The following is a 57,671-nucleotide window of genomic DNA, read 5'->3' on the forward strand; positions in this document are numbered from 1 at the left end:
TTTTTCTATCTCCATAATCTCTTTGAAGAGCGAGAATAGATTGAACAAGTTCTAATATATATTTTCCTTCTACAAAACCAATGGGATCTGCTAATCTCGCAAATGTCGTATCTAGGTTGTGTGTTCTACCCATTCCTCCTCCTACATAGACATTACATCCTTCTATTGCTCCTTTTGCATTTGCGAACGTCACTAGACCTATGTCATGAGTTAGAATATCAACAGAATTATCTCCTGGTACTGTAGTTGCACATTTGAATTTTCTTGGCAAGTAGGTTGCACCATATAAAGGTTCATTTTTGTCTCCACTAAATACTCCAGGATTGCGTTGAAGCTTTCTTATCTTTTTGACTTCAGAGGTTGGCTTGATAGCATATTTCATCTCGCCATCAACCCATAAATCAATATAGGTTCTCTCAGCTTTTTGGGGCGATAAAGCATCGGCAATATCATGAGCTAATTTTCTTGCAGCAGGATAAGACCCTTTTTCATAGGGGGCTGCTGGAGCCATAACATTCCTGTTGACATCTCCACAAGCAGCTAGTGTCGATCCCATTGACTTAACAATTGTTCCTATAACTTCTTTAATATTTCCTTTTTTTATTCCATGCATTTGGAAGCATTGACGAGTGGTCGCTCTAAGGGTTTTATTCCCTAGTCGATCAGATAGATCATCTAATGCAATAAATAGGGGCCCTGGGACCAAACCAGCTGGATTTCTTAGCCGCAGCATCATTTGCCAATCTTTACCTGTGCCACCTCTTTTTCGATGTTCCCTATCATCTTGTTGGTAACTACCATGGAATTTTAAAAGTTGTACGGCGTCGTTTGTAAAGTGATCACTGTCGTTTAATAATTCACTTTGCAGGGGTTCATTTAAGTAATTACTATCAGCTTTAAATTGTTCAAATTTCGCTCTAGGGGAATTATTCGCTATGCAAGGCGAAGGAACACTCTTTTCTATTTCTTCAACATTTGTACATCCATGTTCCTCGAAATTCATCAGAGCTTCGATAGCTGCATTGCTGAATCCAGCATCTTTTAAGTCTTTTTCTATGTTTTTTGGAGATTCTTTTGAATTATTATTTTTAATAGCCTCGAGTCTTATCCCCTTAGGTAAGGATTTGTTGATCTGTTTGGCCTCTTCTTCTCTGAGCTTTTCATCGAATTTTTGTTGAATAGATACTTCAGCTGAGCTCATGTTCTCTTCTGCTTCTTCTTTAGTGTTACCTATTTTTTTTACGACATCACATGTCCCAAAAGCATCTCTTAGTTTACCCCTTGGTACAGCAACCCTCAGGTAAAACCCCGATCTCCCTGGTATTTGTATAATCTTAGGCAATGGTACCTACAGCGGTACCTACACTGTATCATTTTTCTTGTTGGTTAGTGCCTAATTGTTCAAATTAGACTATGAGTGAACAAAGAGCAATTCATTGAAAATTAAATTTTTTCTAGGACACAGAATGTAGAAGTAATTCAAATTTAGTTCTAACCTTGTTGAAAGCATAAGGAATTTTTTTTGTCTACTTACCTTTTAGAAATCGGCACTGAGGAATTGCCTGCTGATTTGGCTGAATCAGTTATTTCCCAGCTTGAGTTAAATGTAAATAACGATTTGAATTCGGCTCAAATAAAATTTAGTGAAATAAGAGTTACAACTACACCTAGAAGAATTGCATTAACGATTGAAGGGATTGCTCCATTTTCTGAAGATAATATTTCAGAACGAAAAGGTCCTTCTGTTTCTCAAGCTTTTCATGATGGAAAACCTACAAAAGCAGCAATTGGCTTTGCTAAAAGATATGACATTTTACCTGAAAAATTAGAGGTTCGAGAAACGCAAAAGGGGGCATTCGTTTTCGCTAAATTAATTGAGAAAGGCAAGCCCGTTGGGAGTTTGTTGGCTGACTATTTACCTGGATGGATCAGCAAAATTCAAGGAAGAAGGTTTATGAGATGGGGGAAAGGTGATTTTCGCTTTTCGAGACCTATCCGTTGGATTGTTTCTTTGATTGATTCTGAAGTTTTACTTTTTAGATTTTTTGGGTGCGATCCAGAAATTCAAATTGGTAATATCTCAAGACCACATAGGTTGCATGGCTCAACATTAGAAATAAAGAATGCGAAAACTTATTTTGATCAATTAGAGGATGTCGGAGTAATAGTTGACAGGAATAAGCGCCTTTCAAATATCAATGATTTAGTTCTTAATCACGCAAGAACTAAAAACGTTAAGCCTGATCTGACTGCCTCCCTTTTGAATGAGCTAACCGATTTGGTTGAGTCTCCTTTACTTGTGACGGGGAGTTTTGATGAATCTTTCCTTGATTTACCCCCTGAGGTTTTGTCCACAGTAATGATGGTTCATCAAAGGTACATACCATTGTACAAAGTAAATGTTGAGTTTGATCCATTATCACTTGACTCAAGAAATATTCTACTTCCTGGCTTTTTGTGTATTAGTAATGGATTATCTTCAGCAAAAGAAAATATTATTGTAGGTAATGAAAAAGTTTTAAAGGCAAGGTTTTCTGATGCTTCATTTTTTATAAAGTCAGATTTATTAACCAATAGCTCTTTACGTATTCAACAATTAAAAGATGTAACTTTTGCTGAAGGATTAGGCTCTTTATATGAACGTGTAAATCGGATTAAATGGCTTGTTGAACTTGTGACTTCAAAACTTCAATTTGATCAAGGGGATATTGAAAAATGCTTGAAAGTTGCACATTTTTCTAAACATGACTTAGTTAGCAATATGGTTGATGAATTTCCAGAGTTGCAAGGAATTATTGGATCTAAATACTTACTTCATGAGGGTGAATCCAGAGAAGTATGCCTTGGCGTTTTGGAACATTACAAACCGAAGGGGACGGCAGACTCTCTCCCATCAAATAATCTTGGGAATGCGGTTTCATTAGCTGAACGCCTTGAATTGCTTTTTAGTATTTATGTTAAGGGCGAAAGACCTACCGGTTCATCTGATCCATATGCCTTGAGAAGAGCTGCGAATGGAATATTGATGATTTTATGGACTAAAGATTGGCAATTAAATATCAATGAAATACTAGATAATTCACTAGCTTATTGGCAGCAACTTTTCCCTTCTCTTCCTTTTAATATAATTAGTCTTTCGTGCGAGTTAAAGGAATTCTTTCGTCAAAGAATTATTAGTTTATTAGAAGAGAAAGAAGTGGATTTTGATATTATTCAGGCAATTGCAGGAGATACAATTTCTACATCGAAATTATTAGATGATCCAACAGACATAAATTTTCGTACTTCTTTATTAATGGATATGAGGAAAAATAATACACTTAATTCATTGCAAGCAGTAGTGACTCGAGCCTCTAAGTTGGCAACCAAAAGTTCTATCCCGGAAGATGTAATAGATCCTTCAGTTTTTGTAGACAAATCTCTATTTGAGAAGGATTGTGAAATCGAAATGTTTAATGTTTTGGAGAAATTAAAACCTCTAGCTATAAATGGTGATCGTGTTAAATATAAATTGTTGGCTGATGGTCTAGTCTCAAGCGCTGTAACTCTAGCTAACTTTTTTGATGGAGAAGGAAGTGTAATGGTTATGACGGATGATATTAATATAAGAAATAACAGACTAAGTTTACTGACAATTCTTAGAAATCAGTCCTTGAAGCTTGCCGATTTTAGCAAGCTTAGTTAATTAATTTAGTTAATTTGGTATTATTTTTTACTGGTTTTTATACCACCTTTAATTGAACTTACGGCTAACATTTTATTAACTTCTTTGTCATCTCTTACTGCACTTGGAACTGGCTTGTATGTGCTTGGTGCTAGTGCCTTCCCTCTTAAAACAGAACCAATTGTTAGAAGGGTAAGTTTTAATTGTTGAAGCGGCTTCATCGCAACCACAGTTTTATAGAGATAGCTATCAAATGTAAGTCTTTGTACATCCATGTCACCACACATCTCTACAAATGCTTCTCTTGCTCCATCACTGGTATAGAAAATTCTTTGGAGAATATCTAAAACTGTATATGTGGTTCCGTACTTTTTATCCCATTTTTTTAAATACTTTTTGAGATCATTCTCTGTGGGTATTATTTTCCCATTTTGACTTGATTCGACAATTTGCTCTGCACACATCCTTCCACTTTTGGCAGCAAAATAAATTCCTTCTCCTGAACTTTTGGTTACATAACCAGCGGCATCTCCAACCAGTGCCATTCTTCCAACAACTCTTCTTGGCCTGGGATGCTCAGGTATTGGATGGGCTTCTACTTTGATGACTTCTCCATTTACTAGTCTCTTCTTTGCTCTCTCTCTAACACCAATCTGGAGGCTTTTTATCAAACCACCATTTTGTTTCATTGTTCCTGTTCCCGCTGCGACATGGTCGTATTTGGGAAAGACCCAACCATAGAAATCAGGTGATACATCTGTTCCAACATACATTTCGGCTCTATCTTCGTAATACTTCATTTCCTCTTTTGGAAGTTTTATCCTTTCTTGAATTGCTACTGCATAGTTGTAATCACCAGCATCCATTGCTTTTGCAACTCTGCTAGTTGCACCATCTGCCCCAACAATTAAATCTACCTCAAGTTGCTTTCCTTTCTCTTCAGATTGGTCGTTAAGTATTTCGGTGTAATGAAGTTTATATGGACCTTGTTTGTTGGTACCAGTTTCTATTTTTGATACCAATCCATTTACTAATGTTGCGCCAAGTTCTGCGGCGCGATTTCTCATGAATGAATCCATAACTTCACGCCTCAACATTCCTATATATTCTTTGTCGCTTCCTGGATAAATATCATCCAAAATAATATCTACTTCTCTATTTGAAGGAGATATCATTTTCATGTTCCTGACTTTCCTATCAATAATTGATTCAGGAAGATCAAATTCAGAAACCATACACAATGGAATAGCTCCTCCGCATGGTTTTGCATTATCAAGCTTTCTTTCGAAAATCCAAGTTTTAATTCCTGCTTTAGCCAAAATTTCTGCAGCGCATGATCCACTTGGACCACCACCAATAACAGCAACTCTTAACATCTTTGGATGAAAAATTTAGTTCTCTATATATAAAACTTACATCCTTATCTCATAGAAAGTATAAAGATTGGAGATACTCGTTACTATCGAAACATCATTTTTGTGAATTCCAATTGTTTTGACCATAAGCAGACCGTATGAATTACCAAGATGACATCCCGCTGGCGAAAAGGATTAGATCCATCAAAACCCTTACTACCAAGGCTTTTTTGCGTTTGGGACTTCTATTTGTTGGGCTTGGTATATCGTTAACGTTTTTAGCTAATAAATCATTATTACGCCAAACAAAATCTTTAGATAATTCGATTAACTCCACTGAGGAAAATCAAAATAAAAGTTTGTTGGGCCATCTACCTTACCCTGAGGCTTCAAAAAATGAGTTAATTCTTTTCTCTCCAGGTATTTATGTTCATAAAGAAATTTATGAAAATTTTAAGGAAATGCAATTAATGGCGGCCCAAAGAGGGATTTCTTTACAACTATTAAGTGGTTATAGATCAATTGATTTGCAAAGAGATATTTTTTATGAAAATAAATCTAATAGAAATCAAACTGCAGTTGAGCGTTCTATGGTTTCAGCTCCTCCTGGCTATTCTGAACACAGCACAGGATATGCAATCGATGTTGGTGATGGGAATTATCCAGATACTCATTTTGAGGTTGAATTTGAACAAACGCCTGCTTTTAAATGGATGAAGAGGTTTGCCCCTAAATATCATTTCGTTCTTTCTTTTCCACGAAATAACAAACAAGGAGTAACTTATGAACCTTGGCATTGGAGATTCGAAGGAACTGTTAATGCTTTGAGGAAATTTGAACCTGCAAATAAAATTACAAAATTCAAATAATTTTGACTTAGTTTTTTTTACTTGCAATTTTTTATTCGATATTTTAATTGGCATTTAAAACAGCTAAATGAAGTCATGGTGAGATATTCTTTAACTTTCTATTTACCAAAGAAATTTTAATTTTTTAAAATTATGGGTTTTGATATACAGGCCATTAGAAATATCGCAATAATTGCTCACGTTGACCATGGTAAGACAACTCTGGTTGATGCACTTTTAAATCAATCTGGGACTTTTCGAGATAACGAGGAAGTTCCGACTTGTGCAATGGATTCAAATGATTTGGAACGTGAAAGAGGTATAACAATTCTTTCTAAAAACACAGCAGTAACATATAACGACACCCGTATAAACATTGTTGACACTCCAGGTCACGCTGATTTTGGAGGGGAAGTCGAGAGGGTATTGGGTATGGTAGATGGCTGTCTTCTTGTGGTTGACGCCAATGAGGGGCCAATGCCACAAACTCGATTCGTTCTAAAAAAAGCTTTAGAGCAGGGTTTAAGACCTATTGTGTTTGTGAATAAAATTGATCGTGCAAGGGTAGAACCTGAAACTGCGGTCGATAAAGTTTTAGATCTTTTTTTGGAATTAGGAGCTGATGATGATCAATGTGATTTTCCTTATTTGTTTGGGAGTGGATTAGGTGGTTTTGCAAAGACTGATGTTAAAAGTGAAAGTGATAATATGAAACCTTTATTTGAAGCAATTATTAGGCAAGTTCCTCCTCCAGTGGGGGATCAGAATAAGCCTTTACAACTACAAGTCACTACTCTTGATTACTCAGATTTTTTAGGAACAATAATTATTGGAAGAGTCCATAATGGTGTGATTAAAAATGGCCAAAGAACTTGTTTGATAAAAGAAAATGGGAGTTTGAAAAAAGGAAGGATTAATAAACTATTAGGATTTAAGGGATTAAAAAGAATTGAAATAGATGAAGCAAATGCTGGAGATATAGTTGCCTTGGCTGGATTTGAAGATGTTTCTATTGGAGAAACTGTAGCCTGTCCTGATGAACCGAAGCCTTTACCTCTAATAAAGGTAGATGAGCCAACATTGCAAATGACTTTTGTTGTAAATGATTCTCCATTTGCAGGAAAAGAAGGAAAATTTGTAACCAGTCGTCAGTTGAAGGATCGTTTAAACAAAGAACTTCTTACGAATGTTGCATTAAGAGTCGAGGCTACAGATTCACCTGATCGTTTTTCTGTTAGTGGAAGAGGAGAGTTGCATCTAGGAATTCTCATAGAGACAATGCGAAGAGAGGGGTATGAATTTCAAGTTTCTCAACCACAAGTCATTTTTAGGACCATTGATGAAATTAAATGCGAACCGGTTGAGACCCTAGTCCTTGATGTACCTGAAGCTTCTATTGGCGCTTGTATTGAAAGCCTTGGGGTGAGAAAAGGTGAAATGCAAAATATGGAAACGGGTACTGATCATCGAACTCAACTTGAATTTGTTATTCCATCAAGAGGTTTAATTGGATTTAGAGGCGAATTTATTCGTGCAACAAGAGGTGAAGGGATTATGAGTCATTCGTTTTTTGAATACAGGCCATCAGTAGGTGATTTTGAACAAAGGAGAAATGGTGTCCTTATTTCATTTGAAGAAGGTGTAGCTACTTTCTATTCCTTAAAAAATGCAGAAGATCGTGGACAATTTTTTATTACTCCTGGAGCCAAAGTTTATAAGGGAATGATTATTGGAGAGAATAATCGCCCACAAGATCTTGAATTAAATATTTGCAAGGCTAAACAACTTACTAACATGCGTTCAGCCGGTGCAGATGAGTTAGATCAATTGCAATCCCCAATTGAAATGACATTAGAAAGAGCCCTTGAATACATTGGACCAGGGGAGATGTTGGAAGTTACTCCTGAATCTATAAGGCTTAGAAAAATTAATGCAAAGAAAAATATGAAAAAATAATGACTCGTATAGATAAACAAGACGATTTATTTATTAATGATTCTCGTTTTGAAATAGGAATGAATTTATTTAACTCTTGTCAGTGGTACAAATCTCATGATGTCTTTGAAGAAATATGGCACGAGACTGGAGGGCCTGAAAGGATGATTTTGCAGGGCATATTACAAGTAGCTGTTGCACAAGTTCATCTGGAAAATAGAAATCTAAACGGGGCGACGATACTTTATGGAGAAGCTTTGGGTAGATTAAAAAGATTTCATTTAGCTAATTATGGATTAGATATAGAAGGACTTTCTAATTGTGTTTCAAAGAGATTAGAATTTCTACAAATTGGAAAGGACCTCGCTGGTTGCAGCTTGCCCGTTCTCAGTTTCCTTTGAAGACTTTGTTAAGTCCCTTACAGTTTTGCTATTGAAAAAGCGTTGATTTCATTTTATTTTTCTTGTTATGCTTTTTTCTTTACTTCAAATTTTATGTATCCAAATTATATAGATCTACATTCTGCATAAATCAAAATGGAATTTAAAAGAATCAATCAAATACAATTACCTGATAAGCATTTTTATGAAATATTTTTACCTCTTTTATTTGTAATTATAGGTTTATTTGGTGCATTTAATCATGCTCTTTGGAGAGATGAGATGCAAGGTTGGCTGGTGGCTTTTCAAAGTGATAATTTAATAGATTTATGGAAGAATAACGCACCATCTGGACATCCTGTCCTCTGGTCATTATTAATTTATTTTTCAAAAAATATTACTGGTACACCCATAAGCATGCAACTCATGCATTGGTGTTTAGGCAGTTCTGCGATTTTAGTCTTTTGGAGATTTAGTCCTTTTAATTTAATTACTAAAGCTCTCTTTACTTTTGGATATTTTCCTTTTTGGGAATATTTCTTTGTTTGTCGTCATTATGTTATTGCAGAATTAATAATATTTATCTTTTGTTCTATTTATCATTTAAAAGAGAAAACCTACATACCATTTTCTTTATGTATTGGCCTTTTAGCTAATACACAAGCTTTGTCTTGGTCATTAGCATTTGCTATAGGAATGACTCTTGTCTTTGATTGGTTCTTTAATCCAAATCAAAGAAAAATTTATAAAAGAAATAAAAATTGGATTATTGATTTGACTTCTAGTATTACTATTTCCTCTACATTATTATTTTTTGGAGCTTTTAGTCTTCTTCAGGTAAGAGATTCAGTTAAGTTGCTTTCTTCCTTTATAGATATACGTCACTTTCTTAGAGTTATCGGACAAATTTTTGGAGGATATACGCTTATTATTCCTAATTCAAGTAGATTTTTTGACTTGTTTTTATGTGCTTTAATCACTTTAATTTTGCTTGTCAGTACAATTACATTTATAAAATTTTATCGTCAAGCATTAATTTATTTTTATAGTGGTATTGTATTTCTATTTCTTTTTAATTACTTTTTATTTTTGGGAGATGGATCAAGACATTATGGATATTATTTTTTATTGATTATCTCTTCATTGTGGTTGGCTCTATCTAATCAAGATAAGCAACTTATGTTTTCTAATCAGCAAAACTTATTCACTAAAGGTAATTTATTATATTTTCCTACATTACTTACCATTTGTTTGACTGTTCATTTTGTTGTTGGGACTCATATGGTTATCAATGATTTTCGTGTACCGTATTCAAGTGGAAAGGAAACCGCTCACTATATACAGACTAAGGGATGGGAGGATCTTCCAATATTTGCGACTAGAGATGTTGAAGTAGTGACTGTATCTGGATACCTTGATCGAGAATTCTACTTTCCTGAATTGAAGGGGTTTGGAAGTTATGCTCAGTGGGCTAATCGTCAAATATTAGACAGAACTAAAACACTTGATGAAGTCCAAATTTATTTAGATAAATTTCCCAAAGTAAATAAATTATTACTACTTTTAAGTAATCGCTCATCTATTAAGAATCTGGAACCAGGCGAATCTCTTTACCGTGAAAAATTTAAAGTAATTGCTGATTCAAAATTTGAGAACTCCTTTCATGATTCAGAGATGTTCTACATATATAGGGTTGAGAGAATTGTTGATTAACCTTATATATTAAAGGTATAGTTTAATCTCAGATAATCCTTATGTATAAGCTTCACCCTCATAGATTCTGTTGAAATGACTCTACTTATCGAGAGTTTGGACTTAACCTTATCCAATAAAAATATTGTAAAAAACGTTAATTTAAATGTTAATCCTGGTGAGGTTGTAGGCCTTTTGGGGCCAAATGGCGCTGGTAAAACTAGTACTTTTAATATGATAGTGGGCTTGATTAAGCCAAACAAAGGCAATATCTACTTGGAGGGAAATAGCATAAAAAAATTTTCCATGACAAAAAGAGTTCAATTAGGAATAGGTTATTTACCTCAAGAACCAAGTATTTTTAGAAATCTTACTGTTCTTGAGAATTTGGATATTGCGCTTTCTCAAGCCAACTTATCAATTTCTTTGTTTAGGAAAAAACGCGAAGAATTGATTGAGGAATTTAATTTGGTTTCTTTCCTTGATCGTTTTGGCCATCAACTTTCCGGTGGAGAGAGACGAAGATGTGAAGTAGCTAGAGCTTTAGCGGTGGGACGCTTAGGACCGAAATTTTTACTTTTAGATGAGCCTTTTGCAGGAGTTGATCCTATCGCTATTAATGATCTACAGAATTTAATTAGGAAATTAAAAAATAAGAATATAGGAATATTAATTACTGATCATAATGTTAGAGCAACATTGGCCATAACCGAACGTTCTTATATTCTTAATCAAGGCGAAATCCTTGCAGATGGATCTTCAGATCAGCTAACAAAAAATGAAGTCGTTAAAGAGAGTTATCTTGGAAATTCATTCGATTAATTAGCTATGTTTAATAGTCTATTTTTATTATTTAGATTTCAAAATTTAGTAGAAAGGAAATGGAAAATAATTCCATTGTTAGATAGATGGATACTTTTTGAATTATTGCCTCCTTTATTTTTTTCTATAGCCGCTTTTACAGTTGTTTCTATTTCAGTAGGAGTTATTTTTGATTTGATTAGGAAAATAGTTGAGATTGGGCTTCCTTTTTCTCTTGCTATTCAGATTCTATTACTAAAGCTCCCTAGTTTTATAGTTATTTCTTTTCCTATGGCAATGTTACTTTCAACTTTATTAGCTTATGGAAGTCTTAATGATAATAGTGAAATTAAGGCATTAAAAAGTATTGGTATATCAATCTATAGAATTATTTTGCCTGGGTTAATCTTATCAATATTTATGTCCTATATGACGTTTATCTTTAATAATAACATTGTTCCTATTACAAATAAAAATGCTGAAATCCTCTTAACTAATTCTTTAGGTAGATCTTTCGCAAATGAACAAGGAGAAGATATTATTTTTTCAAAGAAAGGAGAAATTATAGATCCATATTCAAGCTATAAAAAAAGAGGAGTTACTCATCTTTTCTATGCCTGGAAATTTATTGATGGACAGATGTTAGATGTCACAGTAATTGATTTCTCAAAACTAGGCTTTACTCAAATGCTTAAGGCGAAAAAAGGAATTTGGAATAGCGATAAAAACAATTGGGAATTTTTTGAAGGAGATATTTTAACTCTTAGCCCAGATGGAAGTAATACAAGAACTAAATTCTTGAGTTTTCTATATCCATTAGGTACTGAACTTACGAATATTGCACAACTGCCAAAAGACGCAAATGATATGAATCTTGGTGAAGCAAATTCGGCTATGAAGTTATACCAAAATAGTGGCAATATTAAAGAAGCTAGAAGAATGAAGGTAAGAATTCAAGAAAAATTTACTTTACCAATCGCTTGTTTAGTTTTTGCTTTAATTGGTTGTAGCTTTGGGGTGATGCAAAAAAAAGGAGCAGGTAGAAGTCAAAGTTTCGGATTAAGTATTATTTTGATACTTATCTATTATATTTTGAGTTTTAGTTTTAGCTCTCTTGGAGTCAAAGGAATAATAAATCCTTTCTTTGCTGCCTGGTCTCCAGTTTTTTTGTCTATCTTAGGAGGAAGCTTTTTGTTAAAACAGGCAAGCAAATGATCTGCTCTTTCTAAATAATCTCTAGTAGCTTTTATCAATGGTTGATTTTCAGTTAAATAATTTTTCTTTTGATCCTGTTGTTTCTCTTGGGTTCGTAGCCTTTCTTTCCTTATTAATTGCTTTGCCTATTTCTTTCTGGTCAGTTGCTGGTAGCAGTGATTCCTCCAAAGCTAGATTTTTAGTAGCAATATCCAATCTTTTTCTAACTAGTCAATTGATCCTGAGATGGTGGCAATCGGGACATTTCCCAATCAGTAATCTCTATGAGTCACTTTGCTTTTTGACATGGGGTTGTACGTTGACTCAACTTTTTGTCGAAAGAGCATGGCGCTCTCCAATCGTTTCCGCAGTTGCGACGCCTATCTCATTGCTTTCAATTGGTTTTGCTAGTTTTGTATTACCGGAGAATTTACAATCTTCTGCTCCTTTGGTTCCAGCACTTCGTTCTAGTTGGTTGGTAATGCATGTAAGTGTGATCATGTGTTCTTACGCTGCATTACTAATAGGATCAATTTTGTCTTTTGGTGTCTTTCTTGTTGATGGAACAAAACAATTTAATATCCGTAATAGCTCCTTCGGATCTGGTTCGTTTAGGCAAAATTCTGAGCTATATCTTGATGACAGAAATGATAGCTTAAATTCAATACAACCACTTGAATTTACAAATGCTGAGCAACTTGATTCTTTAAGTTATAGATCAATAACTGCTGGATTTTTATTGCTAACAGTTGGTCTTATTAGCGGTGCTGTTTGGGCTAATGAAGCTTGGGGTAGTTGGTGGAGTTGGGACCCTAAAGAAACTTGGGCTTTAATATGTTGGTTGGTTTACGCGGCATATTTGCATACTAGGTTAACAAGAGGATGGCAAGGGAAAAAGCCTGCTATGCTAGCTATTGCAGGCTTTTTTGTCATTATTATTTGCTATATAGGTGTCAATCTTCTTGGGGTTGGTTTGCATAGTTATGGTTGGTTTTTCGATGCTTAGTTATTAAAATTAAGTTAATTATTTTTCAATAATTTTCCCATTCTGTGCGTCATTGGCAACTTTTCTTAGTGCGTCACAACCTTCTTTAAGTGTTGGATAAGCAAACATACCACTTCCTGCTATGAAACAGTTTGCTCCTGCAGCGCAGCATTGAGATATTGACCAATCTGCTTTTATTCCTCCATCAACCTCTATATCTACGTTAAAGCCTCTTTCTAAAATTATTTTTCTTAATTGAGTGATTTTGTTGAGCATTGTGGGTATATAAGCTTGTCCGCCAAATCCAGGGTTAACTGTCATTACTAGTACGTGATCAACCATGTCAAGTACATCCTTGACCATATCCATTGGAGTATGAGGATTAAGGGCTACGGAGGGAGACCCGCCTAGTTGACGAATCCTGCCGAGAATTCGATGAAGGTGAACATTAGCTTCAGCATGAGCAATTACGACTCCTGGCTCTCCGTTCGCTCCCTTACTCGCTTCTACATATCCATCAAGCATGGTTTCGCAATTGTATTGACTAACCATTAACTGAGTCTCAAATGGAACTTTGCAATACTTTCTGCATGCGGAAATCATTTCTGGGCCGAATGTGAGATTTGGAACAAAGTTCCCATCCATCACATCAAATTGAATTCTATCTACACCTGCTAATTCAAGGTCTTTTACGCACTGGCCCATATTTGCCCAGTCTGCTGGCAGGACTGATGGGATTATCTGAACTGGACGGTGCTCAGAAAAAATTGCTGACGAAATGGATTGGATCATTGTTTTTGTCTTTTGGCAGAGATTCTATTAATTCATGGACACAAGTTCTAGTGTGACCATGCACTGATACAGTAATTATCGCTTATCAACAGATAATAAGTTTTTTGTGAGTACTTTTTTCTGAGCATTTTTCAATGCCCTCAATTACTTACAATATTGTCTGCCTTAAGGCGTAAATTTCTTTACCTAGCTGCATAAAGTGGATCGTACTCTCGTCCAAGAAATTCTTGAAGTAGTTGAGCAAGCTGCAATTGCTTCAGCTCAATTGACTGGTTTGGGTCAAAAAGATGAGGCTGATGCCGCTGCCGTAGAGGCAATGCGAAAGAGAATGGGAACGATTCAGATGCAAGGAAGGATCGTAATTGGAGAAGGAGAAAGAGATGAAGCTCCAATGCTTTATATCGGAGAAGAAGTTGGATCAGGCACAGGCCCAGGAGTTGACTTTGCTGTAGACCCCTGCGAAGGAACAAATTTATGTGCTAATAGCCAGCGTGGATCTATGGCCGTTCTTGCGGCCTCAGACAGGGGAGGTTTATTTAATGCTCCAGATTTTTATATGAATAAATTAGCTGCTCCACCAGCAGCTAAGGGCAAAGTTGATATCAGAAAAACACCTACAGAAAATATAAAAATATTGAGTGATTGCCTTGGTATCGCAATAAGTGATTTAACTATTGTTGTGATGGATAGAGCTAGACATAAAAATTTAGTTTCCGAAATCAGATCTACAGGTGCCAGAATTCAGCCGATTTCAGATGGAGATGTTCAGGCCGCAATTGCATGTGGATTTGAGGGGACTGGTACGCATTGTTTGATGGGTATTGGCGCTGCTCCTGAGGGTGTTATTTCAGCCGCTGCTATGAGGGCACTTGGGGGACATTTTCAGGGACAACTTGTTTATGATCCTGCAATAGCTCAAACTTCAGAATGGGCTGACTATACAAAAGAGGGAAATATTAAAAGATTGAACGAAATGGGAATAACTGATATCGACAAGATCTATGAAGCAAATGAACTTGCTTCAGGAGAAAATGTTGTTTTTGCTGGTAGTGGAATAACTGATGGATTGCTTTTTGATGGTGTTAAATTTGAAAAAGATTGCACCAGGACTAGTAGTCTCGTTATTAGTACGCTTGATCAGACAGCAAGATTTACTAATACTGTTCACATCAAAGATGGTGCTCAAAGCATCTCTTTGAAGTGAGATTTAAGTAAATAAAGTAAGGGGCTATATATGCATATTGCTGTCGTCGGTCTTAGCCATCGCACGGCCCCAGTCGAAGTGCGTGAAAAGCTAAGTATCCCAGAAGAACTCGTTGAAAAATCTTTTAATAATTTAAAAAAAATTGATCAAATACTTGAAGTTTCTATATTGAGTACATGTAACAGGCTTGAGATTTATAGCTTAGTTAAGGACCCGCAATTGGGAATAGAAGCAATTAAATCTTTTCTTCTTGAATTTTCGGGCCTTGAGGATGAGATCCTTTCCCCACACTTATTTAACTTTGTCCAAGAGAAAGCTGTTTCTCATGTGATGAGAGTTTCTGCTGGTTTGGATAGTTTGGTTTTAGGTGAAGGACAGATCCTGTCACAAGTAAAAAAAATGGTCCGTCTTGGCCAAGACCATCAAAGTCTAGGTCCTATTTTGAATAGATTATTAACTCAGGCAGTTAGTACTGGTAAACGCGTAAGAAGCGAGACAAATCTGGGAACTGGAGCAGTCTCTATAAGTTCTGCGGCTGTAGAACTAGCTCAATTAAAACTTGGTCAAGCGCACGGAAAAGATCAATTGATGACTTTAGAGACTGAAAAGGTCGCTGTTGTTGGCGCAGGTCGAATGAGTCGTTTGTTGCTACAGCATCTCCAATCAAAAGGATGTTCTTCACTGACTCTTTTAAATAGAACGAAAAAAAGGGCTGAGGATCTTTCTGCAGCGTTTCCCGATATTCAAATTGATTGTCAATTAATAGATGAGCTTGATAGTTGTCTCTCACTCAGTACTCTTGTATTTACCAGTACAGCTGCTAATGAACCAATTATTGATGCTGAAAAATTGATAAAAATAGATAGAAAACCTTTGTTAAGGCTTATTGATATTGGAGTTCCAAGAAATATTTCTTCTGATGCAAAATCAGTTTCTGGAATTGAATCTCATGATGTTGATGACCTTCAAGAAGTCGTTTCACGAAATCAAGAGGCAAGACAAAAGCTCGCCCTAGAAGCTGAAGGATTGGTAGAGGAAGAATGTCGTATTTTTCTAGAATGGTGGGATAGTTTAGCGGCTGTTCCAACTATTAATTGTCTTAGATCTGGTTTGGAGGCCATCAGGAAAGAAGAACTTCAGAAGGCATTAAGCCGAATGGGACCTGATTTCTCTGCTAGAGAGCGAAAAGTTGTCGAGGCATTAAGCAAGGGTATTATTAACAAAATACTCCATACTCCAGTCACAAAATTGAGAGCACCTCAATCAAGAAATGATCGCAGAGCTGCTCTTGATGTGATTGAAAAACTTTTTAATCTTGATGTTTCTAGTGCTTTAAATAAGCCCAAAAACAACTGATATTGTTATTTACTTTTGAATTTCTTACTACATATCGCTTTTTTCTGGATTAATGAGCACTCTATCCAGTAAGTTTGCTCCGAATAGCCGATTAATAGTGCCTTCATGAAGAGAGTACTTGCCATCATTCTTGGCGGTGGAAAAGGATCACGCCTATATCCATTAACGAAAATGAGGGCAAAACCTGCTGTTCCACTCGCAGGTAAATATCGATTAATAGATATTCCCATAAGTAATTGCATAAATTCGGACATCAGTAAAATGTATGTTCTTACGCAATTCAATAGTGCTTCACTTAATAGGCATATTGCTCAAACTTATAATCTCAGCGGACCTTTTGGTCAAGGTTTTGTAGAGGTTTTAGCCGCTCAGCAGACACCAGAAACACCATCTTGGTTTGAGGGGACTGCTGATGCTGTACGAAAATATCAATGGCTTTTTCAAGAGTGGGATGTTGATGAATATTTGATTCTCTCTGGAGATCAGCTTTATCGAATGGATTACAGCTTATTTGTTGAACAGCATAGAAAAACAGGAGCAGATTTAACAGTTGCAGCCTTGCCAGTTGATTCAACTCAAGCTGAAGCATTTGGTTTGATGCGTACCGATGAATCTGGGAATATTAAAGAATTCCGTGAGAAACCAACTGGTGATTCTTTGAAAGCAATGGCTGTGGATACTTCAAGGTTTGGCTTGGATGTTAGTGAGGCTAAAGAAAAACCTTATTTGGCTTCAATGGGTATTTATGTTTTTAGTCGTGCCACTCTTTTTGACTTATTGAATAAATTCCCCTCCTATACAGATTTTGGAAAAGAAATCATTCCTGAAGCTTTAGGAAGAGGAGATAAACTCAAAAGTTATGTGTTTAATGATTACTGGGAAGATATCGGAACCATTGGTGCATTTTTTGAGTCAAATTTAGCTTTAACTCAGCAACCAACTCCTCCATTTAGTTTTTATGATGAAAAGTTTCCTATCTACACAAGGCCTAGATATTTGCCACCTTCAAAAATTGTAGATACCCAAATAACTGATTCAATAGTATCCGAGGGATCAATTCTGAAATCTTGCAGCATTCATCATTGTGTATTGGGAGTAAGGAGTCGAATTGAAAGTGACGTTGTTCTAAATGAAACATTAGTTATGGGATCTGATTTTTACGAATCTTATGAGGAGAGAATAGCTCTAAGAAATGGAGGAGGTATCCCATTGGGAGTTGGACAAGGAACAACTGTTAAAAGAGCAATTCTCGACAAAAATGCTCGTATAGGTGAAAATGTCACGATAGTGAATAAAGACAATGTTGAAGAAGCTGATCGGGCAGATCAAGGCTTTTATATTCGTAATGGAATAGTTGTCATCGTCAAAAATGCCACAATTCCTGATGGATGTATTATTTGATTTTTATTTAATCTTATAGAAATTTAATAAGCCTAGTTTTTGCAAGAATTTATTATCAAATATTTATTGAAAGAATTCTTCATCCCTGACATTGAGCTCCTTTATGCAGCGAAATGATCCCACAGTCGTCACACTATCTCAAGTAGAAACTTATTAACTTAATGACCAAGGCACATTTTGGATTAGTCGGTCTTGGAGTGATGGGTGAGAACCTTGTTCTTAATGCAGAGCGAAATGGTTTTTCTAGTGTGGTCTATAACCGTACTTATCAAAAAACTGAAGATTTTCTTTTAGGTAGAGGATTAAATAAATCAATTCAAGGAGCGAAGGATCTTCAAGAATTTGTTTCAAAGTTGGAACGTCCAAGAAGAGTACTAATGATGGTTAAGGCTGGATCAGCTACTGATGCTGTTATTAATCAGATTTCACCTTTCCTAGAGGAAGGTGACTTGCTCATCGATGGTGGAAATGCCCAATTTATGGATACAGAAAGAAGAGTAAAAGAACTTGAGAGCAAGAGTTTTGGATACATCGGGATGGGTGTATCGGGTGGGGCGAAGGGTGCATTGGAAGGACCAAGCATGATGCCTGGTGGCACAAAGACTTCTTACGACGCCATAGAGAGTTTGTTGAATAAAATGGCAGCGCAGGTTGAAGATGGACCTTGTGTGACTTATATCGGCCCAGGGGGGTCAGGACATTTTGTTAAGACCGTTCACAACGGAATTGAATATGGTATTGAACAAATTTTGGCTGAGGCCTATGACTTGATGAAGAGAGTTTGTGGAATGAGCGGTGATGAGATGGCATCTGTTATGGACTATTGGAATAAAACCGAGGAGCTTTCCTCCTATCTTGTTGAAATCACAGAGGCATGTTTACGAGTTAAGGATCCTGATGATAGTTCCGATCTTGTTGAAAAGATAATGGACAAGGCGGGCCAGAAAGGTACTGGCTTATGGACAGTCGTAAGCGCGCTTGAACTTGGTGCTTCTGTCCCAACTATCTATGCATCTTTGAATGGAAGGGTTATGAGTTCGATGAAAGATCAAAGAAATTATGCAGAAACAATTTTGAACGGCAATAAGCCTTCGTTTGTTGATTTTGGAAAGCCTTCTGATGGAATGCCTTTGCTTATGGATGCAGTCGTTTTGGCTACAATAGCTAGCTATGCCCAAGGTATGGACATTTTACGACTTGCTTCTGATGAATATAATTACGATCTTGACATGCCCTCGATAGCTCAAATATGGAAAGGTGGTTGCATAATAAGGTCTACTCTTTTGAGTCGTATACAGGATGCATTTAAAAAAGATCCGAAGTTAAGCAATCTTATTCTAGATAGTTGGTTTACTGAACAGGTAAATAATCGTCTTTCTGGTCTGACTCAGGTTGTTTCTGCTGCTGCTAATGCTGGAATTCCAGTTCCTTGTTTAAGTAGTACTCTTGATTATTTAAATAGCTTTAGAACCTCTAGACTTCCCCAAAATTTGGTTCAGGCAATGAGAGATTGTTTTGGCTCTCATACTTATGAGCGCGTAGACAAAGCCGGATCATTTCACACTGAATGGATTGATTGATACTAATGACTAAATATGAAATTCAAGTTTCAGAAGACAAAAACACACTCGCTCAAGCTGCCTCTGATTTGATTGCTCAGATTGTTGAGTCAACTTTAAAAATTAAAAATAAAGCAAAAATTGCCCTTTGCGGTGGTTCGACTCCTAAGGCTGCTTATTCTTTATTGGGTAAAAAAAATATTGATTGGATGAACGTCGATTTGTTCCTTGGAGATGAAAGATGGGTTGACAATGAATCTCAAGATAGCAATTGCTTTCTATTGAATAATTCATTATTTAAAGAAGGTAACCCTTCCCTACAAGCATCATTTTTTAGTGTTTCAACCGTTGAATTAGCATCGCCAGAGGAAAGCGCTAAAGATTATGAAAAAATTTTGAAAAATAATTTGGATGGGGATCCACCAAAATTTGATTTAATTTTATTGGGCTTGGGAGATGATGGGCATACAGCCTCCCTCTTTCCTGGCTCGGATGCATTATTTGAAAGAGATAGCCTAATAACTGTTGGTGAAGGTAAAGGTCATAAAAGAATTACCTTTACAAGTAAACTACTCAGTTCAGCAGACAATGTGGTCTTCCTAGTCAGTGGATCTGCTAAACAAACGGCTCTTAAACGTCTACTTGATGAATCAGAATCATGGGAGCGAACACCTGCAAAATTAGTTTCACCAAACTCTGAAATTATTGTCTTAGCTGATAAAGATGCTTACCCATCTTCCTAATTAGATTATTGTATGAGTAGAGCATACTTCTTAATTGATTCCTGATTCACCACCGACTGAAATTTCAATAACTCCTCTCATACAGGGGGCAGAATTTTCAGATTGGAAATCTCTGAATGACACAATTATGGGCGGATCAAGTCTTGCAAAGTGCCGTTCTTCAGAGAAAGGCTTATTTCTTGAGGGTAACATAGTAGAAGAAGGCGGTGGCTTTGTTAGTTGCCGCTCTCCAATTTTTGATAAGCCTTTTAATCTTTCCAAATATTCTGGATTAATTCTTGAAGTTGAAGGAGAAGGGAGAACATTGAAATTTGCAATTGCTTGTGAAAAGAAACCTTTATCACTATCAAATCTTCTAAAAGGTGATATTCGTTGGGTGGCATCAATACCCACAAAGAAAAACGGAGTTAGTAGTATAAAAATACCCTTTAAAGATTTGGAACCGGCTCGTCGAGCAAAGCCTGTTCGGCTACCGCTTAGTTTTGATCCCACTTGTATCAATAGATTTCAAGTACTCCATTCAAAATTTGGTCAGCCAGGCAAAATGAACTCAGGGTTTTTTTCTGGTCCTATCAAAGTCTTAATTAAGTCAATTAGTGCATACTCCTGATTCGAAAGATAGCTTGATAGCTGAAGTTGCCAAAGCGGCAGATCTTTGTATGAAGCCATATGTTCATTCTGTTTTTTTAGAAAATCAATTAGATGATGATTCTGATGACTTGATTTTTAAAATTCAATCTAGAAATATAGACGGCGAAAGAGAAGAATCTATGGATATTGAACTTGAAGTGTATAAAAGTGGGAATGATGTAAATATGACTATATCTTGGAAATCATTAATTGATAGGCCGATATTATGGCAAGGGAAGCATGCTGTTTGGATGGATAGCTCATCTGGTGTCCAATGCGAAACGCCTTCATATGGAAAACTTTTTGAGTCCCTTGCGAGAAAACTCAGGACAGTTTTTAAGGCTTCGTTAAACTGAACTATATTTGATCGGTTGTAGCTCCTTGGCTTGATGAACTTACTAGTCTGGAATACTTTCCAAGAATGCCTGTCTTATATCTAGGCTTTGGCTTCTTCCATTTCTCTTTCCTTATAGCTAGTTCTCGGTCTTCCACATTTAACTGAATTAATAATTTATTAGCGTCAACAGTAATACTGTCTCCTTCCTCTACTAACCCAATTGTTCCTCCAACGGCTGCTTCTGGAGCAACGTGGCCGACCACTAATCCATATGATCCCCCACTAAATCGGCCGTCTGTAATTAGAGCAACTTTCTCTCCCAACCCTTGACCTACAATTGCTGAAGTTGGAGAGAGCATTTCTCTCATCCCGGGTCCTCCTACAGGCCCTTCATATCTAACGACTACTACATCTCCAGCTTTGACTTTATTGTCTAGAATTGCAGCTAAGCATTCTTCTTCACTCTCAAAAACCCTTGCAGGCCCAGTTAAAACAGGAGTTTTGACCCCACTGATTTTTGCGACACTTCCTTCACTAGCTAAATTTCCTTTGAGAATAGCTAGATGTCCTTTCTTATAAATAGGATTTGATATTGCTCTGATAACATCTTGATTTTCTTTGGGCTTTGAGGGGATATCTCTAAGAACTTCTTTAATTGTTTTACCTTCAATGGTTTTGCATTCTCCATGAAGCATTCCTGCATCGAGGAGTAATTTCATTACTTGAGGAATCCCCCCGGCTTGATGTAAGTCTACCGTTACGTATTTACCGCTTGGCTTGAGGTCGCAAATTACAGGAACAGTTTGTCTTATACGTTCAAAGTCATCGATTGTTAAATCAACTCCTGCAGTCCTCGCTATTGCAAGTAGGTGAAGGACAGAATTTGTTGAGCCTCCAACAGCCATGATGACACTGATCGCATTCTCAAAGGCTTTTTTTGTGAGTAAATCTAATGGTCTGATGTTGTTCTTAACTGCATTGACAAGCACCTGAGCACTCTTGGCAGCGCTCTCTGCTTTTTCATCATCTACAGCTGCCATTGTTGAACTAAATGGCAAACTAAAACCCATCGTTTCAATTGCCGCAGACATGGTGTTTGCAGTGAACATGCCACCACAACTACCAGGACCAGGGATAGCATTTTTTTCTACTGCTATTAAACGTTCTTCGTCTATTTTCCCACTTGTTAATTGACCGACAGCTTCAAAAGAACTAACTACGGTTAGGTCGCAACCGTCTAATTTCCCGGGCTTAATTGTTCCTCCGTAAACAAAGATTGAAGGTATATTCATTCTTGCCATTGATAACATTGCGCCGGGCATATTTTTGTCACACCCACCTATTGCCAATACACCATCCATGCTTTGAGCGTTGCAAGCTGTCTCAATTGCGTCAGCAATAACTTCTCTTGAAACTAATGAATATTTCATCCCTTCTGTTCCCATAGAGATGCCGTCACTAACTGTTATGGTCCCGAATGTTTGAGGCATTGCACCAGCCTCTTTTAAAGCGGCCTCTGCTCTATTAGCCAGATCCATTAATCCCATATTGCATGGGGTTATTGTGCTGTGACCATTAGCGATTCCAATGATTGGTTTATTAAAATCATTATCATCAAAGCCAACAGCTCTAAGCATTGCTCTGTTAGGTGACCGCTGAATACCCTGTGTTATCGCATTTGATCTAAGCATTTGATTTCTATTTAATTGTTTAAAAATTAGAATTAATTAGAAGATCCCAGGTCTTCTAATTGTTTCCGTACGTCTGCTATTGCCGAATTAAGCTGTTCAACACGTTGCTCAAGGTGTTCGTTGGTTTGATTCCCTAGAGTATTTGATTCTAATTCAGTTGCCTCAGAGCCATCTTGAATTCTTGGTGCATAAAGCATTGCCTTTTGCTTTCTGGTTTCTTGCCTTTTCTCGGCTTCAGAAAGTAACCACCAAGCTAAACCTGCAGCTCCAAGTACGGCACCACTAATTAATGATGCCAAACTTCCTGAATTTGAATCTCGATATTGGCTCATGGTTTGAATAACTTCCTTAAATGCTAGTCCGATGAGGTGACTCTGGTTTTGATACGTAATGATGGATCACCAATTCCAGGTGATAGTTCACTTTCTGATATTAATTCAGGATCTATACAAGCACAATAAATATTCAAATCTTGAATATTTTCACCGATTTCTTTAAGTCCTTGATTAGCAGCTAATGCTGTAATCACTCTTATCCTTCTTGTATCAATTTTTTTATCTTTAAGATGATTTAAATCTTTTAAAAGTTGTTTACCGGTTGTTATTTGATCTATGTAAAAAATAATTCCTGCATTTTCCTCAATTTCTTTAGGTAGCCCGCCAATACACAAATTTGAATTAGGAATTAAATTTCTAGCACCTCTAAAGAGCTCAAGCCCTGCAGGCAAATAAGGAATTGCCAAAATAGGAATATTTGGATCAATAATTGAACATTCAGTTGTTCCTGCTGAAGTAGTGATCTGTTCTTTTTTACTTGGGATCCAATCTCTTAGAGCTTCATAAGTGAGCCAGGTGCCAAGTTGTTCTAGGCCTGTTGCATAGAGGATTTCTGGGGTAGTAGGGTTCCTTAAAATAGTTAACCAATGTGATATGAGTGGGTGAGGAGGAACTATTACTCTTAAGCTCATTGACATGATTCATTCTTGGCCCTATTTGCCATAACGTGAATAATTAAATTACCTGTTAAAAGTCCTTTTAAGCTCCAATGAACAAAAAAACTTCTTTCATCTCTGATTTTAAAGCAATTATTTTTGCTGCATTACTTATTTTTGTTTTGATTTTTCCTGGTCAAAGTGTTTTTGCTAGAACGCCTGCTGAGATTCGCAATCAAGAAGAACTCAATATTTCGCAGGATATGTCTAGCCAGGATTTAAGTGGAAATGATTTCGTAAAACTAGATCTGAAGGGCATAAATTTCAGTGAATCAAATCTGACAGGAGCAGTATTTAATAATAGTAAATTGAATGGAGCAGATTTGCATGGTGCGCAGCTAAATGACGCTTTGGCATATGCAACTGATTTCGAAGGAGCTGATTTAAGGGATGTTGACTTCAATGGTGCATTATTGATGGAAAGTACCTTCACAGATGCTCTTATTGAAGGAGCTGACTTTACAGATGCAGTGATAAGTCGAATACAACAAAAAGAACTATGTTCTATGGCTTCTGGAACAAATTCAAAAACCGAGGAGGATACAAGCTATAGTCTTGGTTGCTGACTTGTTGAACAAAAATAAAGATGAGTGATAGTCGTCTACCAGTTACTGTGGTTACTGGTTTTTTGGGCTCTGGCAAAACAACACTCTTGAGACATCTTTTAAGTGAAGCTCATCAACGTCTAGCTGTAGTAGTTAATGAATTTGGAACAGTAGGCTTAGATGGAGACCTTCTTAAAACCTGTGGCTTTTGCTCTGATGATGAAGTAGATGAAAGAATAGTTGAATTGAATAATGGCTGTTTATGTTGCACTGTTCAAGAGGACTTCTTACCTGCAATGGAAGCTTTGCTCCTTAGATCAAATCAGCTTGATGGAATCATTATTGAAACCAGTGGTCTTGCTTTGCCAAAGCCTTTACTGCAAGCTCTTAATTGGCCTGCAATAAGAAGTAAGGTTTTCATTAATGGTGTCGTAACTTTGGTTGATGGATATGCTCTTTCAAACGGAAGTCCAGTGGGTGATTTAAAAAGTATTAATGAACAAATAACAAATGATAATAGTATTGATCATTTAACTCCAATAAATGATCTTTTTAGAGATCAATTGATTTCTGCTGATCTCGTTTTGATTAGTAGGTCTGATTTGCTTTCTGCAAAAAGCTTTTCATTGGTTAGGGATGAGGTAAAGAAGCAAGGGAATTCCATTACTAATATTCTGCCAATATCTAATGGAAAAATTGAACCTTCAGTAATTCTCGGCCTTTGCAAAGAACAAAACAATATTTCTCGATCAGATCAAAATGACCATGACCATGACCATGACCATGACCATGACCATGACCATGACCATGACCATGACCATGTTGATGTAATAAGTGAGCATTTAAGATTTGAATTCCCAATTAATCAAAATTTATTGAAAGAAATACTTTTAAAACTTGTTCCGGATTATCAAATTCTTCGAATAAAAGGGAGATGCTGGATAGAGGGTAAGGCTTTGCCCCTTCAGATCCAAATGGTTGGATCTAGATTTAATTCATGGTTTGAGAGCGCGAATGATGATTCTTGGAAACCTTCTAAGGCTGGGATTGATTTAGTCTCTTTGAGTCTGAAAGGCGGAGTTAAAAAAGCTTTTGAATCTTCTTTTTAATTAATCGGTTCAAATTATTATATTTATATTAAAAATAGGTTGTATTTTTATTTTTATCCGCGATTCTTTGTGAGTTAGGAGATAATTCTCTTAAACCAATTTTTTAATAGTTTCTAACCGGACTTTTTGTTGTGAGTCAAGCAGTTTCCACTACCGAGAAAAATGAAGTTCAGATTGTTGCCAATGCTTTGAATCTGAAGACCTGTAATAAATGTGGCGGTAATGGTTATATGAAATCTAGCCCAAATTGTTATCACACTTGTCTGACATGCCTAGGTAAAGGATTAATAAGTGAACAATGAGAAAGTATCAATTAGAAATTTATCAAATATTATCTACAATAACTTTGTAACCTTCTTTCTTGGTTTAACTAAGGGAAGGCAGTAGGAAATCCCATTGATTTTTAAAAGTGTCTTTATTTAAAGCAAGAGTTTTTGTTCATTTAAGACCTTCTGTTTTGGATCCGGCCGGAGAGGCTACTAGGTCAGCTACTAAGAGATTAGGAATAGAAGGAGTTACTCAACTAAGAATTGGTAAATCTATTGAACTTGAGATCGAAGCGGCAAATAAGGAGGAAGCTCGATCGAAGATTGAGTTAATGAGTGATCGATTGCTCGCAAACCCTGTTATTGAGGACTGGTCTTTGGAATTTAAGGACGAACAGAAAACTCTTACAAACTAAATAAATGAATATCGGAATTATTGTTTTTCCTGGATCGAACTGCGATAGGGACGTCAGGTGGGCTACTGAAGGATGCCTGGGAATTCCTACAAGTTTTCTATGGCATGAAACTACTGATTTAAGTGGTTATGACGCAATTGTCATTCCTGGGGGTTTTAGTTATGGAGATTATTTACGTTGTGGAGCGATAGCAAGATTCGCACCTGTTTTAAATTCTTTAATCTCTTTTGTTGATAAAGGTGGAAAAGTTCTTGGTATTTGTAATGGGTTTCAAATACTTACTGAACTTGGTCTCTTGCATGGAGCTTTGACAAGAAATAAGAATCTACATTTTATTTGTGATAAAGCAAATTTATCTATTGAAAGTACAAAATCATCTTGGATGAAAAATTATAAAAAACATGATTCTATTTCACTACCTATTGCTCATGGAGAAGGGAGATATCAATGTAGTAATGACGTCTTGAAAAAATTGCAGGATGATGATTCGATTGCTCTAAGATACGCTCATAACCCAAATGGATCAATCAATGATATTGCTGGAATTACAAATAAAAAAGGAAATGTTTTGGGGATGATGCCACATCCTGAAAGAGCTTGTGATGATGCTTTAGGCAATATTGATGGCAAGTCAATTCTTAGTACACTTCTTTCTTGAATTTATAAATCAAGGCATTAAAAAAGCTGCTATCAAAATGAGAGATAGCAGCTTTTTATTAGCTTTTTTAGCTTAGTACTTATATCCAGCTACAAATAGTTGTTCATCAGAAGAAGGCTGAGAACCAGCAACATACAATCCTTTTGATGCCTCAGAGTTTGCTTGAGCTCTAGCTATGAGTGCTTTTTGTCCATCAGCAGTGTTCGAGCCTTTCCATGCTTTTAGACATGAATGTTGTAAAGCACGACCATATGAGAATGAAACATTCCACTTAGCCTTTCTGTCGATCTTATTCATCAGATTTAAATAAACTGATGCAGCTTCCTCGCTCAAGCCACCTGAAAGGAAAGTAATACCAGGGACACTTGCAGGTACACAGCGTTCCATTGTACGGATTGTCATTTCAGCTACTTGCTGAGGATCAGCTTTTGTTGAGCTGTCAGCACCTTGAACCGTCATTGATGGCTTTAGAAGAGTTCCCTCTAGAAGTACTCCGTTTAATTGGCAAGCTAAGTAAACTTCTTTGATTACTTCTTCTTGAACTGCTGCTGTCTTTTCGATTGAATGTGAACCATCCATTAAGATTTCTGGTTCAATAATTGGAACCAGACCAGATTCTTGAACTGATCTAGCGTATCTTGCTAAACCCCAAGCATTTTCTCTAATAGAAAGTTTAGAAGGACAACCATCGTCTGTTATTTGAAGCACTGCTCTCCATTTAGCAAATCTTGCACCTTGCTCGTAATAATCAGCAGCTCTTTCAACAAGACCGTCTAAACCTGAACAAAAAGTTTCTACATCGTGTCCACCAGCTAATGGTCTTAGACCTTTATCAACCTTGATTCCTGGAATTATTCCTAGCTTCTCAAGCTTTTTAACCATTGGCTCACCATCTGGATGGTTTTGGAAAAGAGTTTCTTCAAAAAGAATCGCTCCGCTTATGAAGTTTCCAAGACCTTCTGTGGTGAAAAGCATACCTCTATATGCTTTTCTGTTGTCCTCAGTGTTCTCAACACCTATTGAAGCAAGCCTTTTACCTACTGTTTTAGTTGATTCGTCAACAGCAAGAATCCCTTTGCCTGGCTGGGCTATGGCACTTGCCGTTTTCTTTAGTTCTTCTGCGTAGTACGAGAGTGCCATTTATGCAACAAAAATTTCCTTAAGATTATTCCATATCAAAGGCCCTTTTTGTGGCTTATTACACCTAAAAAAGAAAATTTATATTTTTCTGTGCATTTCTCTAATTGATTTCAAGCTTCATTCCAATCGAGTTTGATTCTTTAACCTTGTCACAAACAATTTGGCTTGCTAATCCCTCAGCTAAGCCTGGAATAACTGGTGTACCGTCTTTTATGCTTTGAACCCACCAGTTTTGTATTCTTGCTACTGGGGCAATTCGTCCATCTGTCCAAATTTTTGAAAAAGAAAGATCTGAATCTGGTTGAATACTTTTAAGAACTTCTTCCTTAGTTGAGAACCACAGCCCAAATCCGTGCACATAATCTTTCTGATTATCACTGCTAAGAATAAGAGTTCCATTGCGCCCATAAATTTCTAGACTAAAACCTCGGCTTTGTTTTGTTACGGCAGAGAGATTTACTTGAGCTGGAATCAAATTGTTATTAATGCTTTTAATTTGTAGTTGAGAAATGCTTACATCTTCACTTGTTACTTTTTTAGTGTTTTTTGATTGGGTACAAAATCTTTGTTTGATTGAAGTTGCATTTATTGCGCTTAATGAATGAGTTGGACCAATGAGCCAATGAATCATGTCAAAAGCATGGGTGCCTAACGCGCCCAATACCCCTCCACCAGAATCTTCGTCTGAATACCAATTCCATGGTCTATCTGGATTAGCTCTGCTGCTCATTAGCCAATCTAATTTTACAAAATATGGTTCATCTAGTTTCTTCTCGTTAATTATTCGCTTTGCTTGCATGAACTGAGGAACCGCTCGATATTCGTAATCGACAGCTATTTTTAAATTTCTTTTTAGAGCATTTCTTTGAAGCTCTTTTACTTCTTCAGAGTTTAAGCAAATTGGCTTTTCTAGTAAAAGATGTTTTCCTCCTTTAATTGCCTCTAGTGCAAGCTCGTATCTGGGTGCTGGCGGAGTAGCTATGATTATTCCATCTACTTTGGAATCATTTACTAAATCCTCCCAGGTCTCGTAGGCACGAAGATTGTGCTTATTACAGGCTTCTTTAAGCCTTTCTGGCCGAGGATGCCACAATCCCACAAGCTCAATATTCTTATTAGATAATGATGCAGGAATATGAACACTTTCACCGAAACCCAGTCCTGCAATTGCTATGCGAATCGGATGATCTGTATTGATCATTCTTTTAAATAATTGATGAGTTTAAACATTTTCGCAGCTATCTGAAATCACATCATCTAAAAGTTTATCCCCATTAGGGTCTTCCCATTTTGCGGATAAATTCTGTTTACCATTAACTGAAATATCCTTGAATTTATTAGTCATACAATTGATTTTCATTATATAAATATTCTCCTCTATTTCCTTTGAAGTGCTAGGGGCGATTTTTATGTATTTTGTGGTTAGTTCTATTATTCCTTTTTCTTCAATATCAATACTATCTCTATCTAAATATTGAATTCCAGCAGGTGTTCGACTAACTTCAACCCAATTAGTATTGGCTCCATATACTATATTTGTATTATTGAAAAAAATTAATAATATTAATACTAATATATTCAAGAGAAAATTAAATTTATTTTTTATTTTTTGATTTATTTTAAGCATTAGTTTGTAATTTTACTTCTTGTGTCTTATGTAATCGAAGTATCTTTGCCAAAGTTTCTTTAAGTTCTGTTCTTGGTACAATGGTATCTACGAAACCATGGTCTTGAAGATATTCTGCTGTTTGAAAATTATCAGGAAGTTTTTCTCTAAGTGTTTGTTCAATTACTCTTCTCCCTGCAAATCCAATAAGTGCTTTGGGTTCTGCAAGTATTAAATCTCCAAGCATGGCAAAACTAGCAGTAACTCCTCCAGTAGTGGGATGTGTAAGTAAAGGCATATAGAGCAACTGTGCATCTCTATGTCGTTCAAGGGCCCCTGAAATTTTTGCCATTTGCATCAGACTTAACATCCCTTCTTGCATTCGCGCACCACCCGAAGCGCAAACAATCAGTAATGGCAGTTTTTCTTTAGTTGAATGTTCGATAAGCCTTGTGAGCTTCTCTCCCACAACAGATCCCATTGAGCCGCCCATGAATCTGAAATCCATTACAGCTAATGCCATGGGAATAGAATTAACTTCGCATGTCCCTGTTAATACTCCATCTTTAAGACCAGTACTAGCTTGACTTTCTCTGAGCCTATCTGCGTAAGCTCGTCGATCTTTAAAACCCAGTGGGTCAACGGGAGTTAAATGATTATTGATTGATTTGAACGTATTTGGATCAGAAATTAGTCTTATTCTCTCTTCGCTATCTATTCGATTGTGATGCCCACAATTACTGCAAACACTGCAATTATCTATTAAATCTTTTCTATAAACTACCTGTCCACATTCTGGACATTTTTCCCATAGTCCATCACTTTCTTCAGATTCCTGAGTGACTTTGCCAACAAATTGGCCTTTTCTTCTATCAGCAAACCAGTCGAATAATGACACAGCTATGTTGTGATTGAATTTAATTTAATACCTTGAGTCCCTTTAAAAGGATTCGAAAGTTTAAATCTTATCTATAATCCAAGAACAAAATATTCCAATTGATAGGAATGGTGCAAATGGATACTGATGAAATGCTCTTAATTTTTTAGTGACTTTTCCATGCAAACTGTATATAGCTGATAGTAAAAATGAAATGCATAATGATAAGAAACTGAATTCTATACCAAGCCATATTGTACTGAAAGAAGTGAGTTTTATATCACCTATTCCTAATGAATTCACTCCGAAAATCTTATAACCTATTTTACTTATTGAATACATTGTTATAAAGATAACAACCATTGAAAAAAAATTATTTATTATTAAATCTGTAATATCTATTGTTTCTTTGGATAAACCTGTGCAAAACAAATAAAGAAGACCTGAAATTGCAAATGATATCAATTTGTTTTCACTTATTAGCATTGTATTTATATCTTCTATCGAGATGTAATACAAGATATAAAAAAGTATTAAAGTAAAGAATATATTAATCGCCATTATTTATTAACTTTATCTGATAAAACTATATAAGCAGCTTGGATTTATTGATTAATTTAATTAGCCTGCTGCTTTCTTCTCCTCTATCATTTTATGAATAATTGGTGTAAGAATAAGTTCCATAGCAAAGCCCATTTTGCCTCCATTAACAACAATACTTGTTGGACTAGACATGAAGGAATCATGAATCATTCCTAATAAATACTGGAAGTCAATACCCCATTTTTCCCTTGAACCTTTTCTAAAATGAATAATTACAAAACTTTCGTCTGGTGTTGGAATATTTCGACAAATAAATGGGTTTGATGTATCAATTGTCGGTACTCTCTGGAAATTAATATCTGTTCTGCTGAATTGGGGACATATATGATTGATATAATCAGGCATTCTTCTCAGAATTGTATCGACGATTGTTTCTGCTGAATATCCTCTTTCTGCATTATCTCTATGTATTTTTTGTATCCATTCGAGATTGGTAATTGGTACTACACCAACAAGTAAATCTGCGAATGAAGCTACATCATAATTTTCCCCTACTACTCCACCGTGTAGACCTTCATAAAACAAAAGGTCCGTTCCTGTTGGAATATCTTCCCAAGGAGTGAATTGACCTGGATCTAGTTTCGTTCCTAAGCGAGTGTTGTGTTCCTCAGCTTCTTCTGGGCTATGTAAATAATATCTTTTCTGACCTCCGCCAGTTTTTCCATATTGACTAAATAGGTCTTCTAATTTGTCGAATAAATTTGCCTCTGGTCCAAAATGAGAAAAATTTTCACCTCTTGAAAGGGCTTCAGACATTGCCTTCTTCATAGGCATTCTCTCAAAACGGTGATAGCTATCTCCTTCAACAACTGCAGGAACTATATTTTCTCGAGCAAATATATGCTCAAAAGCTCTTTTAACTGTGCTTGTTCCTGCTCCGGATGAACCAGTTACAGCTACTACTGGGTGAAGCTTTGACATCGACGCTTATGTATTGACTTTTCATTTTTACAGGTCGACTGACCACAAAGGGAAACTATTCAAAGAGTTTTTTAATTTGTGAACTATTTATTTTAATTTTTTTGCCAATAGTTCTCCCATTTGATAGCAACCAACCTTTTTAGTTATCTGCTCGCTCATTAAGTCAGATGTTCTATAACCCTCAGTTAGGATCTGGTTAATTGCATTTTCTAAAGAATTTGCTGCTTGTGTTTCATTAAAGGCAATTTTTAACATCATTGCAGCAGATAAAAGCATTGCGATTGGATTGGCTATATCTTTTCCAGCTATGTCAGGAGCTGAACCATGAACAGGTTCAAATACACCTGGACCATTAGTGGTTAACGAAGCAGAAGGAAGCATGCCAATTGAGCCTGTCAGCATGGCTGCAATGTCGCTAAGAATGTCTCCAAATAAATTACCTGTAAGAATCACATCAAACTGGCTTGGATCTCTAACAAGTTGCATTGCTGCGTTATCTACATATTGATGCGTAAGTTCTATATCTTGGTAGTTGTTAGACACCAAGATTGTTTCCTCTCTCCATAGTTGACTTACATCTAAAACATTAGCTTTATCGACTGAGCAAACTTTTTGACGTCTTTGTTTGGCTAATTTAAAAGCAATTTCTGCGATTCGTTTAACTTCCTCGGAAGTGTATGTCATCGTATTAAATGCCCTTTCTCCCTTTTCTGTTTTTATCCTTCCTTTAGGTTCTCCAAAGTAAATACCGCTAGTAAGTTCTCTGACTACTACTAAATCAACTTCTTTAACAAAGTCTTCTTTCAAGCTACTTGCTTTTGTTAAGGATGGAATTATTTTTACTGGTCTTATATTTGCGAAAAGATCCAAAGAAGATCTGAGATTAAGTAAACCTGTTTCAGGTCTTTTCTCCCTAGGTAATTCGTCATACTTTGGGTCTCCTATTGCTGCTAACAAAACAGCATCAGAGTTCTTACATTCTTGAAGAGTTCTATCTGGTAAGGGGATACCATCTGAATCTATAGCGGACCCGCCAAAAGGCATTTCTTTAAATTTGATTTCAAAGCCAAATTTTCTTGAGACGAGGTCAAGGATTTTATGCGTGACGTTTGTTATCTCTGGACCAATTCCATCTCCTGGCAATAACGTTATTTTGTAAGACTTCATTTGTTCTTATTAATTAAGGGAAAAACTTACCTGGATTTTCTGCGATCTAATTGACGAATGGCTTTTGCTATCTCAGGTAGTTTTTTGAAATTAGCAGAGCATCTTAACCATAGTTTATTGGGAATAGCAGGGAAGCCGCTAACCACCTTTCCTGCATCAATATTTGATACGATTCCTGTTTTGGAGCTGGCTATCACTCTATCGCCAATTTTTACTCTATTACTGACACCAACTTGTCCAGCAAGAATAACTCCGTCTCCAATCTGTGCGCCTCCAGCAATACCAACTTGAGCAGCCATCGCACAACCTTTGCCGGTAGTTACTCCATGACCAATTTGTACTAGGTTATCAATTTTTGTGTCTTCACCAATTATTGTCTTTCCTACTGAAGGCCTATCAATTGTTGATCCACTACCAACTTCTACTTTGTTTTTTAAAATAACTATTCCCACCTGAGGCATTTTCTTCCATCCCTGTGATGTAGGTACGAATCCAAAACCTTCACCACCTATAACGGCGTTAGCATTAATTACACATTCGTCGCCAAGTTTAGATCCAGTATGAATAACACTATTTGCGTGAATTAAATTTTTGGCACCAATGCTCACATTTTTATAGATAACAACGCCTGCATGAACAATAGTCCCATCTCCAATTTCAGTATTATCTCCAATATAAGCATTAGCTCCTATAGAAACGTTTACACCAATTTTTACATTCTGTCCGATGACAGAACTTTTATGTATACCTGTACTTTTTATCTCAGAAGGATAAAGAAGCTCTAATGTTTCAGCAAAAGCAATCTTGGGGTCTTTAAGTAGTATCCAATCAACTGAAATCTTCTTTGCGATTTCAACAATATCATTATCATTTGCTGGTAATAATAGAGCAGAGGCTTTTGAAGTTTTGATGAGATTCCTAAGATTTAATGGACTATTCTTGTCAAGAAAACTTATTTCATTTTCCTTGGCTTTTTCTAAAGAAGCTGCAGTTAAAATAGCTGGATTGTTTTTTATCTTAAAGTCAACGACACCAGATTGACCTTGCTTAAGTTTTTCGACAATTTCATTGAATTGCATGATTTGATTTAAGTGGAGAAGTGAAAATTACTATTTTTATCAGAGTTATTCACTTGTTAGAACTAGAACATCTCGGTGAATAACTAGGGGGGATCCTGTTTTGGCGGATCTTTTATTAATTCCTATCTTTATAGCATCACTGCTCATTGAGCAAATTCCTTTAGCAATTTCCTCTCCTTCAGTGTTAATAACTTTTACAGGTTGATTAGCAATAAAATTTCCACTAACTTTTTTTACGCCAACTAATAATAGTGAAGCGCCTTTATTCTTTATAGCTTCAATAGCACCATCATCTAACTGTATTTCTCCAACTGTTTTAATTGCATGTGCCAACCAACTTTTTCTATTCCCTATAGGCTTTGGATGAGGGTGGAAAACAGTTCCTATTCTTTTCCCATCAAGTAATTCTCCTAAAATTTTAGGAGCTCTTCCATCTGCTAATTGAACTTTTATTCCACTTTCAGTGGCGATCTTTGCAGCAGTTAATTTGGTTTTTATTCCTCCCGTTCCCCAAGAAGTTTGTTCATTTGCTAGTTCTAAATCAATTAATTCTTTTGAATTATTAATATCTTTGATTGGCTTGGCTTTACTGTTTGTCTTTGGGTCAGAAGAGTAGAGATGGTCGATATCAGTTAACAATATTAATTGATCAGCAGATATAGCTGTTGCGACTAATGCAGATAAAGTATCATTATCACCATATTTTAGCTCTTCATTTGATGTTATATCATTCTCATTAACTATTGGTATAACATCCCATTCAATCAATCTTTTTAATGTTTGCGAAGCAGATTTATAACTATTTCTTGAGCCCAATTCTGACCTGGTTAATAATATTTGTGCAACTTTATATCCAAAACTACTCATAGCCTTTTCATATAAAGCCATTAAATGAAGTTGACCTATTGCGGCAGAAGCTTGAAGAGAGATTATTTGTTTAGGTCTTGTCTTGAAGCTCATTTTATGACATCCAAGTCCTACAGCACCACTAGAAACCAAGATAACTTTGTCGCCATTTCTTTGAGCTTTTGATATGTAGGAACAATAATTATTAATGATATCAAAAGTTGTATATTTATCATTTCCTCTTAAAAGGCTTGTACCAATCTTAATTACCCAGGTTGTCATAAAAAGTCTCCAGTTATAATCCTTGCTAGGTATCTTTCTATGGATTGAAAGTTATTGTTTTCAATTTTGTTTCCATAATAATCTACTGAATCTACCAATATTGTATACATTTCTAATCTATTGCCTACCAGAATATCTGTAAAAACCCTATCGCCAATTATTGCTACTTCGTTTGATGAATAGGGAATTTTATCTAGGATCTTCTTTAACTTTCTTTTACTTGGTTTGCCACCAGAGTATGTAAAATCTAAATCTAATTCATCAGCAATTAATTTTATTCTATTTTTTGATGGATTGTTGCTGAATAAGTAAGTATAAAAGTATTTTTTGGAATTATCAATCCAAAATTTTATATCAGTTGATAATACTGGCTTGTTACCAGAAATTAATGTTCCATCTACATCAAGAATCAATGCTTTGATATTTTTCGATAATAAATCATTTATCGAAATCTTTGAAATTTTATCATTTACCTTCCAACTTGGAATAAGTAATTCTTTTAAATTTATTCTGATAATCCTCTTTCCTCAAGTTCAGCTTCAATTCCTGATTGTATCTTGTCAAACTCTTCACCTTCAACAAGCTTTACTTCTCCATCCTCTAGCTTTCCAACAATAAAGAAAGGGTCAAGTGGAATGTATAAACCATACTCATTATTATCAACTCTAAAATTGACAAGGAGTTCGTAAGTCTCTGACTCGTCATCAATGTCTTCTTCTTCAATTTCTTCTGGTTCGGGCTCATCTAACTCACCTGAGACTGTAAGGGTGATAGCTGAGCGAACAAGTCTAAGGTCATGTTCTTGAAGGACAACATCAGCTACTTCAAGTATTGGCTCATTCTTTTCAATTGTTTCTATTAGCTTGGGATCTTGATCATCAACTAATTGAAACAGAGATACAGGTGTATCTACGGGTGTTAAAAGGGCATATTCATTACCTTCTAGAGGTACTACTTGTTCAAGGAAACATAGGAGGTCTGAGCCTTGAGAATCTTTAACTAAAAGAGTAGGTACTTCTTCGTTTTTATTTGTTGATGACATGGTTGAGCTTTTATTAGTCAGTATCTGGTTTATTTATTTATGTTTTTACATCATATTCAAAATCTAATTTGAGTCATCCAGATCAGGCCCCTCAATAAGCCATTGTTGTAAAAGTATAGCGGCAGCTGCACTATCTATTTTTCCAGTCTTGTCATTTTTAAAAGAGAATTTTTCTTTTGCCTCGACAGTTGAACAATGTTCATTGATAAAAACCAAAGGAAGTTTTAAATGTTTCGCTAATTTAAACCCATATTTTTTACATCGAATAGATTGATTAGTCTCCTTGCCGTGCATATCAAGAGGATTTCCAACAATAAGCCCTTCTACTTTTCGTTCAAAACATATTTTCCCGAATTCTTTTAGATCATGTTCAAAGCTATTTCTAAAAATCGCAGGGAGATGAGTTATCGATATTCCAAGTGGATCACAACCTGCAAGTCCAATCCTTTTATCTCCAATGTCAAGACTTAAAACTGAACAGGGTTTTGGCTGAATCATTTGTTTTTTCCAATTTGAATAGTTGAAGGTAATTCCGGTTGTTGTTGTAAATTTCCTACAAGATTAGTTAATAGTTCAGTTTCGATGGATTTTAATTTATATCCATTTTGTCTTTTCCAAACACTTCTTCCTAGAAGAACTCTCTCTTCTATTATTTCCCAGTTACTTTTATATAAAATCTCATTCAACTTGTTGTCCTCACTTGTAGTTTCTAAATAACACTTTCTTTTATCAGTTTTCATATTATTAATTCTTTGTGGAATAGATTTATTTAGCCTTTCATCCCATGCTAATCCTCTTATTAGTTCTAATGAAAAATTATTTTGGGGGCAAATAGATGGTATTAGCCCTGCAATAATATTATTTTCTTTTGATTTAATAACACCAGTTAATGTATTTCTCTTTTCATAAATATCATGCCACTGCCTATCAAAAATCGACCTAAAATTAATTGATTCCCTAGCTTGTTCAAGTCTCCATATCTGTTGACTATTTTCTTCGTTTAGCCTTTCCCATATAAAATTATTTTTATATTCTTTCTTTGTATATTTATTATTCTCTTTCCTTTTCCAATATTTTATTATTCTTAGCGGTTGAAAGCCAGATTGTCTTATTACTGATAAGCTTTGATTGTCATTTGTATTTATAGAAATTAAAAAACTTTGGGTATTTATATTGCTTTCATAAAGAACTATTCTTAATAAATTCTGCAATAAGTTATAACGACTAAAGGAAAGTGATTCTCCAATAAAGTATGGTTCTGAGATTGACCAACAAGTACCTCTACGATTAATTGGAGTCGCTAATATGTATGCAATTATATTCTTTCTTTCTACTGCTACTAAACATGTTGAGTTCCTAGTTGGAATTAAATTAGTAAAACTCGACTCTAATGAAGAAAACCATTTTTTGAATAATAGAATTTGAAATATCCCAAGGTATTTAGAATTATTGTCAGCTCTAAGCATTGATAAATGCTTGAGCATAAGTGGCTCAATTATTAAATCTGAAGGTAATCCTTGATCATTATTCATTTAATTATCTTATTGATTTTTTAACTCTCATGCGACTTAAAACTTAGTTCATCTGACCTGATTAGTACTAATGGTGTTTGTTGGTTAGCATTACCCGCTGGATTTGATGTTAAAGATCTTTTAATTATTTCAGCATTATTAATATTGTTTGTTGATAATATTTTAACTCTTCCTAGATCGTTTACATCTACAACAGCCACATTAACGTTTAGCTTCTTTGCGGCTTTAATGCAAAAAGCTTGAGTATCAGAAGGACCTAAAACTATACTTTTATCATAGGGTGGCGTTGTACCAGTAATGTCGTCAATCAATCTTGCTTGTTCACCTGCTAAACGATAAAACATACCTCTAACTCCAAAGAATTTAAATATTCCTCCGATTAACCATGAAATTATTACGCGTGTTGGACCAGAAATATTTATTAGGGTTTGCATTCCGGAAGCAGTGGCTAAACTACTAGTCGGGTGAAAGCCTTTGCAAATTAACCTTGAAATTAGATTTGCATTAACGTTTCTATAATCTTGATATCTTCCTTGTATTACTGCTAAGGGTGACTCTCCAATTGTAAGAATATCTGTAGGCAAGCAATCTAGGGGCATGTAGGATTTTAATATTTCAATAGGATCATCTAAACTACCAAGAATATGAGTTTTAATTGGATCTACTAAATTATTATTAGAAGAATTTTCTTTGGATATATCTAAAAAATTAGGCAATACAAAACCATCGAACCTTTTAAAAGAACCGAATGGTCCGTAATTGCCCCATTCTATATCTAGCCACAAACATTTAATCTTATCTTTGGCTGTATTTTTAATCTCGTATTCAATTTCAATCTCGACAAATGTCGATTTTTTTCCCTTTAATATATATGCATACCAATAGTCATTTATTTGTTCTTCTTCTGCATCTGGATGAAGTGGATATATTTTTGTATGAATCTTTATAATCTCGTTTTTAGATATACCAATTAACTGAGGATTAACATTGAAAGAAGGAATCATAACTTCCATTCTTTTATGTAAATTTTTAATTTCAACCAAAGTAGTATATTTATGCTTAGAGTCTAATATGATTTTTTTAAATTCTTTAGGTTTAAGAACTAGAGGTGAATTTTGTCTGAAATAATGGTTAATTTCAATCAAAAAAAATGTGAATATTATTAGAAAAAGAGCGTTTAATAACATTTTTTAATGAAAAATATTTGATAATTTAAATAAAATTTTTTAGTGATTTTATCTCATTTTTAGCTACCTCTAGGTCTAATATAACCATCTTTAGAAGGTTCACTATTGTATTCGTTAAAGCTTTTGACTGTTAGATCAAAATCAGGTTTCTTTAAACCTGTGGCTTTGGTTATTGCATCATTAATTTGATCGAACGAAACCTGCCCTTCTTCGTCTAGAAGAACATTACCTTTTCCGTCTAGAATAACTGTCTGAGGTATCTTCCCATGCCAGTAATAGCCTGGGTCCTTAAAAGTTTTCTGGTCATCATTGTCTAATTCATCAATTGCTAGAGGAATTAAATCAACGGATGAACTCCACAATAACTTAATACCTGAAACTACAGGTGCAAATTGTTTACTAGTAGCACTATCATCTAGATAGAAAACTAAAATACTTGTTCTTTCGTTTTTTAATGACTCTGATAATGTGCTTGGTGGTGGAACTAATGATCCGTTACCAGCATAGATTGGGTATATATTTCCATCATAACTATCAGTATCTCTAGCAGAATATACTGGATTAACAAATAGAAAAAAAAGTATAAGCAGTGACGAGAATATTCTTAACAAAATAAATGTAAAATACTAATTTTTAAAATTCTAAAGTCTTAAAGCTAATCTAGCTATATTTATTAATAAATAAATTATCCTTTTGATAGGTTTCTTCCCATCCCTTGGGCGATGCCCCTACCGATTAATCCTATAGACCTTCCAAGAACTTTTGTGAGAATTAAAACTATTAAATCCCCTAAGTATTGAATTATTGCCTGTACTTGTGGAGCCAAAGCATCTCTTAATTCTATTATAAAGGCTATTTGTCTTTGCACCCAGTCTAATTTCTTTAATTCATCATCTCTAGGTTCAAGTATGATAATCTTTTCAATTTTATTATTTTTGACTGTATAATATAATCTTTTACTTTCGTACAATCTAACTGGCTTTCTGAATAGATTTTGCAATTGATTATTTGTGTTGATATGATTTCTTTTACGTTCAAGTTCCCTTGTTGAAACTAATTCTTTATTTAGAAAGTATTTACGTAACTCTGGCCATTCAGAACATGAAGATATAATCTCTTCGCTGACTATTTCAGCTGTTCTGAATATCCAATTTAGAATAAATGTTTCTAATTGAATAATAGATCGAGGGTCGTCTACTGATAAATATTCTCCATCGATGAGAATTGGTTTGTTATTTAATATTGGATCTATTATTAAAGAAATTGAAGGTAGTTCATCATCGTCTATTCCAAGCTCTGCGTTTTTTACTAGAAAGTCTGAAATAAAAACGTCAACGCCATTCTTTTTCAAACGATCATATGAATCTATGAAATTGCGCAATGCATTAGCGCGTAATTCAGGGGTAATTGACTGTAAAATCTTATCAAACTCTTTTTTGAGATTATTGTTTGAATCAAGTTTGTTGATAATAATTGAAAATTCTTCCAGAAGCGTTTTTAAGAGATTACTTCGTTTGCTTATATTTAATGAATAAAGAGCTGCGAGTTCTTCAGTTGAATTTAATAGCTCATCTTGAAGCTTCTCCTTTACTCTTTTATAAATTACATTCCATAGCTCATTTGTTGAGCTGTTTTTGATTGTTATGTCAGTACTATATTTGTTAATTAGATTTATATTTTTATTGCGAGCATTTTTAATTGGTGATTCTATTAATACCTCTAGCGGGCCCCATAACCAGATGATCAATCGCTTTGCTGTTAATAGCTCTCTTCTTCTTCCTAGTAATATGAAAAGATAAAATGTATTTATTGATTTCTTAGATATAATATGATTTATTGTATGTAAATCTTTATTGATTTGTGATAAACCGCTAGTTAATAACCAATGTCCTAAACCATATGAATTATGTATTGAGTTGACATTTAAATTTGTTTCATTATTAATTTTAAATACTCTGCCGCCCCCAAGCAAAATATTGATTGTATCTCTTAAAAGTTCAACAGTAGGATCTTGGATAACTCCCTCACTTCCAAAGGTCATCAAATCGGCAGAAGATAATTTAATGCTTTTTGGTATTACAATTAAAATAGGAGATTGATCCCATCTTTCTTTTAACCTAAGGATTTCTAGTTTGATTGAGTTTGAGAGTTCTACTTCTTCAAGGCAAAAAAGAATAAGTTTGGGTAGCCCGATTATATCTTTTTTGTCTAGAATGATTTTTAAATTATTATCCTGAGATGTTAACTGCAAAGCCAATGACTCGCCCAATAGTGAAGGCGCTATCATTAAAATTTGTTTTGGTCTTTCTTCGATCAAGTTGAATTCTAGAACCTATCCTTTTTACGATAACTTGATTTAAAAATACTTCCAGCCCTATTCCATAAATTCAAATGAGAATCATATTTTCTAAATGTTAGGCAAGAAATTTATCTTTATTATCAAATGAATCTTGAATAAGAAGATTTTTTAGAGTTAATATTGCTTCTTTTAAATCTATTGAGCCGTCATATAGTGCTCTGCCTACGATTACTCCTTCAATACCTTCATTCTCGAAATCTGCGAGGGAAATTAAATCTGCTATCGAGCCTATCCCTCCTGATGCAATTACTGGATTATTACTTACCTCAGCTATCTCTCTCAAGGCTTTAACATTAGGTCCTTTTAGAGTGCCATCAGTTGCAATGTCAGTTGATATGATTGCAGCTAATTCAAGATCGTTAAGTTGTTTTGCTAAGTCTAGAGAAGCTATTTCACTTTCTTTTAACCAACCTCGCGTAGCCACCATTCCCTCTTTGGCATCAATCCCTACTGCAACTTTTTGTGGATATTCTTCAGATAGATCTTTTAGCAAATCGGGTTTCTCTATCGCAATTGTCCCTAAAATAATTCTGTCTATTCCAATATCGAATAATTCTTTTGCACGATCAATGCTCCTAATTCCACCACCAAGTTGAATGGGTATTGTAATGGAATTTTTTATTTCTTTTATTGTTAGATCGTTTATTGGTTCACCAGTCTTAGCACCATCAAGATCTACAAGATGTAGTCGTTTTGCTCCCTGGTTTTCCCAAGTCTGTGCTTGTTTTACAGGATCACTGTTGAACTTAGTAACTTCATTATAATTTCCTTGATTTAATCGAACACATTTACCATTCAGTAGATCTATTGCAGGTATGATTTCCATCATGAAAAAAATTATTACTATTCATCTAACATCATTTATGTAGCTCAAGGAGATTATCTATAGGCTTTAATATAATTTTTTTAATAAAGTCTCTTGAAAGTTCTTTTTTACGGCGGAACAAGGTTTGTAGGAAAAGCTCTTGTCTCGAGCTTGCTATCAAAAGGACATGAGATATTTGTATTTACACGTGGAAAATTACCAGTACCTAAAAATATAACTCACCTAAAGGGTGACAGGTCAAATGATGAGGACCTAAGAAAAATCTCTGAACACTCATTTGATCTTATTGTTGACAGCTCTGGACGCAAATTGGAAGATACGCAAAGACTTCTTAAATTCTCAGGTCCTCCTAGTTTTAGATTTATCTATATAAGTTCTGCAGGCGTATATGAAAACACTCAATTATTCCCTGTTAGTGAACTGTGTCCAATAGATCTTGAAAGCCGTCATATAGGCAAAGCAAAAACAGAGTCTTGGCTAAAGGCTGAAGGTATTCCTTTTACGAGCTTTCGTCCTACCTATATTTATGGCCCAGGTAACTATAACCCTATTGAAAAATGGTTTTTTGATCGTATAACTAATGGTCGATCCATTCCTGTTCCTTTTGACGGTCAAACCATAACGCAATTAGGACATGTTTCTGATTTGGCCGAAGCTATTTCAAAATCTCTTGAAACAGATAAATCGATTAATCAAATTTATAATTGTTCAGGAAGTAAGGGCGTAACTTTTAAAGGCTTAATTGAAACAGCAATTTTAGCTACTGGAAATAAAGTTCCTGATTTCAGCTTACGTTCTTTTGATCCTTCAAAACTTGATCCTAAGGCAAGAAAACTTTTCCCTTTAAGATTAACTAATTTCTTTACGGACACTTCTAAAATAAAGAAAGATTTATCATGGGAGCCGAAATTCGATTTGTTAAATGGTTTAACTGATAGCTATAAGAATGATTATCTGTTAGCTAATCATGATCAATTTGATTTTAGTTCTGATGAGCTTCTTTTTGATTGAAAATATATTTTATTGCTGAACTTAAAGTAAGAACTAATGCTATCCAGAATGATACATAGCCTATTTTATTGATAATTTCAATAGTATAACTGGAACCCCAGCTTTTGGGCCATAATAATAGAATTATGCTGGCAAATTGGAATGTAGTTTTATATTTACCTTGAATTGATGCTGGACCACCTGAGGTTTTATCAGAACGCCAACTAGTTATTAAGAGTTCTCTCGATATTATTAACCAAATAGTCCATAAGGGTACTAGATCCTCATGAACCAACCAAATCATTGGACCAATTAGAAGTATCTTATCCGCTAGAGGATCTAACTTCGCTCCAAAAACAGATTTATGATCATATTTACGTGCAAAATAACCGTCAAGAAAATCAGTAAGACCAGCTAGAAGGATTAGAAAAATAAAAACATCATTGTTACCATTCCTAAGTGAAATAATTATTGGTAATCCAAGTATTATCCTAGAAATAGTGAGTCCATTTATAATTCTTTGCCATGAAAAAAACTTTTTTGAATTGTTTATTTTTTTATTCATTTTATTTCTTATCTTATTTAGTAAGTTTGTTTAATAATCTTTAAGTATAGCCTACATAGAACCTATTATATTATACTATGAATCAATCAAGTGAAATCATGACTGCATTTCTCATTTTTATGTTTTTCTTATCATTAGGAATAATGGCATTTATCGTAAGAAAATTAGATCAAGAATAAATTAAATGTTTTAATTACCAATAACTTTAATATTATGGAACATTATTTTTATAATTTCTCTGAAGGAGTTGATGTTTATAATTCATTAAATAATTTGCATAGAGATCATAATTCTACATTATTTTTAATAAGCGCTGTTGGTGACCTTTCAAAAGTTTCATTCAAATGCCCTTTAAATGATAAGCCGGTAATTTTTAAAAAGAAATTAGAGATAATAACTTTAAGTGGTTATATAAGATCAGCCGAATCTCATATTCACATAAGTGTAGCTGATGAAAATTGCAGTGTATTGGGCGGTCATCTTCTTTCTGGAACAAATGTTCTCAAATCATTAGATGTCTTGATTGGCGTTATTCCTAATCTTAGTAAGAAATCAATTGGCTCATCAAGAACTATTCATTCAAATGTTGATATTTATATTTTACCTGATTGTCCTTGGTCTAAAAGAGCTCTTAAACTTCTTGATTCTTTACACGTAAAATATCATTCACATATAATTACTAATGATGAAGACTTTAATAAAATTAGTAATATAACTTCTATTTCTACTTTTCCACAAATATTTATAAATAATCAATTTATTGGTGGCTATTCTGAGCTTTCAAATCTAGCTGCTAAACATGATTTGATGGAGCTTATTCATTAACGCTTTATTTAGAATTAATTTTTATCGGTTTTTTTATTTTAGTAGATAGTATTTTAAAATGCCAGTTCTATATTTGATTGCTATATCAAAGAAATTATCACTATTAAATTATATTATATATCTAATTGACTTAGATGTTTTTTTTTGCTCACATTTATAGATTTAAAATTTGTGTTTATTAGATTTATTGTTTATATAAAATATAATTTATGGTTGATCTTTTATCTATTAAACCTTTATGTGATTCAGATATTGATTTTGTTACTGAAATATCTAGAAAAGAAGGATTTGCTCCAGGAGTTGGAGATTTAGGTATATATAAAAATACAGATAAACAGGGACTTTGGGTTGGTTGGTTGAATGACAATCCTATTGGGTGTATTGCTGGTGTTCGATATAATCAACAATACGGATTTCTTGGATTATTTTTAGTAATTGAGAAGTATAGAGGCAGAGGTTTTGGCCTTCAGCTTTGGAAAAAGGCTTTAAGTCATTTAAGTGATTTACCATGTGTTGGTTTAGAGGCTGCTCCAGAGAGAATTACTGATTACTCAAAATGGGGTTTTACGATTTCCTCAAAAACAACTAGATGGCAATGGTTGGGTGATGGGAAATTACTTGATGAAAACGCTAAGAATGATGATTTAGATAATTTCAGCTTTGTTGAAGGCTCCTCAATACCTAAAGATGCAGTAGAAAGATTTGACGAAAAAAGAGAAACAACGCCTAGACCTCATTTTTTATCGGATTGGCTAAATCATCCAGCTGGAAAGGTAATAGCAGTTATTGATAAAGAAAACCGCTGTCATGGCTTCGGCCGAATAAGACCATGTCTTTTGCAAAATGGAGATGGATGGAGAATTGGCCCTTTGATGGCTGATACTCCAAAGCTTTTAAAAATTTTATTGAGGAAACTAATTGAGAGCCATCCTGGATTGATAATTATCGACGCTCCTGGTCTCAATAAGTCAGCTTCTGTGGTTTTTAAAAAACTAGGTTTCACATCAGAATCTGAAACTTTCAGGATGTATAGAGGTTCTCAACCTCCCGTTTCTATGAATGATGTATATGGTTTGGCTTGCTTGGAATTGGGTTGAGACTTTCTTTTTTCATGCATTGGAATTTAATTTCCCTCTGTGAATTTGTTTTTCTTCATTCAATTGAGTTTCTAATTGATCAATAAGTGTAGTAACTAGTGATTGGAATTCTGGTTGGCATCCTCTAAATGCAGCTTTATGCCTTATTGATTCGTTTCTTGTTCTTAAATCAGTAAGCATTAGCTGCAACGCGTCAATTTTAGCGTTGGTGTTCATAGTGACTTTAAGTTTTTATAGTCAAATACTAAACGCCTTTATTGCCTTACTCATATTTGTTTTCGGATTCTCTTCGCTACTAGTAATCTCGATGATTTTTTCGATCGAATCTTTTGTTTTTAAAGCTTCTATACAGGCTTTTGCAACCAGTCTTCTGGGGATCGAGCCTTCTTCTTGAGTTTTTTCACCAGAAAACAAAATCTTCTGATTTTTTAAATTAGTCTCATTCTCATTCAAACCTCCAGGACGTATGACAGTCCAATCTAGACCACTTTTTTGAAGAGATCTCTCACCTAATCTTTTCCATATAAGTATCAGACCAAATAAATTTAGAGGGTGTATCAATTTACCTGCACAAAGTGAACTAACAAGAACAACTCTTTTTAAATTTTGTCTCTTGCAGCTTTCAATTTGCTTTTTGATGTTTAAATAATCTACTTTTGCTGGACCTGTTAAATCTATAGATGGCCTCGCACCTGTTGCTATAACGAGGCTCTCACAACCTTGTAAGGCATAATCAAGTGTGGTTCCATTAGTGTCTTGTAAAACGTACCTTTCACAACCTTTTATAGAATCAGGAATCTCAGATTGTGGTCTAACTATTAATCTCACCTCATATCCAGAGGATATTGCTTCTTCTGCTACTCGAAAACCTGTTTTTCCCGAAGCCCCTGTTATTGCTAATTTCATTTTAGTTAAATTACTTTGATATGTTTTCTAGCAAGAAATAGTCCTTTTTGTTGAGATAATAAAATTAATAGATTAATATTAAGCCTTGGAACAAATAATTGGTTTTTTTCTATTTGGGTAAAGTTCCTTGCACAATTTACAGATTGTTCCGTTACATCCTCTTGCTGAGCAATACTCTCTTCCGTAAAATATAATTTGAAGATGTAACTTATTCCAAAGATTTTTTGGAAATAACCTTTTTAGATCCTTTTCCGTTTGGATAACATTTTTCCCTGTAGTTAGTCCCCATCTCTGAGATAATCTATGTATGTGTGTATCGACAGGGAATGATGGTACACCAAATACCTGAGACATAACAACACTTGCTGTTTTATGACCAACACCAGGAAGTGACTCAAGTTCCTTAAATGTATTTGGAACTATATTATTGAATTTTTCATGTATAATCTTTGATAACTTATAAGTATTTTTTGCTTTGGTTTTTGCAAGTCCAAGTTGTTTTATATAATTATATATTTTCTTCTCACCTAATTTATACATTTCCTCAGGAGAGGATGCAGACATGAAAAGTTTTTTAGTTAATTCATTGACCTTTTTGTCAGTTGATTGTGCACTTAAAACAACTGCTACAAGCAGCGTAAATCCGTTTTGATGATCTAAGGGTATAGGGGTCTCAGGATATATTTCTTCAAGTCTCTTAATTATTATTTTTACCCTTTCATTCTTTTTCATTGCAGTAATAATCTCTTCGTTTTTAAAATACCTAATTCGACCCCTTTGACCTTATGAAAGAGTTTTCGCCTGAAACCAGGGAGTATCATTTTATACTTATGCCTGTAATTTTTGTGCATGCACTTTTTCTTTTTTGGTTTGTTTGTTTTTAATGGATTTTTAGTGAATAGAATAAAGAAAAATAGTTTTGGTGACTACTGAACTAGAAATCCAGAATCTATGGCATGAGTTTAAGCCTAATAAAAATAATAATTGGGTTCTAAAAGATATTGATTTTTCTCTAAGACCTGGAGAATTAGTTGGCTTGCTCGGTCCTTCGGGCTGTGGAAAAACTACTCTTCTAAGATTGATAGCTGGTTTTGAAAAGCCTAAACGTGGATTAATAAAAAGAAATGGGCAAATAATCTCAAATAGTAATTATCTTCTCTCTCCTGAGAGAAGGCAAATTGGGATGGTTTTCCAAGATTACGCTCTTTTTCCTCATTTAAATGTTTGGGATAATGTTTGTTTTGGCATTAATAAGAATGAAAAATCGAAAAAAAGAGCAAACTGGCTATTAAATTTATTGGATATTTATGAGTTTAAAAATAGATTTCCTCATGAACTTTCAGGTGGACAGAGTCAAAGAGTTGCATTAGCACGAGCTTTGGCCCCAGGAACTTCTTTGGTTTTGCTTGATGAACCTTTTTGTTCCTTAGATGTTGAAGTGAGATCTAGATTGAGGTCAGAGTTATCTTCTGTTTTAAAATCCTGTTCTGCATCTGCACTTTTAGTAACTCACGATCCTCATGAAGCACTAGCTATTTGTGATCGTGTGGCTGTTTTAAGAAGTGGCGAAATTCAGCAATACTCAACTCCTTTTGAGATGGTTTCAAACCCATCAAATGATTTTGTAGGTCAATTTGTCCTGCAATTGAATATTTTGCCTATTCAATACATTAATGATTCTTATTCAACATGTATTGGTAAATTGAATTTCCCAAAAGATAAATCTGTCTCTTCAAAATCTGTTTGTATGTTCGATAAAAATGCTATTAGGATCCAACCTTGTGCAAATGATGGTTTTACTGTTATATCTAAAGAATATCGTATCAATCATTATGTTTATACTGTTATTAGTGATAGATTAAAGTTAAGATCAGAGATGAGCTTGGATACAAATTTGTCTATTGGAGATAAATGCAAGGTTGAAACAATTAAAGAAAAAAAATTTTTAATTCTACCAGAAAATATTAAATCTAAATTCTAATTATTTTAAATGCTTATATGAATTATATTTAAACTTTTTGACGCAATTGAGATTCATTATCAAATAAATAAATTTTAAATTTTACGTTTCTAACAACAAAATGATACAAAAAGAGTTATTATTTATTTGAAAAAAATAAAAATTACTTTTTGCGTTCTTTAACAAGCTTTTTTTGTTATGCAATCAGCCACATCCAGATCAATAGGTCTTAACTTGGGTCCTTCAGGGCGTGCTGTTGCTCAGCCCATGGATGTTGATCTTCTTGAGGCTCTTTATCAACATACTTCTCTTGAAAGGGTTTCAAGTGCACAATATCTTGCTATGTCTCTTTGGTTCTTAGAAAGAGAACTCAGAGGATTTTCATCATTTTTTAAAAAAGAGTCTTTATCTGAGCTTGAGCATGGATTTAACTTTGCGAAATATATTATTGCACGAGGGCAAACTGTTGAGCTCGAAGAAGTAACTAAACCAATACAAGAGTGGAAGTCAGTTGAGGAATTAGTTACTTTGTCTTTCCAAATGGAGGCTGACGTAACAACTTCTGTTCAACAACTTTATTCACTTGCAGAGAGATCGAATGATACTCGTACTACAGTATTCCTCGATCCCGTCATAGACGAGCAAATTAAATCTGAAGATGAAATGGCTTATTTACTTGGTAAAGTTAAATTTGCAAATAATGATCCTTCGGCATTGTTCATTATTGATAATGAATTAAATATTAATTAAATATATTCTTTATTAAACTCATATTTGTTGAAAAGAATAAGACCTTTTTATAATTTCTAATAGGAATTCATATGATAAATCTTTAGAATTGTTTTTGAATATATTTTCAGAAATGGTTAATATTTTTGATCTTTTTTTATTTAATTTATAAAGTTCTAACCTTAATCTTTTTGATAAATCTTTGTTTTGACAAGTCATTAGTGAGCTATTTATATTTTTTGATCTTGTTTTTATAAACTCTATCTCTTTGCAGAGTGACGAAACAACAGATTCGGAGTAGGAAAACAGAGATTTATCCATTGCTTATTAAGCTGTTAATGGAGATGACTCAATAAAGTCAGGCGAAAGACTTAGAGTTGGATCACCTGATGGTGCTTTTAGTAAGTCTGCTGATCTCAGTCTTGAAATCAAACGAGTTGAAGTAACCCTTGTCGATCCAATTAACTCTCCAATTCTTTCATGTGTAAGTCTGAATGGTAATTGGCACCAATCACCGCATCTTCTTCCCAGTCGGTTAACTAATAAAGCAAATAATGCTTGTAGCCTTTGTTCAGCATTACCCAAATGTCTAATTCTTAGAAGCTGAAGAGTCCACTCATTAACAGCGTCATAACCTCCAGCCTCAAGTGATGTTTCCGCATCACTTACAAAGCAAAGAGGAGTCAAAGCTTCTACACATACCCCCTCACTGCAAAGTCTGTCTGTTCTTAATTGATCGCCTGACTGCAAGAAAGCCAATGTCATACCTTCTGTTTCTTCACAAGGGCAATAAACACGAGCGATACCATCTAAAACTTCTAAGCAAGTATCTCCTCTTCTGGATGAAGGGTCTATTAGCACTGATTGCCCCGTTGCCATTCGAACAGCTGATGAGGGCGTTTCTGCGTAGCTTCTAAAGCTCATTAAAACTAAAAGGAGCTTGGTGGAATTCCAATTTACACAATATTTAGAGCTTTTTGCAACCGATTCTCAATAGCAACAAGCTCTTGAGACTTTATTTGCTCCTAGGTATAAAAAAGCACATCAACTAGCAATTTTTTATCCATTATTTTTTCTTGAGTTAGTTAATTGTGACATTAGTGTGAGCAGGTTGGTATTTATTTCTACTAAAGAGAGGCATAAAAAAAAGGCCCGCAAGCGGGCCTTTTGATGTTCACTAATGAAATTAATAATTAACCGTTAGTGATTTTTGCGTTTTCCATATTGTCGAACGCTTTACCTACGCGTCTGAAGTCAAATCCCATAGCTCTTAATGCATGCCAGAGATGACCCTGAATGAAGAAGAAGCCAAGATAGAAGTGAACATTTGCTAACCAAGCTCTAGCTGTGTGAGCGCCAGTAGCAAGTGATGCGTCGGTATCAACAAAATAAGGAGCGAAATCAAACTTGAGTTGAAGTACATCTCCAAAGAATTCTGTTGAGTAAACAGTTGTGTTTGTTGAACTCCAGAAAGCTGCAACAAGTGCACAGTAGCCAACACCAGCTAGTGAGTAGGAAAGAACAGCTTCTGCTGAAAGAAGTCCTTTACCTTTGAATTCTGTGTACTCACCAAATTGCTTAGTGATTATATGGAATGCACCACCAATTATTTGGAAAAATGCTAGAAAAGCGTGACCGCCCATAACATCTTCCAAGCTGGTGATTTGAAGGAAATCAGCTTGATGATTCCAAATCATTCCTAGATCTAGGTTGTAAGAAACTGTACGAGTAGCTCCTAAAGCAGTATCCCAAATACCATGATATTGAGCCCATTCAACGAATTGAATGTTTGCCAAACCTAGGAAAATAAGGTGGTGACCAAGAATAAATGTAAGTTTGTCTGGATCGTCCCACTCGAAGTCAAACTTTTTAGGACGACTTCCTTCAGGATAGTTTCCTAAATCACCGTCATATCTTGTGGAGTGAAGAATTCCACCAGCACCAAGAACACCAGAGAAAATAAGGTGAAGTACAGCAATAACTGTGCAACCATAAGGCTCAGTTATTACTCCGTTTTCGATTCCACCTATTCCAAGTTGTGCAAGGTGAGGCAAGCAGATCAAGTTTTGGTTACCCATCGCAACGGATGAGTCATAACGAGCTAGCTCAAATAAAGTGAACGCACCTGCCCAGAACATCATCAAACCAGCATGGGCAGCATGCGCAGCGATGAATTTTCCGGAGCGATTGGCCGTCCCTGAATTACCCGCGTACCAGTCATAGGTAACGCTAGGATTCCCGTAGGTCTGCACGAGAAATAAACAAAGAACAGTAAGAGGATATATTTATAGGTCTGTAAGTTCCATATCCCTTCACATTGCTTATTGAAATTGTAGGTTTTGTACATATTTCACGAACATCTGCTACTTAATTTGATCTTCGTGTTATGCGAAGATTTGATCCTCAAAGTCCTTGTAAACACTGTGAAATCCATCTCTCCATATGGTTGAAGCTCATGATCGACAGTCTGACTTTGTTATTTTGAAAACAAAGCTAAATAAATTGATGAATTATAAAAATGTCATTGATGAGTTTTTTGGGAAAGAGGTAATTTTTCTTGATCAAAGAAAAAATCTCATAGTTTTGCTTGGTTCTTTTGCTGATTTTGACAGTTTTGAATACTCTCAACAATTATCAGCCTATTCAAAAAAGTTGTTTACGAACTCGGTTGAATTGATATTGATAGGCATTGGGAGTGAAAAGTCTAAAGAATTATTTTGTAAGTTCAATAATATTGATAGTCGAAATGTTATTGCCGTAGGGAATGCGGACCTTCATAAAAAACTTAATCTTAACGAAGGGTTTGTATCACAAATGCCTTCAATTATTAATTTATTAGCCATGTGCGCTGGTATAAGTTCTAGAGGTACTATTAAGGAGGTTTTAAGAGGTTATTTTGGGGATAAAAATGCAAAGAGTTTGTTTGCTTTTGATGAAAATATAAATATAGGACCTTACTTTTTATTTAAAGGAAAAATGTTTGATATTTTCTCTAAAAAACAAACTTTACGCCCTTTTGAACTGGCTACGAGGAGACTTATGAATATGATTGAAATTCTTTCTAATTGGAATACTTATGTTCCTGATTCCAAATTTTTAACTCAGAGGGGGGCAACAATAATATTAAATGAAAAAGGCGAGGTACTATATGAATATATTTCCGAAAGTCTTTTAGGTTACTCAAATAAAATGAGTGCACCATTATCATTCCTGGATGATGCCTTGAACTAATTTAGCTTTGATGATTGCAAGTAAATGCTTAGTTTGTGGAAGCTCTAATCTTAGAGCTGATCGCGCATTATCAGGAAGATTGGTATGCAATTCATGCGGAACACCTTTCGGAGTTGGTAGACGAGTTACGAATAAAACAAGCATTTACAATAATTTTTCATTAAATAATAAATATATTCTCTTTATTTGTATATTAATACTTGCATTTATTCTTGTGGTTATTTAGTTATTTAATGGGATCATTCTCCAGTATCCTTCATGTTCTATTACTTTAATTGATATATCAAAAAGATCACTAAGTTTTTTTGTATTAATTAATTCACAAGGACTTCCATCATTTAATATTTTACCTTCTTTTATTAGAACAACTCTATTGGTTTTAGGTAAAATAGATTCTAGATTATGCGTGACATAAATTATATTAACTGATCGGTTGATTAATTTATTTAGGTTTTGATTCAAGATGAAATTTGATTTTATGTCTAAATTACAAAAAGGCTCGTCTAGTACTAATATATTAGGTTCATAAACAAGCGCCCTTGCTAGCAATGCTCTTCTTTTTTGACCATCAGACAATGATTGAAAATCTTTATAAACAATATCATTTAGATCCCATTCATTTATTAGATTATGAATTTTATTTTTTTGGATTTCTGAAAGTATGTTTGTGTATCTAGAATTAAAGGTGCCTGAGAACCCTGAACTAATTACATCATATAGCTTGACTCCATTGTTTACCCTTTGCTCCATTTCTTTAAAAAGAAACCCAATCTTTTTTCTTAAATCCCAAATATTTATATTTTCCTTATTAAACAACTTTAAAGAACTTTTATCTGATTTGATTGGATATATTGATCTATTTAATAACTTTAGAAAAGTTGATTTACCAGATCCATTTGGACCTAATATAAGTATATTTTCCCCATAATTAAGATTTATATTTATATCGGATAGTATATTATTTTGATTAATATATACATTTATATTTTGTAAACTAGCCCACGTTATAAGATTTATTTGAGATTCATCTCTCATTTATTTGAGCTCTTAAATTTGTATTATATTTCAATTATAGTAATAGCAGAATAAAACTTATTGGGAACAATAATCTAGTTAAAAGTTTAATCATTATCTTTCTATTGTTCTTTGTAGCCATATTTGGATTTTCTGGAGGATATTGCATCCCTCTATCCTCATGGACTGAGTTGGTCAATGAATTAGTTGGATGGAAGTCCCATGGCTTTTCTTTATTTAGAGCATTTTTAAGCCAATCCCAGTAATATTGAACCATTTTATCTTCACCTAATAGTTTTACATTATCTTTTTGTATGTATCCCATCTGATCATTAAATGTCTGGGTTTTTAAAACTAAATAATCTTCAGTAAAAATTTTATAAAATGTCCTTTTTTGTAGATGACTAAATAAAACTAGTTTTGTGAAAACTTTATTTTTAAGAAATTTTCTGTAATGTCTTACAATGACTCTTGCTTTATTATTTCCTAGTGGAATATGATCAAGAACTTGAATATATCTTGTGCTTTCAGGTGAGCCTTTATATATAAAGATTCTGCCCGGAGGTACAAATTTTATTCTGATAAACTCATTTTGCCCATTTGTTTTATAAGAATATATACTTTCTATTTGCCTATTATCTCTTTTTATTTTTTGATTGAAACTAGTTATAGTTTCTCTGTTTACGTTCTTGTCTGGAATTGTGTCTCCATGCATCCAAAATACATGTAATATATCTAGATGATTTTCAATAATTCTTGCCCAATCTGCTTTAAAATCTACATAAACTTCTTCATATTCATATTCTAAAGATGGAAATCCATAGGAATCAGGAAGAAGGCTATTGAGAGAAGACTTTATTTGAAAGTCTTCTATGTTTGCAAGGGGAGTTCCAGTATAATAAATATATATATAGCCTTCTTTCTCTACACATGGATATTGAAAAAGTTTTATGCTTTTTGCATAGTTATCATAATTAGAATCAATAATATGTTGACAAGTGATTCTGTCTAAATTTGTGCAACTACCTTGTGATGAGAACCTAGCACCATGATAAGGGCAAACAAGTTGCCCATTGATTACTTCACCACCTAAAAATGAAGCTCCCCTATGAGGACATACATCTTTTACACATCGAACAATACCTTCTCTATCGCGATACAAAACAAGTGGCTCATTATAAATCGTGAAGTGATTTAACTTTTCTTTCTTTATTGACTCGCTGCTAGAGACGGAATACCAACCTAAAAGTCCATTGGTTAATTGATTTGAAGGCTTTGAGGGAATATTCTCAATGTCTTTTAGACTATCATTCTCATTAAAATTAGATCTAATGAGATTATTAGTCTCATATTCAAATGGTTTATTATCTTTTCCTTTTTCTTCGTTCATAACCAAGATGATCTTTCAGTGAGATAAAAGTTGTCTCATTAAAAGAGTATTCCCCTTATATGCTTAAAGACTCAAAAAAAATAGCACCTAATGCCTTCCAGTATCGATTAAATTTACATAAAAAAACTTCAAGCTTTCTTCTACGTTAAAGCCAACTTTTTTAAGTTGTTATTTTATTAATGAAATGCTTTCTTTAAAGGGTTTTTGGGGAAACCTCAATGCTTGATAAGAATTCAGATGCTTCCTGAATATCATTGCAGAATTTACATGTACCTAGGTAGCAACCTAGGTATCTCATGAAAGAGGTTTTCCCACCTGAAAGTTGATATTTATGAATAGTGCCTCCTTGTGGGGTTGCTTTGACTAGTTGAGGTAAAGGAGCCATTAACAAATTCTTTTTATATAATTTGCATTTAATGTTGTTTTATAGCAATAGGTAAAATTACTAAAAACTACTAAGGCAATTAATTCTTTATGTTTGTTTTATTTTTAGTAAGTCAGCAGAAGCGAACTAGTCTGCATATCCATCATCGTCTTCCGTATTGATTATTCTAGGTGTGTTTTTCATATGTTCATCCCATGGGTGAACATATGAATCTTTATCGGAGTAGACCTCACTTTTCAACTCTTCAATCAAAGTTTCAAACTGCCTGATGATTCTCTTGAGATTGTCTTTTTTCATTTATATTGTTTTTATTAAATAGATTGTTTCATTATAATGAGTATAGCCTTTGTTTTATATTCTTACTCTTTTTTTTAGCTTAATAAACACAGCATATAATGGTTTTCATTAAATCAATAATATATCCTAGTCTTATTTTTAATGATCATAAAAAAAAATGATGTTAAACAATTATTAATTTATAGCTAGATTTTTAAAATACCTAAAAATATCTAAGAACTTTTTATTAAAAGACAGAATCTAATTCAAATAGGTTTGAATTAGATGCTAATCTATTGATTATAATTAATTAGAAAAATTCCTTTCCATCTTTAAGCTGACTTCAATGACATTGCTTACTAATGTATAACCATAGACTATTATGAGGGTTCTTTTAACTGGTGGTTCTGGATTTATAGGTTCCCACATAGCAATCTTGTTGTTAGAAAGAGGATTTGATGTTGTAATATTAGACTCTTTTGTTAATAGCTCACCTAACGTCATTATTCGAATTAAAAAATATTTAGATAATAAAGATTTGAATTATAAGTTAGAAACTATTAATGGTGATATTAGAGATAAAAAAATCTTGGATAAGATTTTTATTGATTGTATTAAGGAAAATAAACCTATAAATACCGTTATTCATTTAGCCGGTTTGAAATCTGTATATGAATCTTTATCTAATCCTCTACATTATTGGGATGTGAATGTATTTGGCACACTAAATCTTTTACTCACGATGAAGGAATATGAATGTTACTCTTTGGTTTTTAGCAGCAGTGCCACTATTTATGGTTTAAGTGATTCTGTTCCTATGGCAGAAGACCACACAATATCACCAATAAATCCCTATGGAAAAACCAAAGTAGCTATTGAGAATATGTTTTATGATTTATATAACTCTAATTTAAATTCATGGAAAATATGTTCTTTACGTTATTTTAATCCTGTTGGGGCCCATCCTTCTGGTTTGATTGGTGAAGATCCCATTGGAATTCCTAATAATCTATTTCCTTTCATAACTCAGGTGGCGATAGGAACGCAGAAACTTTTAAATATTTATGGTGATGATTGGGGCACGAGAGATGGCACTGGTATTCGTGATTATATTCATATTATTGACTTGGCTGAAGGTCATTTGGCATCAATCGATTATTTTAATTCCACAGAATCATGTTTAGAATTTATTAATTTAGGTTCTGGTAAAGGATATTCTGTATTTCAGATTATTAGACAATTCGAGTTATCTACAGGTCGTAAGATTCCTTTTTCAATTCAAGATAGAAGAGATGGTGATGTGGCTAAATCTTTTGCCGATATTTCAAAAGCCAAGAAATTATTAGGTTGGACTCCAAAAAGATCATTAGAGCAGATTTGTTTAGATGGATGGAATTGGCAAATAAAAAATCCACATGGTTATGGATAACTTTTCTTTTCCTCGTTCGTTTTTTAATTAATCAACTTTCCTATTTAAATTCTGTAAACACTTTTCAACCAAGCCCTGTCATCTCAGTAAAGAGGGTTTTGTTTTCTGCTGATTCAGCGAAACCTAGAAGAAGTTCATATCGAGTTTCGATTCCTGCATTTAAATTTCCTAGCCAATAGTTGTAACCATCTTGGTCATAGTCTCTACCGAGAACATTCACATAGAGAGTCTCTACATATTTAGCATTAGAGACGTTCACTCCATAGCGTTCAGAGAATTCATCTGAGACAAGGAATGATTGTGCTACCGCCCTATCATCATTCTCTCCTGAAGTATATTTCCCAATCCAATATTTCAATCCATCAGCATCAGGCAAACGCTTAAAGGCAGCATTATAAAGGCGAAACATTTTTGCATCATCTGTATTTAAACCAGTGACTTGATCAAAGGTTCCTTTGATATCAAGGATGGCGCTATTTTCACGAAAGGAACTTGTTGATGCTTCTCCTGTAAATGTCAATAATGGAAGTCCTGTTATGTCGTCATAACCTGAATCAGTTTTGATTTCATATTTACCATTACCTTTGTTGTAGAACTTGTAATCACTGAAATTACCGCTATATGTCTTTACTACGTCTACTTTTGATTCTTCTACAGTTTGATCAGAGAACTGAATGTATTCGATATTTTTGAGAGTATCGGTGCCATCAGTTATTCCAGTTGTTCTTTGATCTTCTATTTGCAGTGTGTCCGTGCTACGAGCGAAGGAGTAGTCGGAGAAGCTGCCCGATAAGATAGCTGTATCTGTGCCGCTGCCACCGTCGATAGAATCATCACTGGTCGTACTTTGCAAGC

The 57,671-nt window shown here is 34.6% G+C and carries 61 protein-coding genes (2 of these 61 running past the window's edge); 27 read left to right on the forward strand and 34 right to left on the reverse strand.

Features of this window, described 5'->3' with window-relative positions; all coding sequences use genetic code 11:
• Positions 1 to 1,003, reverse strand: partial view of an NADPH-dependent assimilatory sulfite reductase hemoprotein subunit gene (locus O5639_RS00900; RefSeq protein ID WP_269625495.1) — the 5' portion only. Its footprint begins 803 nt before the window's first position; only the first 1,003 of its 1,806 coding nucleotides appear in the window; its start codon is at positions 1,001 to 1,003; its stop codon lies off the left edge, out of view.
• A gap of 519 nt (positions 1,004 to 1,522) precedes the next feature.
• Here O5639_RS00900 and glyS point away from each other — a divergent pair.
• On the forward strand, positions 1,523 to 3,685 hold the full coding sequence (gene glyS, locus O5639_RS00905) for a glycine--tRNA ligase subunit beta (RefSeq protein WP_269624643.1): 2,163 nt from the start codon (positions 1,523 to 1,525) through the stop codon (positions 3,683 to 3,685).
• Positions 3,686 to 3,705: 20 nt separating this feature from the next.
• Here glyS and chlP read toward each other — a convergent pair whose 3' ends face one another.
• Complete coding sequence (gene chlP, locus O5639_RS00910; RefSeq protein WP_269624644.1) at positions 3,706 to 5,040, reverse strand: geranylgeranyl reductase; 1,335 nt, start codon at positions 5,038 to 5,040, stop codon at positions 3,706 to 3,708.
• A 137-nt stretch (positions 5,041 to 5,177) separates the two neighbouring features.
• Between chlP and O5639_RS00915 the strand changes: the two genes are divergently transcribed.
• From O5639_RS00915 to ccsB, 7 genes are all read left to right on the forward strand, one after another.
• Complete coding sequence (locus O5639_RS00915; protein WP_269624645.1) at positions 5,178 to 5,888, forward strand: M15 family metallopeptidase; 711 nt, start codon at positions 5,178 to 5,180, stop codon at positions 5,886 to 5,888.
• A gap of 132 nt (positions 5,889 to 6,020) precedes the next feature.
• Positions 6,021 to 7,823, forward strand: coding sequence for a translational GTPase TypA (typA, locus tag O5639_RS00920; RefSeq protein ID WP_269624647.1), 1,803 nt, complete (start codon positions 6,021 to 6,023; stop codon positions 7,821 to 7,823).
• Entirely contained in the window at positions 7,823 to 8,203 is a 381-nt protein-coding gene (locus O5639_RS00925) for a DUF309 domain-containing protein (RefSeq protein ID WP_269624648.1), read from the forward strand. The genes typA and O5639_RS00925 overlap by 1 nt, the downstream gene beginning before the upstream one ends.
• Positions 8,204 to 8,338: 135 nt before the next feature.
• Positions 8,339 to 9,895, forward strand: coding sequence for a hypothetical protein (locus tag O5639_RS00930; protein WP_269624649.1), 1,557 nt, complete (start codon positions 8,339 to 8,341; stop codon positions 9,893 to 9,895).
• Between the two features lie 75 nt (positions 9,896 to 9,970).
• Positions 9,971 to 10,696: an LPS export ABC transporter ATP-binding protein gene (gene lptB / locus O5639_RS00935; RefSeq protein ID WP_269624650.1), complete on the forward strand. Its 726-nt coding sequence runs from the start codon at positions 9,971 to 9,973 to the stop codon at positions 10,694 to 10,696.
• Positions 10,697 to 10,702: 6 nt separating this feature from the next.
• Positions 10,703 to 11,890 (forward strand): LptF/LptG family permease, encoded by a 1,188-nt coding sequence (locus O5639_RS00940; protein ID WP_269624651.1) that lies wholly within the window; start codon positions 10,703 to 10,705, stop codon positions 11,888 to 11,890.
• Positions 11,891 to 11,927: 37 nt separating this feature from the next.
• The gene (ccsB, locus tag O5639_RS00945; protein WP_269624652.1) at positions 11,928 to 12,875 is read left to right on the forward strand and encodes a c-type cytochrome biogenesis protein CcsB; all 948 of its coding nucleotides are present in this window, start codon (positions 11,928 to 11,930) and stop codon (positions 12,873 to 12,875) included.
• An 18-nt stretch (positions 12,876 to 12,893) separates the two neighbouring features.
• Here ccsB and rpe read toward each other — a convergent pair whose 3' ends face one another.
• Positions 12,894 to 13,646, reverse strand: coding sequence for a ribulose-phosphate 3-epimerase (rpe, locus tag O5639_RS00950; RefSeq protein WP_269624653.1), 753 nt, complete (start codon positions 13,644 to 13,646; stop codon positions 12,894 to 12,896).
• 199 nt (positions 13,647 to 13,845) lie between these two features.
• On the opposite strand from rpe, the gene glpX reads away from it, so the two are divergent.
• From glpX to O5639_RS00985, 7 genes are all read left to right on the forward strand, one after another.
• Complete coding sequence (gene glpX / locus O5639_RS00955) at positions 13,846 to 14,850, forward strand: class II fructose-bisphosphatase (RefSeq protein ID WP_269612688.1); 1,005 nt, start codon at positions 13,846 to 13,848, stop codon at positions 14,848 to 14,850.
• A gap of 30 nt (positions 14,851 to 14,880) precedes the next feature.
• Positions 14,881 to 16,206 (forward strand): glutamyl-tRNA reductase, encoded by a 1,326-nt coding sequence (locus tag O5639_RS00960; protein ID WP_269624654.1) that lies wholly within the window; start codon positions 14,881 to 14,883, stop codon positions 16,204 to 16,206.
• 105 nt (positions 16,207 to 16,311) lie between these two features.
• Positions 16,312 to 17,607, forward strand: a complete 1,296-nt coding sequence (locus O5639_RS00965) for a glucose-1-phosphate adenylyltransferase (RefSeq protein WP_269624655.1) — start codon at positions 16,312 to 16,314, stop codon at positions 17,605 to 17,607.
• 161 nt (positions 17,608 to 17,768) lie between these two features.
• Positions 17,769 to 19,187 (forward strand): NADP-dependent phosphogluconate dehydrogenase, encoded by a 1,419-nt coding sequence (gene gndA / locus O5639_RS00970; RefSeq protein ID WP_269624656.1) that lies wholly within the window; start codon positions 17,769 to 17,771, stop codon positions 19,185 to 19,187.
• 5 nt (positions 19,188 to 19,192) lie between these two features.
• Positions 19,193 to 19,909, forward strand: a complete 717-nt coding sequence (gene pgl / locus O5639_RS00975) for a 6-phosphogluconolactonase (RefSeq protein WP_269624657.1) — start codon at positions 19,193 to 19,195, stop codon at positions 19,907 to 19,909.
• Positions 19,910 to 19,943: 34 nt separating this feature from the next.
• Positions 19,944 to 20,519 carry a CIA30 family protein gene (locus tag O5639_RS00980; protein WP_269624658.1) on the forward strand — a complete coding sequence of 192 codons (576 nt, stop codon included), beginning with the start codon at positions 19,944 to 19,946 and terminating at the stop codon, positions 20,517 to 20,519.
• The gene (locus tag O5639_RS00985; protein ID WP_269624659.1) at positions 20,506 to 20,895 is read left to right on the forward strand and encodes a coat protein; all 390 of its coding nucleotides are present in this window, start codon (positions 20,506 to 20,508) and stop codon (positions 20,893 to 20,895) included. Before O5639_RS00980 ends, O5639_RS00985 begins: the two co-directional genes overlap by 14 nt.
• Before the next feature lies 1 nt (position 20,896).
• Here the strand turns inward: O5639_RS00985 and ilvD are convergent, their stop codons facing one another.
• The 3 genes from ilvD to O5639_RS01000 are packed head-to-tail and all read right to left on the reverse strand — an operon-like array spanning position 20,897 to position 23,540.
• Positions 20,897 to 22,567, reverse strand: a complete 1,671-nt coding sequence (gene ilvD, locus O5639_RS00990; RefSeq protein ID WP_269624660.1) for a dihydroxy-acid dehydratase — start codon at positions 22,565 to 22,567, stop codon at positions 20,897 to 20,899.
• Between the two features lie 32 nt (positions 22,568 to 22,599).
• Complete coding sequence (locus tag O5639_RS00995; protein WP_269605336.1) at positions 22,600 to 22,899, reverse strand: hypothetical protein; 300 nt, start codon at positions 22,897 to 22,899, stop codon at positions 22,600 to 22,602.
• A gap of 23 nt (positions 22,900 to 22,922) precedes the next feature.
• A complete protein-coding gene (locus O5639_RS01000; protein ID WP_269605338.1) occupies positions 22,923 to 23,540 on the reverse strand; it encodes a uracil phosphoribosyltransferase in 618 nt (205 codons plus the stop codon).
• Positions 23,541 to 23,611: 71 nt separating this feature from the next.
• On the opposite strand from O5639_RS01000, the gene O5639_RS01005 reads away from it, so the two are divergent.
• From O5639_RS01005 to purQ, 4 genes are all read left to right on the forward strand, one after another.
• A complete protein-coding gene (locus tag O5639_RS01005; RefSeq protein ID WP_269624661.1) occupies positions 23,612 to 24,124 on the forward strand; it encodes a pentapeptide repeat-containing protein in 513 nt (170 codons plus the stop codon).
• A gap of 20 nt (positions 24,125 to 24,144) precedes the next feature.
• Entirely contained in the window at positions 24,145 to 25,212 is a 1,068-nt protein-coding gene (gene cobW, locus O5639_RS01010; protein ID WP_269624662.1) for a cobalamin biosynthesis protein CobW, read from the forward strand.
• Between the two features lie 409 nt (positions 25,213 to 25,621).
• Complete coding sequence (purS, locus tag O5639_RS01015) at positions 25,622 to 25,894, forward strand: phosphoribosylformylglycinamidine synthase subunit PurS (RefSeq protein WP_269605342.1); 273 nt, start codon at positions 25,622 to 25,624, stop codon at positions 25,892 to 25,894.
• 4 nt (positions 25,895 to 25,898) lie between these two features.
• Positions 25,899 to 26,552: a phosphoribosylformylglycinamidine synthase subunit PurQ gene (gene purQ / locus O5639_RS01020; RefSeq protein WP_269624663.1), complete on the forward strand. Its 654-nt coding sequence runs from the start codon at positions 25,899 to 25,901 to the stop codon at positions 26,550 to 26,552.
• 72 nt (positions 26,553 to 26,624) lie between these two features.
• Here the strand turns inward: purQ and O5639_RS01025 are convergent, their stop codons facing one another.
• From O5639_RS01025 to hisA, 17 genes are all read right to left on the reverse strand, one after another.
• The gene (locus O5639_RS01025; RefSeq protein ID WP_269624664.1) at positions 26,625 to 27,692 is read right to left on the reverse strand and encodes a class I fructose-bisphosphate aldolase; all 1,068 of its coding nucleotides are present in this window, start codon (positions 27,690 to 27,692) and stop codon (positions 26,625 to 26,627) included.
• 100 nt (positions 27,693 to 27,792) lie between these two features.
• Positions 27,793 to 28,893 carry a Gfo/Idh/MocA family protein gene (locus O5639_RS01030; RefSeq protein WP_269624665.1) on the reverse strand — a complete coding sequence of 367 codons (1,101 nt, stop codon included), beginning with the start codon at positions 28,891 to 28,893 and terminating at the stop codon, positions 27,793 to 27,795.
• Positions 28,894 to 28,914: 21 nt separating this feature from the next.
• Positions 28,915 to 29,319: a hypothetical protein gene (locus O5639_RS01035; protein ID WP_269624666.1), complete on the reverse strand. Its 405-nt coding sequence runs from the start codon at positions 29,317 to 29,319 to the stop codon at positions 28,915 to 28,917.
• Positions 29,312 to 30,196, reverse strand: a complete 885-nt coding sequence (accD, locus tag O5639_RS01040) for an acetyl-CoA carboxylase, carboxyltransferase subunit beta (protein ID WP_269624667.1) — start codon at positions 30,194 to 30,196, stop codon at positions 29,312 to 29,314. Before accD ends, O5639_RS01035 begins: the two co-directional genes overlap by 8 nt.
• Before the next feature lie 60 nt (positions 30,197 to 30,256).
• The gene (locus O5639_RS01045; protein WP_269624668.1) at positions 30,257 to 30,736 is read right to left on the reverse strand and encodes a prepilin peptidase; all 480 of its coding nucleotides are present in this window, start codon (positions 30,734 to 30,736) and stop codon (positions 30,257 to 30,259) included.
• A 60-nt stretch (positions 30,737 to 30,796) separates the two neighbouring features.
• A complete protein-coding gene (locus tag O5639_RS01050) occupies positions 30,797 to 31,699 on the reverse strand; it encodes a phosphoribulokinase (RefSeq protein WP_269624669.1) in 903 nt (300 codons plus the stop codon).
• A gap of 87 nt (positions 31,700 to 31,786) precedes the next feature.
• The gene (gene leuB, locus O5639_RS01055) at positions 31,787 to 32,866 is read right to left on the reverse strand and encodes a 3-isopropylmalate dehydrogenase (protein ID WP_269624670.1); all 1,080 of its coding nucleotides are present in this window, start codon (positions 32,864 to 32,866) and stop codon (positions 31,787 to 31,789) included.
• Positions 32,867 to 32,892: 26 nt separating this feature from the next.
• A complete protein-coding gene (lpxD, locus tag O5639_RS01060; protein WP_269624671.1) occupies positions 32,893 to 33,945 on the reverse strand; it encodes a UDP-3-O-(3-hydroxymyristoyl)glucosamine N-acyltransferase in 1,053 nt (350 codons plus the stop codon).
• A gap of 45 nt (positions 33,946 to 33,990) precedes the next feature.
• Positions 33,991 to 35,073, reverse strand: coding sequence for a glutamate 5-kinase (gene proB, locus O5639_RS01065; protein WP_269624672.1), 1,083 nt, complete (start codon positions 35,071 to 35,073; stop codon positions 33,991 to 33,993).
• Complete coding sequence (locus O5639_RS01070; RefSeq protein ID WP_332299741.1) at positions 35,070 to 35,591, reverse strand: YqeG family HAD IIIA-type phosphatase; 522 nt, start codon at positions 35,589 to 35,591, stop codon at positions 35,070 to 35,072. Before O5639_RS01070 ends, proB begins: the two co-directional genes overlap by 4 nt.
• Positions 35,579 to 36,115, reverse strand: a complete 537-nt coding sequence (locus O5639_RS01075; protein ID WP_269624673.1) for a DUF3727 domain-containing protein — start codon at positions 36,113 to 36,115, stop codon at positions 35,579 to 35,581. The genes O5639_RS01070 and O5639_RS01075 overlap by 13 nt, the downstream gene beginning before the upstream one ends.
• Before the next feature lie 63 nt (positions 36,116 to 36,178).
• Positions 36,179 to 36,613, reverse strand: coding sequence for a Holliday junction resolvase RuvX (ruvX, locus tag O5639_RS01080; RefSeq protein ID WP_269624674.1), 435 nt, complete (start codon positions 36,611 to 36,613; stop codon positions 36,179 to 36,181).
• A complete protein-coding gene (locus tag O5639_RS01085) occupies positions 36,610 to 37,647 on the reverse strand; it encodes a hypothetical protein (RefSeq protein WP_269624675.1) in 1,038 nt (345 codons plus the stop codon). The genes ruvX and O5639_RS01085 overlap by 4 nt, the downstream gene beginning before the upstream one ends.
• Before the next feature lie 20 nt (positions 37,648 to 37,667).
• Positions 37,668 to 38,651 carry a hypothetical protein gene (locus tag O5639_RS01090; RefSeq protein ID WP_269624676.1) on the reverse strand — a complete coding sequence of 328 codons (984 nt, stop codon included), beginning with the start codon at positions 38,649 to 38,651 and terminating at the stop codon, positions 37,668 to 37,670.
• Between the two features lie 242 nt (positions 38,652 to 38,893).
• Positions 38,894 to 39,448 carry a thylakoid membrane photosystem I accumulation factor gene (locus tag O5639_RS01095; RefSeq protein WP_269625497.1) on the reverse strand — a complete coding sequence of 185 codons (555 nt, stop codon included), beginning with the start codon at positions 39,446 to 39,448 and terminating at the stop codon, positions 38,894 to 38,896.
• 71 nt (positions 39,449 to 39,519) lie between these two features.
• Positions 39,520 to 41,121 (reverse strand): DUF3685 domain-containing protein, encoded by a 1,602-nt coding sequence (locus tag O5639_RS01100; RefSeq protein ID WP_269624677.1) that lies wholly within the window; start codon positions 41,119 to 41,121, stop codon positions 39,520 to 39,522.
• Between the two features lie 127 nt (positions 41,122 to 41,248).
• A complete protein-coding gene (gene hisA / locus O5639_RS01105; protein WP_269625499.1) occupies positions 41,249 to 42,019 on the reverse strand; it encodes a 1-(5-phosphoribosyl)-5-[(5-phosphoribosylamino)methylideneamino]imidazole-4-carboxamide isomerase in 771 nt (256 codons plus the stop codon).
• Between the two features lie 93 nt (positions 42,020 to 42,112).
• On the opposite strand from hisA, the gene O5639_RS01110 reads away from it, so the two are divergent.
• Positions 42,113 to 43,030, forward strand: a complete 918-nt coding sequence (locus O5639_RS01110; RefSeq protein ID WP_269624678.1) for an NAD-dependent epimerase/dehydratase family protein — start codon at positions 42,113 to 42,115, stop codon at positions 43,028 to 43,030.
• Here the strand turns inward: O5639_RS01110 and pgsA are convergent.
• Positions 43,002 to 43,574, reverse strand: a complete 573-nt coding sequence (gene pgsA / locus O5639_RS01115; protein ID WP_269624680.1) for a CDP-diacylglycerol--glycerol-3-phosphate 3-phosphatidyltransferase — start codon at positions 43,572 to 43,574, stop codon at positions 43,002 to 43,004. The two genes, O5639_RS01110 and pgsA, sit on opposite strands and share 29 nt — an antisense overlap.
• Positions 43,575 to 43,787: 213 nt before the next feature.
• Between pgsA and O5639_RS01120 the strand changes: the two genes are divergently transcribed.
• Together O5639_RS01120 and O5639_RS01125 are read left to right on the forward strand one after the other, a co-directional pair.
• On the forward strand, positions 43,788 to 44,399 hold the full coding sequence (locus tag O5639_RS01120; protein WP_269624681.1) for a PCC domain-containing protein: 612 nt from the start codon (positions 43,788 to 43,790) through the stop codon (positions 44,397 to 44,399).
• 209 nt (positions 44,400 to 44,608) lie between these two features.
• The gene (locus O5639_RS01125; protein WP_269624682.1) at positions 44,609 to 45,496 is read left to right on the forward strand and encodes a GNAT family N-acetyltransferase; all 888 of its coding nucleotides are present in this window, start codon (positions 44,609 to 44,611) and stop codon (positions 45,494 to 45,496) included.
• A gap of 12 nt (positions 45,497 to 45,508) precedes the next feature.
• On the opposite strand, the gene O5639_RS01130 is transcribed toward O5639_RS01125, so the two are convergent.
• The 3 genes from O5639_RS01130 to nth all read right to left on the reverse strand — a co-directional run bounded on the left by O5639_RS01130 (position 45,509) and on the right by nth (position 47,134).
• Positions 45,509 to 45,712 (reverse strand): hypothetical protein, encoded by a 204-nt coding sequence (locus tag O5639_RS01130; protein WP_269624683.1) that lies wholly within the window; start codon positions 45,710 to 45,712, stop codon positions 45,509 to 45,511.
• Positions 45,713 to 45,733: 21 nt separating this feature from the next.
• Entirely contained in the window at positions 45,734 to 46,402 is a 669-nt protein-coding gene (locus tag O5639_RS01135) for an SDR family oxidoreductase (protein ID WP_269624684.1), read from the reverse strand.
• Between the two features lie 78 nt (positions 46,403 to 46,480).
• Positions 46,481 to 47,134: an endonuclease III gene (gene nth, locus O5639_RS01140; protein WP_269624685.1), complete on the reverse strand. Its 654-nt coding sequence runs from the start codon at positions 47,132 to 47,134 to the stop codon at positions 46,481 to 46,483.
• A 190-nt stretch (positions 47,135 to 47,324) separates the two neighbouring features.
• On the opposite strand from nth, the gene O5639_RS01145 reads away from it, so the two are divergent.
• Both O5639_RS01145 and O5639_RS01150 read left to right on the forward strand, forming a co-directional pair.
• A complete protein-coding gene (locus O5639_RS01145) occupies positions 47,325 to 48,383 on the forward strand; it encodes an ABC transporter ATP-binding protein (RefSeq protein WP_269624686.1) in 1,059 nt (352 codons plus the stop codon).
• 177 nt (positions 48,384 to 48,560) lie between these two features.
• Positions 48,561 to 49,112, forward strand: a complete 552-nt coding sequence (locus tag O5639_RS01150) for a ferritin (protein WP_269624687.1) — start codon at positions 48,561 to 48,563, stop codon at positions 49,110 to 49,112.
• Between the two features lie 306 nt (positions 49,113 to 49,418).
• On the opposite strand, the gene O5639_RS01155 is transcribed toward O5639_RS01150, so the two are convergent.
• Positions 49,419 to 50,015, reverse strand: a complete 597-nt coding sequence (locus tag O5639_RS01155) for a Crp/Fnr family transcriptional regulator (protein ID WP_269624688.1) — start codon at positions 50,013 to 50,015, stop codon at positions 49,419 to 49,421.
• Between the two features lie 269 nt (positions 50,016 to 50,284).
• A complete protein-coding gene (locus tag O5639_RS01160; protein ID WP_269605384.1) occupies positions 50,285 to 51,343 on the reverse strand; it encodes a chlorophyll a/b binding light-harvesting protein in 1,059 nt (352 codons plus the stop codon).
• A gap of 190 nt (positions 51,344 to 51,533) precedes the next feature.
• On the opposite strand from O5639_RS01160, the gene O5639_RS01165 reads away from it, so the two are divergent.
• Together O5639_RS01165 and O5639_RS01170 are read left to right on the forward strand one after the other, a co-directional pair.
• Positions 51,534 to 52,322: an AhpC/TSA family protein gene (locus O5639_RS01165; protein WP_269624689.1), complete on the forward strand. Its 789-nt coding sequence runs from the start codon at positions 51,534 to 51,536 to the stop codon at positions 52,320 to 52,322.
• Between the two features lie 10 nt (positions 52,323 to 52,332).
• Complete coding sequence (locus O5639_RS01170) at positions 52,333 to 52,548, forward strand: transcriptional regulator (RefSeq protein ID WP_269624690.1); 216 nt, start codon at positions 52,333 to 52,335, stop codon at positions 52,546 to 52,548.
• On the opposite strand, the gene O5639_RS01175 is transcribed toward O5639_RS01170, so the two are convergent.
• The 4 genes from O5639_RS01175 to O5639_RS01190 all read right to left on the reverse strand — a co-directional run bounded on the left by O5639_RS01175 (position 52,545) and on the right by O5639_RS01190 (position 55,363).
• The gene (locus O5639_RS01175) at positions 52,545 to 53,357 is read right to left on the reverse strand and encodes an ABC transporter ATP-binding protein (protein ID WP_269624691.1); all 813 of its coding nucleotides are present in this window, start codon (positions 53,355 to 53,357) and stop codon (positions 52,545 to 52,547) included. The two genes, O5639_RS01170 and O5639_RS01175, sit on opposite strands and share 4 nt — an antisense overlap.
• A 34-nt stretch (positions 53,358 to 53,391) precedes the next feature.
• Positions 53,392 to 54,726, reverse strand: a complete 1,335-nt coding sequence (locus tag O5639_RS01180) for a Rieske 2Fe-2S domain-containing protein (protein ID WP_269624692.1) — start codon at positions 54,724 to 54,726, stop codon at positions 53,392 to 53,394.
• A 193-nt stretch (positions 54,727 to 54,919) separates the two neighbouring features.
• Positions 54,920 to 55,111: a hypothetical protein gene (locus O5639_RS01185; protein ID WP_269624693.1), complete on the reverse strand. Its 192-nt coding sequence runs from the start codon at positions 55,109 to 55,111 to the stop codon at positions 54,920 to 54,922.
• Positions 55,112 to 55,237: 126 nt separating this feature from the next.
• The gene (locus O5639_RS01190) at positions 55,238 to 55,363 is read right to left on the reverse strand and encodes a hypothetical protein (RefSeq protein ID WP_269624694.1); all 126 of its coding nucleotides are present in this window, start codon (positions 55,361 to 55,363) and stop codon (positions 55,238 to 55,240) included.
• Between the two features lie 406 nt (positions 55,364 to 55,769).
• Here O5639_RS01190 and galE point away from each other — a divergent pair, with 406 nt between their 5' ends.
• Positions 55,770 to 56,816 carry a UDP-glucose 4-epimerase GalE gene (galE, locus tag O5639_RS01195; RefSeq protein WP_269624695.1) on the forward strand — a complete coding sequence of 349 codons (1,047 nt, stop codon included), beginning with the start codon at positions 55,770 to 55,772 and terminating at the stop codon, positions 56,814 to 56,816.
• 64 nt (positions 56,817 to 56,880) lie between these two features.
• Here the strand turns inward: galE and O5639_RS01200 are convergent, their stop codons facing one another.
• A protein-coding gene (locus O5639_RS01200) for a DUF4214 domain-containing protein (protein WP_269624696.1) crosses the window boundary here: on the reverse strand, positions 56,881 to 57,671 show its final stretch. Its footprint extends 3,082 nt past the window's final position; the window shows 791 of its 3,873 coding nt (coding positions 3,083-3,873); its start codon lies beyond the right edge, outside the window — the gene reads right to left on this strand; its stop codon occupies positions 56,881 to 56,883.

Source organism: Prochlorococcus marinus str. MIT 1214, assembly GCF_027359355.1.
In the GTDB taxonomy this organism is placed as follows: domain Bacteria; phylum Cyanobacteriota; class Cyanobacteriia; order PCC-6307; family Cyanobiaceae; genus Prochlorococcus_B; species Prochlorococcus_B marinus_F.

Bases quoted from the DNA above. Each gene is read 5' to 3' on its own strand.
- O5639_RS01130 (WP_269624683.1), bottom strand. From the start codon at position 45,712: ATGAACACCAACGCTAAAATTGACGCGTTGCAGCTAATGCTTACTGAT.
- O5639_RS01045 (WP_269624668.1), bottom strand. From the start codon at position 30,736: ATGGCGATTAATATATTCTTTACTTTAATACTTTTTTATATCTTGTAT.
- O5639_RS00960 (WP_269624654.1), top strand. From the start codon at position 14,881: ATGCATATTGCTGTCGTCGGTCTTAGCCATCGCACGGCCCCAGTCGAA.
- typA (WP_269624647.1), top strand. From the start codon at position 6,021: ATGGGTTTTGATATACAGGCCATTAGAAATATCGCAATAATTGCTCAC.
- rpe (WP_269624653.1), bottom strand. From the start codon at position 13,646: ATGATCCAATCCATTTCGTCAGCAATTTTTTCTGAGCACCGTCCAGTT.
- ccsB (WP_269624652.1), top strand. From the start codon at position 11,928: ATGGTTGATTTTCAGTTAAATAATTTTTCTTTTGATCCTGTTGTTTCT.
- pgl (WP_269624657.1), top strand. From the start codon at position 19,193: ATGACTAAATATGAAATTCAAGTTTCAGAAGACAAAAACACACTCGCT.
- leuB (WP_269624670.1), bottom strand. From the start codon at position 32,866: ATGAAGTCTTACAAAATAACGTTATTGCCAGGAGATGGAATTGGTCCA.
- O5639_RS01030 (WP_269624665.1), bottom strand. From the start codon at position 28,893: ATGATCAATACAGATCATCCGATTCGCATAGCAATTGCAGGACTGGGT.
- chlP (WP_269624644.1), bottom strand. From the start codon at position 5,040: ATGTTAAGAGTTGCTGTTATTGGTGGTGGTCCAAGTGGATCATGCGCT.
- O5639_RS01100 (WP_269624677.1), bottom strand. From the start codon at position 41,121: ATGATAGCGCCTTCACTATTGGGCGAGTCATTGGCTTTGCAGTTAACA.
- O5639_RS01165 (WP_269624689.1), top strand. From the start codon at position 51,534: ATGGTTGAAGCTCATGATCGACAGTCTGACTTTGTTATTTTGAAAACA.
- O5639_RS01000 (WP_269605338.1), bottom strand. From the start codon at position 23,540: ATGTCAATGAGCTTAAGAGTAATAGTTCCTCCTCACCCACTCATATCA.
- O5639_RS00965 (WP_269624655.1), top strand. From the start codon at position 16,312: ATGAAGAGAGTACTTGCCATCATTCTTGGCGGTGGAAAAGGATCACGC.
- purQ (WP_269624663.1), top strand. From the start codon at position 25,899: ATGAATATCGGAATTATTGTTTTTCCTGGATCGAACTGCGATAGGGAC.
- lptB (WP_269624650.1), top strand. From the start codon at position 9,971: ATGACTCTACTTATCGAGAGTTTGGACTTAACCTTATCCAATAAAAAT.
- O5639_RS01125 (WP_269624682.1), top strand. From the start codon at position 44,609: ATGGTTGATCTTTTATCTATTAAACCTTTATGTGATTCAGATATTGAT.
- nth (WP_269624685.1), bottom strand. From the start codon at position 47,134: ATGAAAAAGAATGAAAGGGTAAAAATAATAATTAAGAGACTTGAAGAA.
- hisA (WP_269625499.1), bottom strand. From the start codon at position 42,019: ATGGAAATCATACCTGCAATAGATCTACTGAATGGTAAATGTGTTCGA.
- O5639_RS00930 (WP_269624649.1), top strand. From the start codon at position 8,339: ATGGAATTTAAAAGAATCAATCAAATACAATTACCTGATAAGCATTTT.
- O5639_RS00995 (WP_269605336.1), bottom strand. From the start codon at position 22,899: ATGAGCCAATATCGAGATTCAAATTCAGGAAGTTTGGCATCATTAATT.
- O5639_RS01120 (WP_269624681.1), top strand. From the start codon at position 43,788: ATGGAACATTATTTTTATAATTTCTCTGAAGGAGTTGATGTTTATAAT.
- O5639_RS01050 (WP_269624669.1), bottom strand. From the start codon at position 31,699: ATGTCAAAGCTTCACCCAGTAGTAGCTGTAACTGGTTCATCCGGAGCA.
- O5639_RS01005 (WP_269624661.1), top strand. From the start codon at position 23,612: ATGAACAAAAAAACTTCTTTCATCTCTGATTTTAAAGCAATTATTTTT.
- O5639_RS01170 (WP_269624690.1), top strand. From the start codon at position 52,333: ATGATTGCAAGTAAATGCTTAGTTTGTGGAAGCTCTAATCTTAGAGCT.
- O5639_RS01180 (WP_269624692.1), bottom strand. From the start codon at position 54,726: ATGAACGAAGAAAAAGGAAAAGATAATAAACCATTTGAATATGAGACT.
- O5639_RS01175 (WP_269624691.1), bottom strand. From the start codon at position 53,357: ATGAGAGATGAATCTCAAATAAATCTTATAACGTGGGCTAGTTTACAA.
- ilvD (WP_269624660.1), bottom strand. From the start codon at position 22,567: ATGCTTAGATCAAATGCGATAACACAGGGTATTCAGCGGTCACCTAAC.
- galE (WP_269624695.1), top strand. From the start codon at position 55,770: ATGAGGGTTCTTTTAACTGGTGGTTCTGGATTTATAGGTTCCCACATA.
- O5639_RS01075 (WP_269624673.1), bottom strand. From the start codon at position 36,115: ATGTCATCAACAAATAAAAACGAAGAAGTACCTACTCTTTTAGTTAAA.
- O5639_RS01025 (WP_269624664.1), bottom strand. From the start codon at position 27,692: ATGGCACTCTCGTACTACGCAGAAGAACTAAAGAAAACGGCAAGTGCC.
- lpxD (WP_269624671.1), bottom strand. From the start codon at position 33,945: ATGCAATTCAATGAAATTGTCGAAAAACTTAAGCAAGGTCAATCTGGT.
- pgsA (WP_269624680.1), bottom strand. From the start codon at position 43,574: ATGAATAAAAAAATAAACAATTCAAAAAAGTTTTTTTCATGGCAAAGA.
- O5639_RS00915 (WP_269624645.1), top strand. From the start codon at position 5,178: ATGAATTACCAAGATGACATCCCGCTGGCGAAAAGGATTAGATCCATC.
- cobW (WP_269624662.1), top strand. From the start codon at position 24,145: ATGAGTGATAGTCGTCTACCAGTTACTGTGGTTACTGGTTTTTTGGGC.
- ruvX (WP_269624674.1), bottom strand. From the start codon at position 36,613: ATGATTCAGCCAAAACCCTGTTCAGTTTTAAGTCTTGACATTGGAGAT.
- O5639_RS01085 (WP_269624675.1), bottom strand. From the start codon at position 37,647: ATGAATAATGATCAAGGATTACCTTCAGATTTAATAATTGAGCCACTT.
- O5639_RS01035 (WP_269624666.1), bottom strand. From the start codon at position 29,319: ATGCTTAAAATAAATCAAAAAATAAAAAATAAATTTAATTTTCTCTTG.
- O5639_RS00940 (WP_269624651.1), top strand. From the start codon at position 10,703: ATGTTTAATAGTCTATTTTTATTATTTAGATTTCAAAATTTAGTAGAA.
- O5639_RS01155 (WP_269624688.1), bottom strand. From the start codon at position 50,015: ATGAGCTTTAGAAGCTACGCAGAAACGCCCTCATCAGCTGTTCGAATG.
- O5639_RS01185 (WP_269624693.1), bottom strand. From the start codon at position 55,111: ATGGCTCCTTTACCTCAACTAGTCAAAGCAACCCCACAAGGAGGCACT.
- O5639_RS01090 (WP_269624676.1), bottom strand. From the start codon at position 38,651: ATGATTCCTTCTTTCAATGTTAATCCTCAGTTAATTGGTATATCTAAA.
- proB (WP_269624672.1), bottom strand. From the start codon at position 35,073: ATGACAACCTGGGTAATTAAGATTGGTACAAGCCTTTTAAGAGGAAAT.
- gndA (WP_269624656.1), top strand. From the start codon at position 17,769: ATGACCAAGGCACATTTTGGATTAGTCGGTCTTGGAGTGATGGGTGAG.
- O5639_RS00925 (WP_269624648.1), top strand. From the start codon at position 7,823: ATGACTCGTATAGATAAACAAGACGATTTATTTATTAATGATTCTCGT.
- O5639_RS01135 (WP_269624684.1), bottom strand. From the start codon at position 46,402: ATGAAATTAGCAATAACAGGGGCTTCGGGAAAAACAGGTTTTCGAGTA.
- O5639_RS01150 (WP_269624687.1), top strand. From the start codon at position 48,561: ATGCAATCAGCCACATCCAGATCAATAGGTCTTAACTTGGGTCCTTCA.